Annotated in this window: 52 protein-coding genes; 25 read left to right on the forward strand and 27 right to left on the reverse strand. The window is 62.4% G+C overall.

Annotation, left to right across the window (positions count from 1 at the left end; translation table 11 throughout):
* From CTATCC11996_RS07510 to cydX, 8 genes are all read left to right on the forward strand, one after another.
* Positions 1-775: electron transfer flavoprotein subunit alpha/FixB family protein (locus CTATCC11996_RS07510; protein ID WP_003074758.1), on the forward strand; the 775-nt coding region annotated here is incomplete at its 5' end.
* A gap of 140 nt (positions 776-915) precedes the next feature.
* Positions 916-2046, forward strand: a complete 1131-nt coding sequence (locus CTATCC11996_RS07515; RefSeq protein WP_003074760.1) for an ABC transporter substrate-binding protein — start codon at positions 916-918, stop codon at positions 2044-2046.
* A 280-nt stretch (positions 2047-2326) separates the two neighbouring features.
* Positions 2327-3283, forward strand: coding sequence for an NAD(P)H-dependent flavin oxidoreductase (locus CTATCC11996_RS07520; RefSeq protein WP_003074763.1), 957 nt, complete (start codon positions 2327-2329; stop codon positions 3281-3283).
* 240 nt (positions 3284-3523) lie between these two features.
* Positions 3524-5257 carry a thiol reductant ABC exporter subunit CydD gene (cydD, locus tag CTATCC11996_RS07525; RefSeq protein WP_003074766.1) on the forward strand — a complete coding sequence of 578 codons (1734 nt, stop codon included), beginning with the start codon at positions 3524-3526 and terminating at the stop codon, positions 5255-5257.
* Positions 5254-6978, forward strand: a complete 1725-nt coding sequence (locus tag CTATCC11996_RS07530) for an amino acid ABC transporter ATP-binding/permease protein (RefSeq protein WP_003074767.1) — start codon at positions 5254-5256, stop codon at positions 6976-6978. Before cydD ends, CTATCC11996_RS07530 begins: the two co-directional genes overlap by 4 nt.
* A gap of 31 nt (positions 6979-7009) precedes the next feature.
* Positions 7010-8599 carry a cytochrome ubiquinol oxidase subunit I gene (locus tag CTATCC11996_RS07535; RefSeq protein WP_003074769.1) on the forward strand — a complete coding sequence of 530 codons (1590 nt, stop codon included), beginning with the start codon at positions 7010-7012 and terminating at the stop codon, positions 8597-8599.
* A 13-nt stretch (positions 8600-8612) separates the two neighbouring features.
* Positions 8613-9767, forward strand: a complete 1155-nt coding sequence (cydB, locus tag CTATCC11996_RS07540) for a cytochrome d ubiquinol oxidase subunit II (protein WP_003065741.1) — start codon at positions 8613-8615, stop codon at positions 9765-9767.
* Between the two features lie 104 nt (positions 9768-9871).
* Entirely contained in the window at positions 9872-10012 is a 141-nt protein-coding gene (gene cydX, locus CTATCC11996_RS07545) for a cytochrome bd-I oxidase subunit CydX (RefSeq protein ID WP_003053063.1), read from the forward strand.
* A 74-nt stretch (positions 10013-10086) separates the two neighbouring features.
* Here the strand turns inward: cydX and eda are convergent, their stop codons facing one another.
* The 6 genes from eda to CTATCC11996_RS07575 form a co-directional block, all read right to left on the reverse strand.
* Positions 10087-10734: a bifunctional 4-hydroxy-2-oxoglutarate aldolase/2-dehydro-3-deoxy-phosphogluconate aldolase gene (eda, locus tag CTATCC11996_RS07550; protein WP_003074771.1), complete on the reverse strand. Its 648-nt coding sequence runs from the start codon at positions 10732-10734 to the stop codon at positions 10087-10089.
* Positions 10719-12566, reverse strand: coding sequence for a phosphogluconate dehydratase (gene edd, locus CTATCC11996_RS07555; RefSeq protein ID WP_003074773.1), 1848 nt, complete (start codon positions 12564-12566; stop codon positions 10719-10721). Before edd ends, eda begins: the two co-directional genes overlap by 16 nt.
* Before the next feature lie 104 nt (positions 12567-12670).
* Positions 12671-13678, reverse strand: coding sequence for a TRAP transporter substrate-binding protein (locus CTATCC11996_RS07560; RefSeq protein WP_003074774.1), 1008 nt, complete (start codon positions 13676-13678; stop codon positions 12671-12673).
* 124 nt (positions 13679-13802) lie between these two features.
* Positions 13803-15083 (reverse strand): TRAP transporter large permease, encoded by a 1281-nt coding sequence (locus CTATCC11996_RS07565; protein ID WP_003074776.1) that lies wholly within the window; start codon positions 15081-15083, stop codon positions 13803-13805.
* A gap of 6 nt (positions 15084-15089) precedes the next feature.
* A complete protein-coding gene (locus CTATCC11996_RS07570) occupies positions 15090-15596 on the reverse strand; it encodes a TRAP transporter small permease (protein ID WP_003074778.1) in 507 nt (168 codons plus the stop codon).
* Positions 15597-15617: 21 nt separating this feature from the next.
* Positions 15618-16154 carry a gluconokinase gene (locus tag CTATCC11996_RS07575; RefSeq protein WP_003074781.1) on the reverse strand — a complete coding sequence of 179 codons (537 nt, stop codon included), beginning with the start codon at positions 16152-16154 and terminating at the stop codon, positions 15618-15620.
* A 182-nt stretch (positions 16155-16336) separates the two neighbouring features.
* Here CTATCC11996_RS07575 and gntR point away from each other — a divergent pair, with 182 nt between their 5' ends.
* On the forward strand, positions 16337-17410 hold the full coding sequence (gntR, locus tag CTATCC11996_RS07580) for an HTH-type transcriptional regulator GntR (protein ID WP_034348419.1): 1074 nt from the start codon (positions 16337-16339) through the stop codon (positions 17408-17410).
* A 10-nt stretch (positions 17411-17420) separates the two neighbouring features.
* On the opposite strand, the gene CTATCC11996_RS07585 is transcribed toward gntR, so the two are convergent.
* On the reverse strand, positions 17421-18005 hold the full coding sequence (locus tag CTATCC11996_RS07585; RefSeq protein WP_003074786.1) for a GbsR/MarR family transcriptional regulator: 585 nt from the start codon (positions 18003-18005) through the stop codon (positions 17421-17423).
* Positions 18006-18255: 250 nt separating this feature from the next.
* Here CTATCC11996_RS07585 and CTATCC11996_RS07590 point away from each other — a divergent pair, with 250 nt between their 5' ends.
* Positions 18256-19428: an acyltransferase family protein gene (locus CTATCC11996_RS07590; protein ID WP_003074789.1), complete on the forward strand. Its 1173-nt coding sequence runs from the start codon at positions 18256-18258 to the stop codon at positions 19426-19428.
* A 62-nt stretch (positions 19429-19490) separates the two neighbouring features.
* On the opposite strand, the gene rnk is transcribed toward CTATCC11996_RS07590, so the two are convergent.
* On the reverse strand, positions 19491-19898 hold the full coding sequence (rnk, locus tag CTATCC11996_RS07595) for a nucleoside diphosphate kinase regulator (protein WP_003074792.1): 408 nt from the start codon (positions 19896-19898) through the stop codon (positions 19491-19493).
* A 355-nt stretch (positions 19899-20253) separates the two neighbouring features.
* Between rnk and CTATCC11996_RS07600 the strand changes: the two genes are divergently transcribed.
* Positions 20254-21420: a PA0069 family radical SAM protein gene (locus tag CTATCC11996_RS07600; RefSeq protein WP_042438410.1), complete on the forward strand. Its 1167-nt coding sequence runs from the start codon at positions 20254-20256 to the stop codon at positions 21418-21420.
* Positions 21421-21540: 120 nt separating this feature from the next.
* Here CTATCC11996_RS07600 and CTATCC11996_RS07605 read toward each other — a convergent pair whose 3' ends face one another.
* Positions 21541-22521, reverse strand: coding sequence for a Bug family tripartite tricarboxylate transporter substrate binding protein (locus CTATCC11996_RS07605; protein WP_003074795.1), 981 nt, complete (start codon positions 22519-22521; stop codon positions 21541-21543).
* Between the two features lie 173 nt (positions 22522-22694).
* Entirely contained in the window at positions 22695-23630 is a 936-nt protein-coding gene (locus CTATCC11996_RS07610; protein WP_003074797.1) for a LysR substrate-binding domain-containing protein, read from the reverse strand.
* Between the two features lie 175 nt (positions 23631-23805).
* Here CTATCC11996_RS07610 and phnD point away from each other — a divergent pair, with 175 nt between their 5' ends.
* From phnD to phnX, 5 genes are all read left to right on the forward strand, one after another.
* Positions 23806-24675, forward strand: coding sequence for a phosphonate ABC transporter substrate-binding protein (phnD, locus tag CTATCC11996_RS07615; RefSeq protein ID WP_003074799.1), 870 nt, complete (start codon positions 23806-23808; stop codon positions 24673-24675).
* Complete coding sequence (gene phnC / locus CTATCC11996_RS07620; RefSeq protein ID WP_003074801.1) at positions 24672-25517, forward strand: phosphonate ABC transporter ATP-binding protein; 846 nt, start codon at positions 24672-24674, stop codon at positions 25515-25517. Before phnD ends, phnC begins: the two co-directional genes overlap by 4 nt.
* Positions 25514-26353, forward strand: coding sequence for a phosphonate ABC transporter, permease protein PhnE (gene phnE / locus CTATCC11996_RS07625; RefSeq protein WP_003074803.1), 840 nt, complete (start codon positions 25514-25516; stop codon positions 26351-26353). The genes phnC and phnE overlap by 4 nt, the downstream gene beginning before the upstream one ends.
* A 120-nt stretch (positions 26354-26473) precedes the next feature.
* Positions 26474-27562 carry an iron-containing alcohol dehydrogenase PsrA gene (gene psrA / locus CTATCC11996_RS07630; RefSeq protein WP_034348424.1) on the forward strand — a complete coding sequence of 363 codons (1089 nt, stop codon included), beginning with the start codon at positions 26474-26476 and terminating at the stop codon, positions 27560-27562.
* Positions 27563-27620: 58 nt separating this feature from the next.
* Complete coding sequence (gene phnX, locus CTATCC11996_RS07635; RefSeq protein ID WP_003074807.1) at positions 27621-28484, forward strand: phosphonoacetaldehyde hydrolase; 864 nt, start codon at positions 27621-27623, stop codon at positions 28482-28484.
* Positions 28485-28581: 97 nt separating this feature from the next.
* On the opposite strand, the gene CTATCC11996_RS07640 is transcribed toward phnX, so the two are convergent.
* Positions 28582-29100, reverse strand: coding sequence for a MarR family winged helix-turn-helix transcriptional regulator (locus tag CTATCC11996_RS07640; RefSeq protein WP_034348421.1), 519 nt, complete (start codon positions 29098-29100; stop codon positions 28582-28584).
* 136 nt (positions 29101-29236) lie between these two features.
* Between CTATCC11996_RS07640 and CTATCC11996_RS07645 the strand changes: the two genes are divergently transcribed.
* Positions 29237-31156 (forward strand): FAD-binding monooxygenase, encoded by a 1920-nt coding sequence (locus tag CTATCC11996_RS07645; RefSeq protein ID WP_003074815.1) that lies wholly within the window; start codon positions 29237-29239, stop codon positions 31154-31156.
* Positions 31157-31299: 143 nt separating this feature from the next.
* Complete coding sequence (locus CTATCC11996_RS07650) at positions 31300-31599, forward strand: putative quinol monooxygenase (RefSeq protein WP_003074816.1); 300 nt, start codon at positions 31300-31302, stop codon at positions 31597-31599.
* A gap of 31 nt (positions 31600-31630) precedes the next feature.
* Here the strand turns inward: CTATCC11996_RS07650 and CTATCC11996_RS07655 are convergent, their stop codons facing one another.
* A complete protein-coding gene (locus CTATCC11996_RS07655; protein WP_003074818.1) occupies positions 31631-31987 on the reverse strand; it encodes a cupin domain-containing protein in 357 nt (118 codons plus the stop codon).
* 251 nt (positions 31988-32238) lie between these two features.
* Here CTATCC11996_RS07655 and CTATCC11996_RS07660 point away from each other — a divergent pair, with 251 nt between their 5' ends.
* Both CTATCC11996_RS07660 and CTATCC11996_RS07665 read left to right on the forward strand, forming a co-directional pair.
* A complete protein-coding gene (locus CTATCC11996_RS07660; protein ID WP_003074820.1) occupies positions 32239-32514 on the forward strand; it encodes a VF530 family protein in 276 nt (91 codons plus the stop codon).
* Positions 32515-32603: 89 nt separating this feature from the next.
* Positions 32604-33593 (forward strand): GGDEF domain-containing protein, encoded by a 990-nt coding sequence (locus CTATCC11996_RS07665; protein WP_050878833.1) that lies wholly within the window; start codon positions 32604-32606, stop codon positions 33591-33593.
* Positions 33594-33644: 51 nt separating this feature from the next.
* Here the strand turns inward: CTATCC11996_RS07665 and fghA are convergent, their stop codons facing one another.
* The 3 genes from fghA to CTATCC11996_RS07680 all read right to left on the reverse strand — a co-directional run bounded on the left by fghA (position 33645) and on the right by CTATCC11996_RS07680 (position 36808).
* A complete protein-coding gene (gene fghA / locus CTATCC11996_RS07670; protein WP_003074825.1) occupies positions 33645-34496 on the reverse strand; it encodes an S-formylglutathione hydrolase in 852 nt (283 codons plus the stop codon).
* 252 nt (positions 34497-34748) lie between these two features.
* Positions 34749-35870 (reverse strand): S-(hydroxymethyl)glutathione dehydrogenase/class III alcohol dehydrogenase, encoded by a 1122-nt coding sequence (locus CTATCC11996_RS07675; RefSeq protein ID WP_003074826.1) that lies wholly within the window; start codon positions 35868-35870, stop codon positions 34749-34751.
* A gap of 149 nt (positions 35871-36019) precedes the next feature.
* Positions 36020-36808 carry a hypothetical protein gene (locus CTATCC11996_RS07680; RefSeq protein ID WP_238532400.1) on the reverse strand — a complete coding sequence of 263 codons (789 nt, stop codon included), beginning with the start codon at positions 36806-36808 and terminating at the stop codon, positions 36020-36022.
* A gap of 189 nt (positions 36809-36997) precedes the next feature.
* Between CTATCC11996_RS07680 and CTATCC11996_RS07685 the strand changes: the two genes are divergently transcribed.
* Entirely contained in the window at positions 36998-37996 is a 999-nt protein-coding gene (locus CTATCC11996_RS07685; RefSeq protein ID WP_003074830.1) for a GlxA family transcriptional regulator, read from the forward strand.
* A 36-nt stretch (positions 37997-38032) separates the two neighbouring features.
* Here the strand turns inward: CTATCC11996_RS07685 and CTATCC11996_RS07690 are convergent, their stop codons facing one another.
* Positions 38033-38998, reverse strand: coding sequence for an aldo/keto reductase (locus tag CTATCC11996_RS07690; RefSeq protein ID WP_003074832.1), 966 nt, complete (start codon positions 38996-38998; stop codon positions 38033-38035).
* Between the two features lie 95 nt (positions 38999-39093).
* On the opposite strand from CTATCC11996_RS07690, the gene CTATCC11996_RS07695 reads away from it, so the two are divergent.
* Positions 39094-40002 carry a LysR family transcriptional regulator gene (locus CTATCC11996_RS07695; RefSeq protein ID WP_003074834.1) on the forward strand — a complete coding sequence of 303 codons (909 nt, stop codon included), beginning with the start codon at positions 39094-39096 and terminating at the stop codon, positions 40000-40002.
* A gap of 99 nt (positions 40003-40101) precedes the next feature.
* The gene (locus CTATCC11996_RS07700; RefSeq protein WP_003074836.1) at positions 40102-40623 is read left to right on the forward strand and encodes a glycerate kinase; all 522 of its coding nucleotides are present in this window, start codon (positions 40102-40104) and stop codon (positions 40621-40623) included.
* A gap of 64 nt (positions 40624-40687) precedes the next feature.
* Here CTATCC11996_RS07700 and CTATCC11996_RS07705 read toward each other — a convergent pair whose 3' ends face one another.
* On the reverse strand, positions 40688-41143 hold the full coding sequence (locus CTATCC11996_RS07705) for a helix-turn-helix domain-containing protein (RefSeq protein ID WP_003074838.1): 456 nt from the start codon (positions 41141-41143) through the stop codon (positions 40688-40690).
* A 153-nt stretch (positions 41144-41296) separates the two neighbouring features.
* On the opposite strand from CTATCC11996_RS07705, the gene CTATCC11996_RS07710 reads away from it, so the two are divergent.
* Positions 41297-41806 (forward strand): hypothetical protein, encoded by a 510-nt coding sequence (locus tag CTATCC11996_RS07710; RefSeq protein WP_003074840.1) that lies wholly within the window; start codon positions 41297-41299, stop codon positions 41804-41806.
* Between the two features lie 84 nt (positions 41807-41890).
* Here the strand turns inward: CTATCC11996_RS07710 and CTATCC11996_RS07715 are convergent, their stop codons facing one another.
* The 3 genes from CTATCC11996_RS07715 to CTATCC11996_RS07725 all read right to left on the reverse strand — a co-directional run bounded on the left by CTATCC11996_RS07715 (position 41891) and on the right by CTATCC11996_RS07725 (position 48810).
* Positions 41891-46690, reverse strand: a complete 4800-nt coding sequence (locus CTATCC11996_RS07715; RefSeq protein WP_003074842.1) for a DUF3320 domain-containing protein — start codon at positions 46688-46690, stop codon at positions 41891-41893.
* Between the two features lie 327 nt (positions 46691-47017).
* Positions 47018-47524 carry a hypothetical protein gene (locus tag CTATCC11996_RS26160; RefSeq protein WP_236597804.1) on the reverse strand — a complete coding sequence of 169 codons (507 nt, stop codon included), beginning with the start codon at positions 47522-47524 and terminating at the stop codon, positions 47018-47020.
* A complete protein-coding gene (locus tag CTATCC11996_RS07725; protein ID WP_003074846.1) occupies positions 47521-48810 on the reverse strand; it encodes a DEAD/DEAH box helicase in 1290 nt (429 codons plus the stop codon). The genes CTATCC11996_RS26160 and CTATCC11996_RS07725 overlap by 4 nt, the downstream gene beginning before the upstream one ends.
* A 125-nt stretch (positions 48811-48935) precedes the next feature.
* On the opposite strand from CTATCC11996_RS07725, the gene CTATCC11996_RS07730 reads away from it, so the two are divergent.
* A complete protein-coding gene (locus tag CTATCC11996_RS07730; protein ID WP_003074848.1) occupies positions 48936-49931 on the forward strand; it encodes a quinone oxidoreductase family protein in 996 nt (331 codons plus the stop codon).
* A 24-nt stretch (positions 49932-49955) separates the two neighbouring features.
* Here CTATCC11996_RS07730 and CTATCC11996_RS07735 read toward each other — a convergent pair whose 3' ends face one another.
* The 7 genes from CTATCC11996_RS07735 to sdhC all read right to left on the reverse strand — a co-directional run bounded on the left by CTATCC11996_RS07735 (position 49956) and on the right by sdhC (position 55662).
* Positions 49956-50360 carry a nuclear transport factor 2 family protein gene (locus CTATCC11996_RS07735; RefSeq protein WP_003074850.1) on the reverse strand — a complete coding sequence of 135 codons (405 nt, stop codon included), beginning with the start codon at positions 50358-50360 and terminating at the stop codon, positions 49956-49958.
* A gap of 264 nt (positions 50361-50624) precedes the next feature.
* Complete coding sequence (locus CTATCC11996_RS07740) at positions 50625-51935, reverse strand: citrate synthase (protein WP_003063579.1); 1311 nt, start codon at positions 51933-51935, stop codon at positions 50625-50627.
* Positions 51936-51965: 30 nt separating this feature from the next.
* Entirely contained in the window at positions 51966-52259 is a 294-nt protein-coding gene (locus CTATCC11996_RS07745) for an FAD assembly factor SdhE (RefSeq protein WP_003053208.1), read from the reverse strand.
* Positions 52259-52963 carry a succinate dehydrogenase iron-sulfur subunit gene (locus CTATCC11996_RS07750; protein ID WP_003053210.1) on the reverse strand — a complete coding sequence of 235 codons (705 nt, stop codon included), beginning with the start codon at positions 52961-52963 and terminating at the stop codon, positions 52259-52261. The genes CTATCC11996_RS07745 and CTATCC11996_RS07750 overlap by 1 nt, the downstream gene beginning before the upstream one ends.
* A gap of 27 nt (positions 52964-52990) precedes the next feature.
* Complete coding sequence (gene sdhA / locus CTATCC11996_RS07755) at positions 52991-54796, reverse strand: succinate dehydrogenase flavoprotein subunit (protein WP_003074853.1); 1806 nt, start codon at positions 54794-54796, stop codon at positions 52991-52993.
* A 33-nt stretch (positions 54797-54829) separates the two neighbouring features.
* A complete protein-coding gene (sdhD, locus tag CTATCC11996_RS07760; RefSeq protein ID WP_003063575.1) occupies positions 54830-55195 on the reverse strand; it encodes a succinate dehydrogenase, hydrophobic membrane anchor protein in 366 nt (121 codons plus the stop codon).
* Between the two features lie 41 nt (positions 55196-55236).
* Positions 55237-55662, reverse strand: a complete 426-nt coding sequence (gene sdhC, locus CTATCC11996_RS07765; protein ID WP_003063573.1) for a succinate dehydrogenase, cytochrome b556 subunit — start codon at positions 55660-55662, stop codon at positions 55237-55239.
* Between the last annotated feature and the right edge of the window lie 97 nt (positions 55663-55759).

Genomic DNA, 55759 nt, shown 5'->3' on the forward strand with positions numbered 1-55759 from the left:
TGTCTCCAAGGTCATCCACGCCGACGGCGCCAGCCTCAAGGACGGCCTGGCCGAGAACGTGGCGGCCCAGGTGCTGGCACTTGCTGGCAACTACAGCCACATCCTGTTCCCCTCGACCGCCTCGGGCAAGAACGTGGCTCCTCGCGTGGCCGCCAAGCTGGATGTGGCCCAGATCAGCGACATCACCAAGGTCGACTCCGCCGACACCTTCGAGCGCCCCATCTACGCGGGCAACGCCATCGCCACCGTGCAGTCCGCCGATGCCGTCAAGGTCATCACCGTGCGTACCACGGGCTTTGACGCAGCAGCTGCCACTGGCGGCTCGGCGGCGGTGGAAACGGCGGCTGCCGTGGCCGACAGCGGCAAGAGCGCCTTTGTGGGCCGCGAAGTGACCAAGAGCGACCGTCCCGAACTGACGGCAGCGAAGATCATCGTCTCCGGCGGCCGTGCTCTGGGCTCGGCCGAGAAGTTCACCGAAGTGATCACCCCCCTGGCCGACAAGCTGGGTGCGGCCATCGGCGCGTCGCGCGCTGCGGTGGATGCGGGCTACGCGCCCAACGACCTGCAAGTGGGCCAGACGGGCAAGATCGTGGCGCCCCAGCTGTACATTGCCTGCGGCATCTCGGGTGCGATCCAGCATCTGGCGGGTATGAAGGACTCGAAGGTGATCGTGGCGATCAACAAGGACCCCGAGGCACCGATCTTCTCGGTGGCCGATTACGGTCTGGAAGCCGATCTGTTCACGGCCGTGCCCGAACTGGTCAACGCGCTGTAATTTGGCGCACATCAAAAGAGGGGCTTCAAGCCCCTCTTTTTCCATGGGCGCCTGGCTCGTACAGGTCAGGTCATCAACAATAATTCGGCAGCTGCATGGGCGCTTCAGACCCACTGCATTGATGGAGAGGGAGACTCTGAATGAATCGCAAGCATTGGGTGTTGGCGCGAGCCGGTTTGGTCGCGATGTGTGCAGGTGCTGCTTTGGTGGCGCAGGCCTGGACGGTTGGGCAGGTGGCCCCGATGTCAGGGGCTGAAGCCAGTCAGGGGCGGGCCTATGCGCAGGGCATGCGTCTGTACTTTGACCAGGTCAACAAGGCCGGTGGCGTGCAGGGCCAACCTGTGGAGTTGGCTGTGCTCGATGATGTAGGCCACCCTGAAGAGACCGTGACCAAGACGCGCAAGCTGCTGAGCGAATCCAAGCCCGTGGTGCTGGCAGGCTATTTCGGCAATCGCAATCTCTCGGCCTTGCTGGAGAGCAAGGCTCTGGATGGCTCGCAGATTCCACTGGTGGGTTATCAGAGCACGGACACCCGTGTGCTGGCATCGCCCCAGATGTTCTCCACGCGTGCAGGGCTTGCCGAGCAGGTCGCAAAGATTTCCACCCACCTGGCCACCGTAGGCATTACGCGGTTGGCGTTGGTGTTCGAGGAGCGTCCCGATGCGCAGGAGCTGACGGCCTTGGTGACCAAGGCCGTGAACCCCAGCGGGGCCAAGCTGGTGGCATCGGCCATGCTCAAGAGCCGAGGTGGCACGGACAAGGCTGTGCGGGAGCTGCAGACCGCGAAGACTTCGCCTCAGGCCATTCTGTTGGTGGCTTCCAGCCCTGCCACGGCGGCATTTGTCGAGGCATATCGCATGGAGGGCGGTACCGCTCAGGTCTATGCCACGGCCGAGGCCGATATCGAGCAGTTGGCCAAGCGCCTGCCTGTGGAGTACATGAGCGGTCTGTCGATTGCCCAGGTGGTTCCCAGTCCCTACAAGGTATCGGGCAAGCTCAACAAGGAGTTTCGCGACGCGACGATTGCTGCAGGCAAGTCCCTGGACGTTCCGGTGAGCTTTGCCATGATGGAAGGCTTTGTGAATGCCAAAGTCATCGTTGAGGCCATGCGTCGCAGCCAGCCGGTGACGCCGGAAAAAATGAGTGCTGCCTTGCGCGGGCTGGAGTCTTATGACCTGGGCGGCTACTGGGTGAACTTCAAGCCCGGGCAAGTGGGATCCAAATATGTGGACCTGTCCATCGTCAATGCCGCCGGGCGTGTGACACAGTAAGAAACCAAGGCCTGACGCAGCACCGCGTTCAGGCCTTTTTTGCGGCCGCTCCCATCACGATGCTCCTCCGTACACAGAGAAGGCAAAAACTGTTGCCCTGGGGACAGGGAGTGGCGCCATGGCAGGCGAAACTGGCCAAAGGCCAGTCGGACGGCTTCACCGTCGGCACATGCAAACGGTGAGCCGCCCTTCGAACTGCTTCTGAAATAAGAGCTGCTTGCGTATTTGGAACAAACGCTACAGCCCTTTTTTATTTATAAAACGAAGAAGGAGACAACACATGTCCAAGCTGCCACCCGCCCTCAAAAAGCTGGCTTTGCCTGTCATCGGCTCGCCGCTTTTCATCATCAGCAATCCCAAGCTTGTCATTGAGCAGTGCAAGGCCGGTATTGTCGGCTCCATGCCTTCTCTCAATGCCCGTCCTGCCGAGCAACTGGAGGACTGGCTGGCAGAGATCACCGAGACTCTGGCGGCCTGGGACAAGGCCCATCCCGATCGTCCTTCGGCACCATTCGCCATCAATCAGATCGTGCACAAGAGCAATGACCGTCTTGAGCACGACATGCAGGTCTGCGCCAAGTACAAGGTGCCCATCATCATCACCAGCCTGGGCGCGCGTGAAGATGTGAATCAGGCTGTGCATAGCTGGGGCGGTGTGGTGCTGCACGACATCATCAACAACAAGTTTGCGCGCAAGGCCATTGAAAAAGGTGCCGATGGCCTGATCGCCGTGGCAGCCGGTGCTGGCGGCCATGCGGGTGTGAAGAGTCCGTTTGCCCTGGTGCAGGAAATTCGCCAATGGTTTGACGGCCCTCTGGCGCTGTCCGGCTCGATTGCCACGGGTGGCTCTATTCTGGCGGCCCAGGCCATGGGGGCGGACTTTGCCTATATCGGATCGGCCTTCATTGCGACCGACGAGGCGCGCGCCGTTGAAGCCTACAAGCAGGCGATTGTCGAAGGCAGCTCCGACGACGTGGTCTACAGCAATCTGTTCACAGGCGTGCATGGCAACTATCTGGCGCCTTCGATTCGTGCGGCCGGTCTGGATCCGGAAAACCTGCCCGAATCCGACCCCAGCAAGATGAACTTTGGCGGCGGTGCGCAAAAGGCCTGGAAGGATATCTGGGGCTGCGGCCAGGGTATCGGTGTCATTGACAAGGTGCAGTCCACGGCGGAGCTCGTGGCTCGCCTCAAGCGTGAGTACGCCGACGCCAAGGCAAGCCTGCTGGTTGCCTGAGGCAGTTCACTATCTTCTGTGCCAACGGCGTCCTCGGACGCCGTTTTTTATGGGCGGCTTACTTGCTTGATGTTGCTCAAGCACGACTTTTGCGAGGGTTAACCCTTGTCAAATCGCTTCGGAGTTGATGCGTATCAATGTAGGCCTGGTCCTGCAATTGGCTTTTGCATATCAAGTCATGATGATTGTCAAAAGAAGAGTAGTATTCCGTTAATTTCAGTAAATACTGAAAATTGAGAAATGCAGCACACCCCTTCTTCCCCCATCGACAATCGGACCGATACAGCACATGCCGAGTTGGCGAGCGTCATCCGTCGCCCCAGCGCGGGTGCTGTGTGGCAGGTGTTTGCCGGGCTGATATGGCTGCCACAGGCAGCCTTGCTGGCCTGGGCTGTGCAACTCATGGCCAACGGTCGGGGCATGGCGGCCGTCTGGCCCATGGCGGCTGGCGTGTTGTTACTGGGCTTGCTGCGAGCCTGGGCAGAAGGTCATGGTGGCATGCTGGCCAACCGTGCTGCGCGCGCGCAGCTGAGCAGCTTGCGCGCCCAGGTGGCGCAGTCGCTGGCTCAGACATCGCCGCTGGACAAAAGCCGACCGGCCTCGGGTCAGGCCGCCAGCGCCATGGCCGAGCAGGCCGAGGCCATTGTTCCGTGGCTGGCGCGTTACCAAAGCGCGATGTGGCGTGTGCGTCTGCTGCCATTGGTGATTCTGGCTGCCGTGGCCTTGCAGTCATGGGTAGCGGCTCTAATTTTGATGGTTGCCGCGCCGCTGATACCGCTCTTCATGGCGATCGTGGGCTGGCGTGCCAAGGCGGCTAGCGAAGAGCAGATGCTGCAGCTCGGACATATGAACGCTTTCTTGCTGGACCGCCTGCGCGGCCTGAGCACGCTGCGTGCTCTGCATGCCGTGGAGCTGACGGGCCAGCGATTGCGTGACCATGCCGAAGACCTGCGCACCCGCACCATGCGCGTGCTGCGCATTGCCTTTCTGTCTTCTGCGGTGCTGGAGCTTTTCTCGGCGCTGGGCGTGGCCATGGTGGCCGTCTACATAGGCTTTCACCTGCTGGGTACGCTGAATTTCGGCGCCTGGGGCAGCAAGCTCGGTCTGGGTCAGGCCATGTTCGTGCTGCTGCTGGCACCGGCATTCTTCGATCCGCTGCGCGATCTCTCGGCCGTCTGGCATGACAGGGCCGCCGGCGAGGCAGCACTGCAGACCTTGCAGAGCATGCAGGCTCAGTCCGTGCAGATTGTCGGTGCACAGCATGTCATCGATCCGGTGCTTCCGGGAAAAGCATCTCTATCGCCTGTCCGCCCTGTGTCTGTCTGCATTGCCGACCTTGAGGTTCAGGCGCCGGGCAGCGACTCCCGGCTCGCCCCCCTGTCTTTGCAGCTAGAGGCCGGAGAGCATGTGGCGCTGTGGAGTCCCAGCGGCAGCGGCAAGTCCGTGCTGCTGGCGCAAATTGCCGGCCTCTTGCCAGTGCAGCAAGGCCGTATCGAAGTCGACCGGCAGACGCTTGAGGCCGGCAGCGCAACGCAGCTGCGCCAGCGCATGGCCTGGCTTGGACAGCAGCCCCATGTCTTTGCCGGCTCGGCCGCGCGCAATATTGCGCTCGGGCGCAGCTATGTAGGGCCCGAGCAGGTTGCCGAAGCTACGCAGCAGGCAGCACTTGATGAGACCCTGGCGCATCGCCCCGGCGCAAGCCTGGGTGAGGGCGGTGCAGGACTTTCCGGTGGCGAGGTGGTGAGGCTAGCTCTGGCGCGCATGGCCGCGCAGACACAGGCGGGACTGTTGCTGGTCGATGAACCTACCGCTCATCTGGATCCTGAGACAGCGACCCAGATCACGCAGTCTCTGCGCCATCTGGCCAGGGGGCGCACCATGCTGGTCGCCACCCACGATGCGCAACTGGCCGCTGCCATGGATCGTGTGATCGAACTGCCGCTGCTGCGACGAGTGCAGGAGCCGCAGCCATGAAGATGCGAGCCATTTCAATGTGCGAGATGCTGAAGCTGCTGGGCCAGATGGCGCCGCGCAATCTCTGGCTGGGCGGTGCCGCCCTGGCTGCGCTCACTGTGCTGATGGGCATGGCTTTGCTGGGCTTGTCGGGCTGGTTCATCACGGCCACGGCCCTGGCCGGGCTGGTGCCAGCCACAGCCTTGGTGTTCGATGTGTTCATGCCGTCGGCCGGCATTCGTCTGCTGGCTGTGGGCCGAACCGGCGCCCGTTATGCCGAGCGCCTGGTGACCCACGATGCCACGCTGGCCGTGCTGGCCGCTTTGCGCCAGAGACTGTTTCTGAGCTGGGCCCGCCCGCAGGGCGCCCGCCTGCTGCTGCAGCGCCCGGCAAGGCTGTTGCAGCGTCTGACCTCCGATGTGGACGCCCTGGACAATCTTTATCTGCGCCTGCTGGTGCCTGCCGTAGCGGCGCTGGGCGCGGCCTTGCTGGCGGCTCTGGCCTACGGATTCATGCGCTGGTGGCTGGGCCTGTTGACCCTTGCGTGGCTGCTGCTGGCTGGCTGGGGCATTGCCCTGTGGCATGGTTTGCGCAGCCGCAAGGCCGCCGTACGCCGTGCCATGGCACTGGAGACCATGCGTGCCCAGACCGTGGATCTGGTTGCAGGCCAGACCGAGCTGCTGATGGCAGGCCAGTTGCCTGCCCAGGTGCAGCAAGTGCTGCACAGCGATGCGCGCTGTGCCCAGGCCGATGAGCGGCTTTATCAATCCGAAGCGGCTGCCGCCCAGGCTTATGGCGCGGTGTCTGCCATTACCTTGAGCGTATCCGTGCTGCTGATGGCCTGGTTGATGGAGCAGGGCCGTATCAACGCGCCGGTTGCCGCTCTGGGTATTTTGATGGCACTGTCGGCAATGGAGCCGTTTGCCGCTCTGCGCAGAGGGGCAGAGCAGGCCGGGCGTACGTGGCTGGCGCTGCGCAGGCTGGCTCCCCCGCTGGCGGCCAAGGCCGAAGTGGCAGGGAAGCCGCAGCAGCCCGAGCAGAAGCTGGCCGTCAGCCTGCAGGCTGTCCGGCTTCGTCAATTGGGTCCGATAGACCTGAACGTGCGCCAGGGCGAGCGCGTGGCGCTGATCGGCAGCAGCGGTGCAGGCAAGACCAGCTTGCTGCATTTGATGGCGGGTGAGCTTCAGCCGGACGAAGGCGTGGTTCAGGCCCGCAGTTGCAGCTGGATGACACAGAGAACCGAGCTTTTTCAGGACAGCCTGCGCAACAACCTGAGGCTTGCCGATGCCGCCGCTGACGACGAGCAACTGTGGGGCGTCCTGCAGGCTGCGGGTCTTAGAAGCGACGTCATGGCCCTGCCACAGGGGCTGGACACCATGCTGGGTGAAGGTGGCATGGGTCTGTCCGGGGGCCAGTCGCGCCGGCTGGCACTGGCCAGACTGCTGCTGAGCCCAGACCGCTGCTGGCTGCTCGATGAGGTGACAGAGGGACTGGATGCCGTCACTGCTGCCGATGTGCTGAAGCGGTTGGTGCAGGCGGCTGAGAGTGGCGCGCGAACGCTGATTTTTGCCACGCATTGGCAGCGTGAGGCGAGCTTCGCCGACCGCATTGTGTATCTGCAGGCAGGACGGGTGAGGGCGCAAGCGCTGCGTGGCACCCCAGAGTTTGAGCAGCTGATGGCAAGGCTGCGACCCGATGCGCTGGGTGCTGTTGCACCTCAGTACATATGTTTTTCCGATTGATTTTTGAAGTACCGAGAGAAAGGACCTGACCATGGACCTCGATATCGTCGATTTATCGCGACTGCAGTTTGCGATAACGGCGCTCTACCACTTTCTGTTTGTGCCGCTGACACTGGGCCTGTCCATACTCGTCGCCATCATGGAGACGGTGTATGTGATGACCGGACGTGCCATCTGGCGCGACATGACCAAGTTCTGGGGCGTGCTGTTCGGCATCAACTTCGCCATGGGTGTGGCAACAGGCGTGGTGATGGAGTTCCAGTTCGGCATGAACTGGAGCTACTACAGCCACTATGTGGGTGACATCTTTGGTGCGCCGCTGGCGATCGAGGGTTTGATGGCCTTCTTCATGGAGGCGACCTTTGTCGGCCTGTTCTTCTTTGGCTGGGATCGCCTCTCCAAGGTCAAGCACCTGATCGTCACCTGCCTGATGGCCATAGGCACCAACTTCTCGGCGCTGTGGATTCTGGTCGCCAATGGCTGGATGCAGAACCCCGTGGGGGCGACTTTCAACCCCCAGACCATGCGCATGGAAGTGAATGACTTCTTTGCCGTGCTCACCAATCCCGTGGCGCAGGCCAAGTTCGTGCACACGGTGTCGGCGGGCTACGTCATGGCCTCGCTGTTCGTGCTGGGCATTTCGGCCTGGTATCTTCTCAAGGGTCGTCACATTCATCTGGCCAAGCGCTCGATGACGGTGGCCGCATCCTTTGGTCTGGCTGCTTCGCTGTCGGTGGTGGTGCTGGGTGACGAATCCGGCTATCTGTCATCCGAACACCAGAAGATGAAGCTGGCGTCGATCGAAGCCATGTGGGAGACCGAGCCCGCACCGGCCTCTTTCACGGCCTTTGGTTTCCCCGACCGCGAGGCGCGCGAGACCCACTTTGCCGTGCACATCCCGTGGGTCATGGGCCTGATCGGTACGCGTTCGCTGGACACCCAAATTCCCGGCATCAACGAATTGGTCAAGAGCGCGGAAGGCAATATCCGCAACGGTATCGACGCCTATGACGCGTTGCAGACCATTCGCAAGGCAAGGAGCGATGCCGAGATTCCCGCCGAGGCACGCCTGCGCTTTGAGAACAATGGCTCCAACCTGGGTTACGCCCTGCTGCTGATGCGCTATGTGGATGATCCCCGCAAGGCGACCGAAGCGCAGATCCACCAGGCGGCAATGGATACCGTGCCGCCGGTGGGGCCGCTGTTCTGGACCTTCCGCATCATGGTTGCCCTGGGCATGTTCTTCATCGTGCTGACCGGCACCTTCTTCTGGCTGGCTGCCCGTCACAGGCTGGATGCCTACCCCTGGCTGCTCAAGGTTGCCGTGTTCTCGATCCCGCTGCCCTGGATTGCCGCCGAATGCGGTTGGGTGGTGGCCGAGCTGGGTCGCCAGCCCTGGATCATTGAGGGCGTGCTGCCCACGGCCATGGCGGTTTCCAATCTGGGCGCGAAGACGCTGTTGCTGACCATTGCCGGTTTCGTGCTGATCTATACCGTGCTGCTGGTTATCGAGCTCAAGCTGATGGTCAAGGCCATCAAGAAGGGCCCCGAGCATGAGAGCGAACCCCACCTCAGCCTCTACGAACCCATGATCAAGAAGCTGGCACGCGGCCAAAGCTGAGAGGAGCAACCAAATGATCTTGCATGAACTTATTTCATATGACGTGCTGCGCCTCATCTGGTGGCTGCTGCTCGGCGTGCTGCTGGTGGGCTTTGCCGTCACCGATGGCTTTGACCTCGGCGCCATGGGCCTGCTGCGCGCCACGGCCAAGACCGATGTCGAGCGCCGCACGGCCATCAACTCCGTTGGCCCCGTGTGGGAAGGCAATCAGGTGTGGCTGATTCTGGGTGGCGGCGCCATCTTTGCAGCCTGGCCTCAACTCTATGCCGTGTCCTTTTCGGGCTTTTACCTGGCCATGTTTGCTGTGCTGGTGCCGCTGATCCTGCGTCCCGTGGCGTTCAAGTTCCGCAGCAAGCATGAAGATGCGGCCTGGCGCAACCGCTGGGACTGGGTGCTGTGCATCACGGGCCTGGTGCCTGCACTGCTGTTCGGCGTGGCCGTGGGCAACGTGATTCTCGGCGTGCCATTTCGTCTGGGCGACGATATGCGCATTTACTACGACGGCAGCTTCTTCGGTCTGCTCACGCCTTTCGCACTGCTGTGCGGTCTGGTCTCGTTGTCCATGCTGCTCATGCATGGTGCGGCCTGGCTGATGTTCAAGACCGATGGCGAAGTCGCCAGCCGCGCGGCCAGGTACGGCACATGGTTTGCCGTGCTGACCACTGTGCTGTTTGCGGCCGCCGGCCTGTGGCTGGCTACAGGCATCAACGGCTATGTGATCACCAGCGAGATCAACCCCGTCGGTCCCTCCAACCCCTTGAACAAGACCGCAGCCGTGGCGGCCGGTGCATGGATGGCCAACTTCAAGTCCTATCCCTTGCTCTGGCTGGTGCCCGGTATCGGCCTGCTCATGCCGCTGATCGTGGCCATCGGTTTGCGCAGCCGTCGCGAGTGGCTGGCGCTGCTGGCAAGCGGCCTGGCGATTGCCGGAATCATCCTGACCGTGGGTGCGGCCATGTTCCCCATGATCCTGCCCTCCAGCATCGATCCACGCTTCAGTCTGACGGTCTGGGACTCGTCTTCCAGCCATGTCGTGCTGTTCATCATGCTGGTTTGCGTGCTGATCTTCCTGCCCTTGATCCTGGCCTATACCAGCTGGGTGTACTCGGTGCTGCGAGGCAAGGTGGACGTGAAAGCCATCGTGACCGGCCAGGGCCACTCATATTGAGATGGGATGCCCCTCAGACGCCATGCTGCGTTCTTCCTTCTGTGTGAGGGGCGGTTCGATTATTGTTGGCCCATGCATTGGATGGGCCGAATGAAAGGAAACTTATGTGGTATTTCGCCTGGTTGCTGGGTCTGCCGCTGGCAGCAGCCTTTGCCGTGCTCAATGCGATATGGTTCGAGCTGATGGATGACGAGGCAACGCGTCGCAAGCTTCTGGAGCGAACCAAGTCGCTGCCGGATGCCTGAGTCGCCAAGACGAGGAAAAGCCCGATCGGCTTAGAGCTGACCGGGCTTTTTTTATGGATGAGGCCTTGTCTTGCTCAGGCCGTGCGCGAGCTTCTCAACGCTTGCGTGGCCTGGGCCAGCTCGGTGATTAGTGACCAGTTGCCACTCTCCACGGCACTGGCGGGGAGCAGCCAGGAGCCGCCCACGCAGACCACATTGGACAGCGCCAGAAACTCCGCCGCGTTGCCGGGCGAAATACCGCCCGTGGGGCAGAAACGCAGCTCCCCGAACGGACCTTGCCAAGCCTTGAGCATCTGGATGCCGCCAGACTGCACGGCGGGGAAGAACTTGAGCTCGGTAAAACCGTCTTCCTGAGCCATCATGATTTCGCTGCTGGTTGCGACGCCGGGCAGCAGCGGCAGATCCAGATCGCGGCAGGCCTGGCCCAGCTTGCCGGTGTAGCCGGGGCTGACGGCAAACCTGGCGCCGGCCAGAGCAGCTGCTGCGGCATCGGCCGCATTGCGCACGGTCCCCGCACCGACGATGGCCTCGGGCAGCTGCCTGGCGATGGCCTCTATGCAGGCCAGGCCCTGAGGCGTGCGCAGCGTGACCTCCAGAACCCTGATGCCGCCTGCCAGCAGAGCTTTGGCCATGGGAACGGCATGCTCTACGTTGTGCAGCACGATGACCGGAATCACCGGTGCATCCTGCATGATGGACAAGGCGGTCATTTGAGCAGCCATGTGCAAGCTCCTTCTTCTGCGCTCAGCGCATTGCGCCGGAATCCGGCAAACAGTTCACGGCCCAGGCCGCGGTGATTGGCCTGCTGCAGCTCGGCGGGCATGATGGCCAGCGGTCTGGCCTGCCACTCGGCATCTGTCAGCTCGGCATGCAGCAGACCGGCGGGGGCATCAAGCACGATGACGTCGCCGCTTTGCACCTTGGCCAGCGGGCCGCCTGCCAGTGCTTCGGGACTGACATGGATGGCGGCCGGAACCTTGCCCGATGCACCGCTCATGCGGCCGTCGGTGACCAGGGCCACGGCATAGCCCTTGCCTTGCAGAACGGCCAGCGGAGGTGTGAGCTTGTGCAGCTCGGGCATGCCGTTGGCCTGCGGCCCCTGCCAGCGCACTACGCAGACGACGCCATTGAAGCCATTGGTTTGGCAGGCTTGCTCCAGCGCACCGGATTTGAAGGCCGCCTGCAGCTCATCCTGCGAATCAAAGACCCATGCCGGTGCCCGCAGTGCGTGGCGATCTTCGGGTACGGCGCTGATCTTGATGACGCTGCGGCCCAGATTGCCTTTGAGCAGCTTCAATCCGCCCGTAGGGCTGAAGGGACGACTGGCGGGGCGCAGAACAGTGTCATCGCCGGAGATGCCCGCATCCTGCCATTGCAGCTGACGGTTTTCGACATGCGGGATGCGCCCAAAGGCGGCCAGACCCTCGGGCCTAACCGTAAGTACGTCACCATGCATGAGACCAGATTGCAGCAACTGGGCGATCACGTAGCCGGGGCCGCCTGCGGCCTGGAACTGATTCACATCGGCGCTGCCATTGGGGTAGACGCGGGCCAGCAGGGGAACCACCGAGGACAGCTGCTCGAAGTCATCCCAGTCAATGATGATTCCGGCTGCGCGGGCCACGGCTACCCAGTGGATCAGGTGATTGGTGGAGCCGCCAGTGGCCAGCAGGGCCACCATGGCGTTGACGATGCAGCGCTCGTCCACGACATGCCCTATGGGGGCAAAGCGGCGGCCCCGGGTGATGGACAGCACGGTACGCATGGCTTCGCGTGTAAGCAGTTCGCGCTCCGCGTCAGCGGGGTTGATGAAGGCGGTGCCGGGAACATGCAAGCCCATGGCTTCGAGCAGCATCTGATTGCTGTTGGCCGTGCCGTAGAAGGTGCAGGTACCCTGGTCATGGTAGGCCGCATTTTCTGCCGCCAGCAGCTCCTGCCGGCCGACCAGGCCCTGCGCTGCCTGCTCGCGCACTTTGGCCTTGTCGCTGTTGGACAGGCCCGAAGTCATGGGGCCGGCAGGCACGAACACCATGGGCAGGTGGCCGAAATGCAGGGCTCCGATGAGCAGGCCGGGAACGATCTTGTCGCAGACGCCCAGCATCAGGGCCGCATCGAAAGTGTCATGTGTGAGAGCCACGGCGGTGGACATGGCAATCGTGTCGCGGCTGAACAGGCTCAGCTCCATGCCCGGCATGCCCTGGGTCACACCGTCGCACATGGCGGGCACACCGCCGGCCACCTGGGCCGTGGCGCCGTTGCGCCTGGCCTCGTCTTTCAGAATATCGGGGTAATGCGCAAACGGCGCATGGGCTGAGAGCACATCGTTATAGGCCGTGACGATGCCGATATTGGGGCCTTTTTCCTCAACGATGCGAATCTTGTCCGTGCCGGGCAGCGCCGCAAAGGCGTGGGCGACATTGGCGCAGCCCATGGTGCGTACTTGTGGAGGGCGCGCGGACATGGCATCGACCTGTGCCAGATAGTCGGAGCGGCTGGCGCGGCTGCGCTCCTGGATGCGCCGCGTCACCTGGTCCAGAACGGGGTGAAGTGCCATGATGAAAGTCCTTGGGCAGCAAGGTCGGTGCCTGGGGCGCAGGCCTTGCCTTGGAATGAGTCAGAGCCATGCCGGGGCATGGCTCCATGGTTGCGCGCTTAGGCTTATTTGGCGCGAGCTTGCTTGACGGCTGCCTGCACAGAATCCCAGGTGCCTTGACCCACGGATTTGGCAATGCCGGCATTGACGGCGCCGAGCTTGTCGCGCATGCGGCCTGCTTCGGCGGCTGGCAATTCGTTGACCTGCATGCCCTTGGTCTTGATCTCGGCCAGGGCCTTGGCGGCTTCTTCGCGCGTGTCCTTGCGCTCGAATTCACGGCTCTTGATCGCCGCATCCTGCAGCACCTTCTTCTCGGCAGGGCTCAGCGTGTCCCACCACTTCTTGCTGACCGTCACGATCCAGGGGCTGTAGACATGGTTGGAGACGGTCAGGTACTTCTGCACTTCATAGAACTTGCTCGACAGCACCGTGTTGAAGGGGTTTTCCTGACCGTCCACGGCCTTGGTTTCCAGCGCCGTGAACAGCTCGGAGAAGGGCAGGGGAACGGCATTGGCGCCCAGGGTCTTGAAGCTGTCCAGGAAGACGTTGTTCTGCATCACGCGCAGCTTCACATCCTGCAGATCTTCCAGCTTGGTGATGGGGCGCTTGTTGTTGGTCAGATTGCGAAAGCCGTTTTCCCAATAGACCAGACCCACCATGCCCTTGGGCTCCAGGCTGGCCTTGACCTTCTCTCCCACGGGGCCGTCCAGTACTGCATCGGCTTCCTTGGTGCTGGCAAACAGGAAAGGGGTGTCCCAGATCGCCATTTCGGGCGACAGGCCCACCAGCGTGGCGGTGGAGCCGACCATCATTTCCTGGGCTCCGCCGATCAGGGCCTGCTGCATCTGGGTGTCCGAGCCCAGGGAGGCGTTGCCGATGGTGCGAACCTTCATCTTGCCGCCACTGGCTTTTTCCACTTCCTTGGCGAACATGCGCACTGCTCGGCCCTGGTTTGAGTCTTCCACCAGGCCATAGCCGAACCGCACCAGGCGGGGTTTGAAGTCCTGCGCCTGAACGGCACCTGCGGCCAGCAGCATTGCCGTGAGTCCTGCGACTGCAAATTTGATACGCATACCCGTCTCCTTGCTTGTTTGGGTCTGAGCCCTTTGGTTGAAGTGAAATTGGCCTTTGGTGCTTATGTGGTAAGCGTTGGCAGCTATTGATTTGAGAGTTCTTGAGATCGTCATGGCCTGGCCCTCAGTGCATCCACTTGAGTGGCGCGGTCACCAGTTGCGGGAAGAGCACGAACAGGGCGGCCAGCAGCACATAGACCATCAGGAAGGGATTGGTGCCCTTGATCACGGTCTCCATGCGCAGCCTGCCCACGCCCGCCACCACGTTTTGCACCGTTCCCACCGGAGGGGTGATCAGGCCGATACAGCCCACATAGATGAACATGAAGCCGAAGTACACCGGATCGATGCCGGCCTTGACGGCCAGCGGCGCGCAGACCGGACCGAAGATCAGGATGGTCGGGGTCAGATCCATGGCGGTACCGACCACGAGCAGGAAGAGCATCATCACGGCCATGAAGAGCATGGGCTGATCCAGCAGGCCCGAGAAGCTGTCGGCCAGCATATTGGGCAGGTCGGCGAGCGTGATCATGTAGGCGGTCACGGTGGCCGCACCGCAGAGGAACATCACCACGGCAGTGGTCTTGGATGCGCCCAGGAAGACTTCGTAGAGTCGGGTCCAGCTCATCTCCCTGTAGACCACCATGGAGACAAACAGCGCATAGACCGCGGCCACCACGGCGGCTTCGGTCGGCGTGAACACGCCACCCTTGAGGCCGCCCAGGATGATGACCGGCATCATCATGGCCCAGAAGCTCTTGGCCAGTGCCTTGAGGCGCAGGCCCCAGCTCACGCGCTCACCCGAGGTCAGCTGGTATTTGCGCGCGATGAACCACCAGGCGGCAATCAGAAAGCCGCCCATGAACAGGCCGGGCACGACGCCCGAGAGAAACAGCTTGCTGATGGAGGTGTTGGTGGTGACGCCGTAGATCACGAACGGCATCGAGGGCGGAATGATGGGGGCGATGATGCCGCCTGATGCCAGAAGGCCGGCGCTGTAGCTGTCGGGATACTTCTGGTCGCGCATCATCGGCAGCAAGATGGTGGCCAGCGCGGCGGTGTCGGCAATGGCCGAGCCGCTCATCGAGGCCAGCAGCACGGCCGCGCCGATGGCTACATAGCCCAGGCCGCCTGGAATATGACCGACAAAGGCGCGGGCCAGATCGATGATGCGGCGCGACAGGCCGCCGGCATTCATCAGCTCGCCTGCGAGGATGAAGAAGGGCACGGCCAGCAGCGGGAAGTTGTCAAACCCGGCTTGCAGATTCTGTGCGAGCAGCTGGGTGTCGAAAAAGTCCAGGTGCCACATCAGGGCGACGCCGGTGAGTATCAGTGCATGGGCAATCGGCATGCCGATCACCATGCCGCCTATCAGCACGGCGAGAAAAATCAGGGTGACGATCATGGCGCCTTACTCCACGCTGGTTTCAGAAGACTCTGTCGGGGTGCCGCGCAACATGTCGCGCACCACAACCAGCAACATGCCTATGGCCAGCACCAGCGTCGCCGCTGCGCCCAGAGCCAGGGGATAGCCCAGCACGGTGCTGTAGCTGCTCCAGCCGGCAACGACCTGCTCCCAGGAGCCCCACAGCAGCAAGGCCATGCAGGCACCGATCAGCAGCTGCGAGACCCAGAAAAGGACTTTGCGGGTTGCAGGGCCGACCCGCGATGTCACCATGTCGAAGCCCAGATGGGCGCCTTCAAAAGCCGCCACGATGGCGCCGATGGCCACCAGCCACACAAACAGCAGGCGCGAGATCTCCTCATAGGAGACGATGCTGGTGTGAAAAACGTAGCGCAGCACCACGTTGACGAAAACGGCAATCACCATGCCGGCCAGGGCCAGCACCATCAGGCCTTCGGCCAGGCGCTTGAGCCATGGCTTGCGGCCCTGTGCCTCTTTGCGATCTTCAGACATTGGCTGTCTCCTGCTGTTTTTTTATGCTTGGGATTCGCGCCTTGCCCATTGCCGGGCCGCGAGCGCGATATCGTTGAGGTTCATGGTGGCGCTGACGGTCAGGACATCAGGCTCCTGACGCGGGTCTTCCAGCGTCGTGAACTGGTTGGCCACCAGGTCGGGCGAGAAAAAATGCCCGGGTCGGGTCTGGACGCGTTCCAGGGCCGTGGCGTAGTCGAGATCGAGAAACACAAAACCCAGTTGCTGGGCGCTGCGCAGCTGGTCGCGGTACTTGCGCTTGAGCGCCGAGCAGGTCAGCACCAGGCCGTGTTCGGCATCTGCCTGTGCCAGTCGCTGCGCCAGGCGTTCCAGCCAGCCTTCGCGGTCGGCGTCCGTCAGGGCGATGCCGGCCTGCATCTTGGCCACGCTCTGGGGGGAGTGGTAGCTGTCTCCTTCCACCAGGGCCCACCCCAGTTGACGGGCGATGGCTTCTCCTGCGCTCGATTTGCCACAGCCGGAAACGCCCATGACGACCAGTGCCGACATGGTGCCCGGAGGCTGGATCTTGCTTTGATTCATTTTTGGATAGCGCTATCCGGTATGGTTAAAAAATGAGCAGCTTGCTGCGTTCTGCGATTGGCTTCAGACCTCGGTCGAAGGCAAGTCAGTGCTTTCATCAAGCTGCTTCCACAGACTTCATTTCAAGTCTGGATAGCGCTATCATAATCAAGAAACCTCAGGCATCTGATTAGGAGATTCCCTTGCCTCCCGAGACCCGTACCAAGAGTGAAACCCCTGCAGACAGCGCATCTTCAAGGCGATCTCGCGCCAGCGGGCGTGTCACCCTCAGCGATGTGGCACAGGCTGCGGGCGTGAGTCCGATGACGGTCTCCAGAGCCTTGCGCGGAGAGCGCAGAGTGGCTGCTGCCCTGGTCGACAAAGTGCGTGAGGTTGCGGCTTCTCTGGGCTATGTGCCCGATCTGGCAGCCCGCGCGCTGGCTTCGCAAAAAAGCACCCAGGTACTGGTGCTGGTGCCCATGCTCTCCAACACCTTGTTCGTGGAGGTCCTGGAGGCGGTGCACAAGGTGCTGTTTTCCCAGGGCTATCACATGCTGATCGGCGTGACCCACTACGACCCGGCGGAAGAAGAGCAGTTGCTGCGGGCCTATCTGCCCATGCGGCCTGCCGGCTTGTTGCTGACCGGGTTCGACCACAGCGAAGAATCGCGGAAACTGCTGGCTGCCAATCCCGTGCCGCGCGTGCATCTCATGGAGTTGCGCGAGCCCGGCACCGGTCCCGATTGCTACAGCGTGGGTTTCTCGCAGATTGCAGCTGGCGCTGAAATGACCCGTCATCTGCTGAACAAGGGATACAGACGCATCGCGTTTTGCGGAGCCCAGCTCGATGCGCGTGTCATGCAGCGCCTGGAGGGTTATCGGCAGGTGCTCAAGCAGGCCGGTCTGTATGACCAGAGCCTGGAGATACTCAACCCCGAGCGCTCATCGCTGGCGCTGGGTGCAAGGCAGTTCGAGACGCTTCTCAAGGCGCAGACTACGGTGGATGCCATCTTTTTCTGCAACGACGACATTGCACAAGGCGCGTTGCTGGAGGCCAACCGCATGGGGGTCAAGGTGCCGCAGCAGGTGGCGATCGCGGGGTTCAACGACCTGCCTGGCAGTGATCAGATGGTGCCGCCTCTGACAACCATCCACACACCCAGAGATGAAGTGGGCAGCAAAGCTGCCAGCATGCTGCTGCAATTGCTGGCAGGGGACGCCGTCAGAGAGGTCAGTGTGGATCTGGGCTTCAGGCTGGTGCCCAGGGCCAGCACCTGAGTTGTCGGAGTCAGGCTTGTGTGCCTGACTTGCCTCGCCCGGTAATCTTGTCCTTCAGATCCAGCAGTCGCGTCACGGCCGAGCCCATGCCCATGAGCTGCATGGCGGTCTCTGGCGACAGACGCTGCACATCGTCAAACCAGCTCATCAGCTTGTCGATGAGTTCGTGCATATCGCGCATGCGCTGCTGGGCGTAGCGTTCTTCGTCGGTGCTGGCTTCTTCCATCATGGCAGCACGCAGCATGGATTGCGTGGGTTCGATCTCGCGGCGGCGTCGCTCTTCGGCCAGTCGCTTGAAGATTTCCCAGACATCCTCGGGTGCCTGGAAGTATTCGCGCCGGTCGCCGGGCTGGTGACGCAGTTGAACCAGCCGCCAGGCCTGCAGCTCCTTGAGCCCCATGCTCACATTGGAGCGCGAGAATTCCAGCGTGTCTGCAATCTGGTCTGCGTTCAGCGGCTCGGGCGAAATGAACAGCAGGGCATAGATCTGCCCCACGGTGCGATTGATGCCCCAGCGGCTGCCCATCTCGCCGAAATGCGAAACAAATTGTCGGCTCAGCTCCGACAGTGGTTTGGCTTGCGTCATGGCCTCCATTGTGCCTTTGCCCTGGGTTTCCAGTGGGGCAGGGAAATCAAGCCGGAGTGCAATCGCTCTGTTTTTTTCATGCTTGGCGCATGAAGCCTGCGCAGATATGTTTCGTAAAACTTGCAACGCTGTCAGCAAATTGTTGGGAATCGGCGCAAAATCGCCATCCTGTTTTAAGTCGGCTTTTTTACGTTGCCTGTTGCCAGGCAAACTCACCCTGCCGCCGGGCAGCCTATGGGCTGCAGGCGGCCGTGATCTGATGGTTCAAAGTTCTATTTCCTCTCATTCCCGCAGCGCGCTGATCGACTGCACCAAAGGCCTGGCTTGTGCCGCCATCGTTTGGCATCACCTGGCTTTCTACGGACCCATGTCCGATGTAGCTCACCCCGTCATGCCCGACCTGCTGGACTGGCTCTATGAGTACGCCCGCATGGCCGTACAGATCTTTCTGGTGATCGGCGGTTTTCTGGCTGCAGCCAGCCTGGCTCCCATGGGCCTGGCGCGGTTTGATTCACCCTGGTCCAAGATCGGCAAGCGCTTTGTACGCCTGGTCGTGCCTTATGCCGTGGCACTGGTGGTGACGATTGTGGTGTCTGCGGCGATTCGTCCCTGGTTCGACCACGAGTCCGTGTCTGCCGACCCCGATCTATGGCAGCTCATGGCTCATGCTTTGCTGCTGCAGGGCATTGTGGGCGAGGAGTCACTGTCGGCTGGCGTCTGGTATGTGTCCATAGACTTTCAGTTGTTCGCCGCGACCGTGCTGCTGCTGGCTGGCGTGCGCTGGCTGCAGCAATGGGCGCTGAAACGCTGGGGCGATACGGCCATGAAGCGCTGGTGGCCCTGGGCTGTGACTGGCATGCAGGGGCTGGTGGTTGTGGGGACGGCAGCTTCGTTGCTGAGCTTCAATCTCGATGCAGACCTGGATGTCTGGGCGATTTATTTCATGGGCGCCTATGGCGTCGGCATGATGGCCTTCTGGGCAGTGGCGGCAGACAAGCGCCTGACGGCCTGGAGCTGGGGCCTGCTGATTGCAGCACTGATCATCGGCGCGCTGGTCTATGAGTGGCGTGACCGCATTTTTCTCGCTGGCGTGACTGCGATGCTGCTCATCGTCTGCATGCGTACAGAGGCCATTGCTCGCTGGCAGGGTCTAGCTCCGCTGCGTCGCCTGGGAGAGATTTCCTACTCGGTGTTCCTGATTCACTTTTCGATCTGCCTGCTGGTCAATGCGGTGGTCAACCATTTCTGGCACGGTTCGGTCACTGCCGCAGTGGTGGGCATCCCGTTTGCCTTTGTGCTTTCACTGACTGCTGGCTACGCGCTGTATCAACTGGTGGAGCGCCATGTTTCGTCATGGAGTCAGGCCCTGCGCTGGCAGGCAGGCTTGATTGGGGCGGGTCTGCTGACCACCATGGTGGCCGGCTTGCGCTGAGTCTGATCCTTGCAACAAAAAAGCAGCTCCGGTGAGCTGCTTTTTTTGTTGGGTGTGCCGGCTCAGCGATGGAGCTCGCCCGCGCTTTCGGGCTGGAACTCGATGGCATCCACGCGCACGGTTACCTGGCCGGTAGGGCTGGGCATCTTGAACTCGTCGCCCACTGACAGGCCCAGCAGGGCAATGCCCACCGGCGCAAAGATGGAAACCTTGTCGGTGCTGCCATCCATATCCTTGGGGTAGACCAGTGTCAGCGTGTTGGTCTTGGCGATCTCGAGAATGGTGAAGCGCACGGTGGAGTTCATCGTCACCACGTTGGCGGGTATTTCTGCGGGGTCGAGCACATCCGCACGGTCCAGCTCCGCCTCCAGTGCATCACGGCCGGGGAACTGGCTGTTGTTCTTTTCCAGCAGCGATTCAATGCGATCCAGGTCCAAGGAGGACAGAGTGATATTGGGCTTGCGCTCCATGTAGTAACTCCCTTGCGAGATGGTGTGGTTGGCGCTTTGGCGTTGCGCAAACGGACAAAAGCCCGGGCAACGGTGTTGTCCGGGCCAAGGCATTCAGTGAAAAAGCACCAACTTGGTGCATTGGGGGAATTGTCGGCGCTGAATCGCAAACTGCCAAGCCATCTCGCACCCACTGGGTGCGGATTGACTTTGAACTTGCTCTAGTTAATGGAGCGTGCTATGCGCATTGAACAAGGGAGGCAGTCATTCTTTATCCAAATCCGACTCAATCAACTCTCACTGTATTGACCGGAATGTAGCCATGGTCAGTGTCCATTTCTTGCAATGAATAACTGTATTTATGTACAGTTGTTTTATGCAAAAACTTTCTTCATCCTCTGGACTGGACTCCATTCAGACCGATGTGCCGGTGCGGCCGATGCAGCCCATCAAGGGGCGAGGGGCTGCCAGCCAGATCACGCACCGGTTTGCGCAGGAGCTGCGCCAGGGCTTCGATGACGGCTGGGGCAAGCCTGAACAGGATGAAGGAGGTGAAGTGGGTGAGGAGGCCAAGATCTGGGGCACCCATCTGGAGTGGGAGCGGGCCAAATCAGCCCTGAGCCGCCACGAATCGCCCGATCTGCCTTTTTATCTGGGGCTCAATCCCTATAGAGGATGCGAGCACGGATGCATCTATTGCTATGCCCGGCCCACGCATGGCTATCTGGGTTATTCGCCGGGTCTGGATTTCGAAACCAGGCTGATTGCCAAGCAGAACCTGCCCGAGGTGCTGCGCGCCGAGTTATCCCGGTCCAGCCATGTGGCGGCCCCCATCATGCTCGGCTCGGTCACGGACTGCTACCAGCCTGTGGAGCGCGAAGTCGGGTTGACGCGCCGCGTGATAGAGGTTCTGGCGCAGGCCAGGCATCCGTTTTCCATCGTCACCAAGGGCAGCGGCATCGAGCGCGACCTTGATTTGCTGGTGCCGCTGGCACAGCAGCATCTGGTGGCCGTTTATGTGACGCTGACCACCTTGCAGCCCGAGCTGGCCCGGCAGTTGGAGCCACGCGCCGCTGCGCCGCATCGGCGGCTGCGCATGATCCGGACCCTGAGCGAGGCGGGCATACCCGTAGGCGTCAGCCTGGCGCCGCAGATTCCGTTCCTGAATGACGATATGGAGCAGGTGCTGGCCGCAGCCAGCGAGGCCGGTGCCAGACAGGCTTTTTATGCAGTACTGCGTCTGCCGTGGGAAGTGGCTCCGCTGTTCAATGAATGGCTGACGCTGCACTATCCCGAGCGCGCCCAACGCGTGATGGAGCGTGTGCGAGACCTGCATGGGATCAGCGAAGCCGGCAGAGCCGACGGCAAGGCCTACAACAGCCGGTTTGGCCAGCGCATGAAGGGAACGGGCGCCTGGGCCGATATGCTGGCGCAACGCTTTGCACTGGCCTGCCGCAAGCTTGGGCTGAATCGTGAGCGTGTGCAACTGGACTGCAATCAGTACCATCATTCCTTGCTGTCGCCGCAGCAAAGTCTTTTCTGATGTGTCGTCTCAGTCCGTTGCGTGCCGACTCGGAGCGGGTCGACGCAGCGAGCTGTAGCTACCCGGTTGCAAAAAAGCCGGAATCTGGCGTGACTCCGGCCTTTTGGACACCTGAACTGTTTACTGAGGCTGGTAATCAATGGACTTGAGCAAGGCCTGCTGGCGCTGATAGGCCTTCTGCAGCTCGCTCATCAGCGCTTCCGGGGTCGCGTCGGTGCCGGGTTCCATGCCCATGTCCCTGAGCCTGGCCTCAATCTGGGGCTGCTTGAAATACTGCAGCGCAATCTCTCTGACCCTGGCCTGCACATCGGCAGGGATATCGGGGCGCGACCAGACGCCGAACCAGCTCACCTCGGACAGTTGCGGGTAGCCAAGTTCCTTGAAGGTGGGTACATCGGGCAGTTGCACCATGCGCGTGGGGTAGTTCACGGCCAGCGGCTTGACCTTGCCGGCCTTGATCAGCGGCAGGGCGGTGGTGAGCCCGTCCATCATCAGCGGCACATGGCCGCCCATGAGGTCGCTGAGCGCCGGGGGAGAGCCCTTGTAGCCCAGGTGCTTCATCTTGATATTGAGCAACTGCCCCAGCAGCATACCCGAGGTATGGCCGCGCATGCCCGTGGCATACGAGGCAAAGTCCAGTCCGTCGGACTGCTTTTTGCCATAGTCGGCTAGCTGCTGCAGATTGCTGGCCGGGAAGTCCTTGTTGGCAATCAGCACCAGGCCGTTGCGGCTGAGCTGGGCCAGTGGCTTCAGATCCTTGAACGGCTGGTAGCTGACTTTGTAGGCCAGCGGCGTCTCGCTGACGATGCCGCCCTGGATCAGCAAGAACGTATGGGCATCCTTGCCGTTGGCGAGCAGGTCGTTGACGGCCAGCACGCCGGCCGCGCCGGGCTTGGATTCGACAATCACCGGCTTGCCCAGCTGCTTTTGCATGCCGTCGGCCAGCAGGCGCGCCAGCGAGTCGGCATTGCCGCCGGCCGGGCCGCCGACTACCAGGCGTATGGGCTTGACGGGCCAGGGCGCTTGCTGCGCCATGGTCGCTGCACTCAGGCTCAGGCCGGTAGCAAGGGCAATGGCCTTCCAGGGCATGGTTTGTTTCATCTTTGTCTCCTCTGTTTTTGACTGCCCGGCAGCCTGCCTGCTGCGTCTATGAACGCTCTGCGGACAGTGCTTTGTCTGGGGCCAATCTGCAGGACTGTCGCCGGCCGGGAACTGATTGCCCGAGCAGCGCTGTCAAAAATTCTCGGCGCAAGGAGGACAGAGGGTTTGACGAATTACGCCAGCTTCTTGGCCGTTGTGGCGATCAAGGGTTTTGGAGCGCTCTGCAGGGCAGCAGTCAAGTCGGGTAGCGCGCCACCATCAATGGCCTTGAGGAAGGAGCGCACCAGCAGACTTTCGCTGCGCTCCTTCATGCAGTAGACGTAGGTGGTGGTGCTTGCCGGGTCGCCGGCAATGCGCACGGGCCGAAAGCGCGGGTCGGCAATGAATTCGGCCTCGGACACGGCACCGATGCCCAGGCCGCGCGCCACGGCCTCGCGTATGGCTTCGCGGCTGCCGATCTCCAGCTGGGTGCGGGGCTTCACGCCGGCCGTCTGCAGCGCTTTTTCGATGGCGGTACGCGTGGTCGAGCCTTGCTCACGCAGCAAGAGCGGCAGGCCGTGCAGCTCGGCCAGCTCGACCTGCTCGCGCCTTGCCAGCGGATGGTCGATATGGGCAAACAGGATGATGGCATGGCGCGCATATTCGCGCGCCAGCAGCTCGGGCCTGTCATACAGGCCGGCCAGCACCGCCACATCGGTGGTGTAGTTCTCCAGATCGTGCAGCACCTGCTGAGAGTTGCCCATGCGGATCGACAGCTTCATGCCGGGATGTCGGGCGCTGTAGGCCGCCACCATCTCGATCACATGAAATGGTCCCACCGCGCCGATCTTGAGCTCGCCCTGGTTGAGCTGGCCCGAGTCGCGCAGAAAGAACTCGGTTTCCGCCTCCAGTACGAGCAGCTTCTGCGCCAGTGTCATGAGCTTGTGGCCGGCGCCGGTGAGTGTCATCCGGTAGCCCTGGCGATGGAAAAGTTCGATCTGGCTTTGCCGCTCCAGCGTGGCGATCTGGCTGGAGACCGTGGGCTGGCTCACGCCCAAAGCGCGGGCGGCTGCGCTCAGGCTGCCTTGTTGGGCCACGGCGATAAAAGCTCGGTAGCGGGCGGTGCTCATGCCAATTTCATCTCAAGGTTTGATCTATGGAAGCTGTCAAAACTGATTCTGAAACCTTCACATGACAGTCATATGTCGTCCCTAATATTTGCGTCAACGCACTGCAATGACGGTGCGACGGCAGCCCGGAAAAGCTGCACTTCACACGCACATGCAAAGGATGAATTCCGTGACGATGACCCGCAAAACCTGGCTCAAGGCCGCAGTCGCCAGCCTGACCCTGGCCGCCACCACTGGCGTCATGGCGCAGCAGCCCACCGAGCTGCGCGTGGGCCTGATCCCTTCCGAGGACGCCCAGGCCATGATGCGCGCCAGCCAGCAGGTGATGGACCAGCTGGCCGCCAAGACCGGCCTGAAGATCAAGCCCTTTGTGGCCAATGACTACAACGGCGTGATCGAGGCCATGCGCTCGGGCAAGATCGACGTGGCCTATTTCGGCCCCTTCTCCTATGTGCTGGCCAGCCAGCTGGCGAACGCCGAGGCATTCGCCATTCCCGTGGCCAAGAAATCGGGCAAGAGCTCTTACAACAGCATCATCATCAGCAAAAAGGACAAAGGCCTGGGCACCGTGCCCCAGCTGCAGGGCAAGACCTTTGCCTTTGTCGATCCCAGCTCGGCATCGGGCCATCTGTTTCCCAAGGCTGGCCTCAAGGGCGAGGGCATCGATACCGACAGGTATTTCTCCCGCGTGATCTTCTCGGGCTCGCACGACGCCAGCATCATGGCCGTGGCCAACGGCAAGGTGGATGCGGCGGCCGTGGCCGATCCCATCTTCCAGACTGCCGTCGCCAAGGGCCATGTGAAGGCCGAGGATTTCCAGGTCATCTGGCGCTCCAAGGACATCCCCGAGTCGCCCATGGCCTGGCGCAAGAATCTGGATGAAGCCACCAAGAAGAAAGTGGCTGCGGCACTTGCCGAAATCAAGGGCCTGCCCTGGGGCGACCGTGGCGAGCTCAATGGTTTTGCACCCACCAACGATCAGGCCTATGACGTGGTGCGCCAGACAGCCAAGGCGTTGAACCTGGACCTCGGGAAGATGAAATGATCAGCATCCGCAATCTGCGCAAAAGCTATGGCAGCAACCATGTGCTGCATGGCATCGACATGGATGTGAAGGCCGGCGAGTTCGTGGTCATGCTGGGCCTGTCGGGCGCGGGCAAGTCCACCTTGCTGCGCTGCATGAACGGGCTGAACCAGCCCGACAGCGGCCAGCTGCAGGTGGGCGGCATCGACCTGATGCGCAGGCATTCGCGCCGTGAGCTGGCCCGCCATGTGGCCATGGTCTTCCAGCACCACAACCTGGTGCAGCGCCTGTCGGTGCGCAAGAACGTGCTCACGGGGCGGCTGGGGCAGGTCGGCACGCTGGCCTCGATGCTGCAGCTGTTCAGGCAAAGCGATATCGCACTGGCCGACGCATGCCTGCAGCGTGTGGGCCTGGCCCACAAGGCCGATGAGCGCACCGAGGCACTCTCGGGCGGGCAGATGCAGCGCGTGGGCATTGCCCGTGCACTGGCACAGCAGCCGCAGGTGATTCTGGCCGACGAGCCCGTGGCCAGCCTGGACCCCAAGACCGCGCGTAGCGTGCTGCAGTATCTGCGCGATGCCACGCGCGAGCTGGGCATTGCCGTGGTCTGCAATCTGCATCAGGTTGATTACGCCCGGGAGTTTGGCGATCGCATCGTCGGCCTGTCCCAGGGGCGCATGGTATTTGATGGCGTACCGGCCATGCTGGACGAGGCCGCGCTCAACGCCATCTACAGCGGCGAGCCGCAGCCCGTCGGACATGCCCCAGAGCAGGGCGCTGCGCTGCATCTCAGCAGCACCGCAGTCGGCAACTGGCTGCCAGGGGCGATGTCGCCAGCCACTGCCGCAGGAGGTCTGCAATGAACAGCCACAGCTTGAAGCACACGCCAGACCGCTGGCAATGGACGGCCGCGCGTCCGCAAGGCAAGGGCGGCTGGCTGGGCTATGCCGCGCTGGCCCTGGTCATTGCCTGGGTGTTGCAATGGAGCGCTGCGGGCGCGCAGATGAGCTGGAGCGAGCTGGCGGGCGGCATGCCGCAGATTGGCGACTTTCTCTCGCGCTCGGTGCCGCCGGACTGGAGCATGCTGCCGCGCCTGTGGGCACCGGCGCTGGAGACGATACAGATCGCCATCTGGGGCACCTTGCTCAGCGTGATTCTGGCGCTGCCACTGTCCTTTGTTGCGGCCGGCAATCTGCACGGCTGGCATTGGCTGCGCCGCATCACGCGCCAGTTTCTCAATGTGATCCGCAGCATCAACGAGCTGATTCTGGCGCTGGTATTTGTCTCGGCCGTGGGCCTGGGGCCCTTTCCCGGCGTGCTGGCCCTGGCCCTGCACGGCATGGGCATGCTGGCCAAGTTCTTTGCCGAAGCCATCGAGGAAATCGACGACGGCCCGCTGCAGGCATTGCGCAGCGCCGGCGCCAGCCAGCTGCAGATCATCGCCTTTGGCGTAGTGCCGCAGGTCATCACCGCCTGGATTGCCGTGGTGCTCTACCGCTTCGAGGTCAATCTGCGTTCGGCCACCGTGCTGGGCATGGTGGGTGCGGGCGGTCTGGGCTTCGAGCTGGTCAGCAGCCTCAAGCTGTTCCGCTACCAGGAGACCGCGACCTGCATCATCGTCATCACGGTGATGGTGATTGCCGCCGACATGGCATCGAACTGGCTGCGCAGCCGCATACAGCAGGGCGCTCGCCACTGATTTCGCCGCGGTGCCGGTGTGCGCCGCAGTGCTTGAAAATATCAAAAATATGAGCTATCAGCGCTTGTTGCATAAGCGCCAAGGGCTGATCTCGCTCAAAAAATGTCAAAGGGCTTTCTCGTGTGGACCTATCACAACCCCGTGCACATCAGCGTGGGTCGCAACAGTCTCGATCAGCTGCCGGCATTGCTGGCCGGGCGCAGCTGCCTGCTGGTCACTTTTCCCGAGGCTGAAAGCCTGGGCCTGGTGCAGCGCATGCGCCAGTTGCTGGGGGCGCAGCTGCGCGGCGTGATCGACAGCATTGCCCCCAATCCCGATGTGCAGTGGCTGGCGCCGCTGTACGAGCAGGTGCAGCGCGACCATGCCGAGGTGCCCGTGATCGTGGCCCTGGGTGGCGGCAGCGCCATCGACTCGGCCAAGGCCTTGATCTGCCACACACCCGGTGGCCGGTTTGCCGATCTGCTGGCGCTGCTCAAGCAGGGCGGCCAGTTGGGGCAGGAAGGGCACAAGGCCTTGATCGCCATCCCCACCACGGCCGGCACGGGCAGCGAAGTCACGCCCTGGGCCACGATCTGGGATCAGGTCGCCGGCCAGAAGTATTCGCTGCACCAGTCCTGCACCTGGCCCGAGGCCGCAGTGATCGATGCCGAGCTGATGACCAGCCTGCCGGCCGGTGCCACTCTGGCTTCGGGGCTGGATGCGCTGTCGCATGCGCTGGAATCCATCTGGAACGTGAACCGCAACCCGGTTTCCATGGCGCTGGCCGTGCAGTCGGCCCGCCGCACCCTGGCCACGCTGCCCGCGCTGATGCAGGATCTGGGCAGCGCGCAGCTGCGCAGCGAGATGGCTGAGGCAGCGCTGATGGCCGGCCTGGCGTTTTCCAACACCAAGACCGCGCTGGCGCATTCGCTGTCCTACGACATCACGCTGCAGCATGGCGTGCCGCACGGTCTGGCCTGCTCGTTCAGCCTGCCCCTGGTGCTGGAGATGGCGCTGGGCGCAGATGCTGCGGCCGATGCGGCCTTGCTCTCCATCTTCGATGCCAGCACGCCCGCTGCGGCCGTCGAGCGTCTGCGCAGCGTTCTGCAAGGTCTGGGCGTTGCCACCGACCCGGCCCACTATGGCGTGCAGCCCCAGGCCTGGAGCGCCATGGTGCAAAAAGCGGCCAATGGCCCGCGCGGCCGTAACTTCATTCGCTCTCTGAACTGAGTCCCGGAACCTGAGCCGGTTTCCGCTTTCCATCCTCTTGAAGCCACCACTGAAAACCATGAACTCCATCGCTCAAGCTGAAACTCTGGTGCTGTCCCAGCCCGCCGCCGATCTGTCGCCACTGCAAGCCGTCATCTTTGACTGGGCCGGCACGCTGGTGGACTTTGGTTCGCTCGCACCCACGCAGATTTTTGTCGAAGCCTTTGCCAGCTTCGGCATCACCATCACCCTGGCCCAGGCGCGCGGGCCCATGGGCCTGTCCAAATGGGACCATATCCACCAGTTGCTGCAGGATGAAAGCATTGCTGCCCAGTGGCAGACCGCCTTTGGCCGGACACCGACCGATGAGGATGTGGATGCCATCTACGCGCGCTTCATGCCTTTGCAGATTGCCAAGGTGGGCGAATTCTCGGCCCCCATAGCAGGCGCGGTGCAGACGCTGCAATGGCTGCGCGCCCAGGGCCTGAAGGTCGGCTCCTGCTCGGGCTACCCGCGCGAAGTGCTCAACCAGTTGCTGCCGCAGGCCGAGGGCGCAGGCCTCAAGCCCGACTATGTGGTGGCGGGCGACGAGCTGGAAGCTGGTGGCCGCCCCGGGCCCTTCATGGCACTGGCCAATGTGCTGGCGCTGGGCATTGGCGATGTGCGTGCCTGCGTGAAGGTGGACGACACCGTGCCCGGCATTGAGGAGGGTCTGCGCGCAGGCATGTGGACCGTGGGCCTGAGCCTGTCGGGCAACGAGGTCGGCTACAGCGTGCAGGAGTTTGCCAGTGCGCCCGAGCAAGAGGTCGAGGCCCGTGTCGCCGTGGCCGAAGCCAAGCTCAAAAAGGCCGGAGCCCATTACGTGGTGCGCAGCGTGGCCGATCTGCCGGCTGTGCTGGTGCAGATCGCGGCCGAGATGCATGCCGGAAAAATGCCGTTCTAGGACTCGGTTCGGGAGCTTGCAGACCCGGTTGCAAGCCCGAGCCTGAACAGCCAAGCCCCAGGTCTGACGGCCTGGGGCTTTTTTCTGCGGTTGGGGCTCAGCCTGCGGGCGTCTGCTCCTCGGGATCGAGCTGCTCGTGATGCTCGATGACCTTGCGCATCAGCTGTGTGAAGAGCTCGCGCTCGGTCTCGCTCAGCGGGTCCAGCATCTGCTGCTGGGCTTGCAGCACGGACGGGCCGGCGTCGGTCAGCAGGGCCTGGCCCTGGGGCGTCAGGGACAGCAGGCGCACGCGTCTATCCTTGGCCGTGTGCTGGCGCTGCAGCAGACCACGTGCTTCCAGGCGGTCGATCACGCCGCCGATGGTGGATTTGTCAAAGCCCACTTCCATGCTCAGCGTGCGCTGGTCTATGCCCGGCAGATGCACCAGTTTTTGCAGCACGGCAAATTGCAGCGGCGTCACGCCCCAGGCTTCCGTGGCCTGGCTGAACACGGCCACGGCCACTTGCTGCAGGCGGCGTATGCCGTGGCCGGGAAAGGTTTCCACCTCCAGGCGTGGAAACAAGGAGGGGCTGCTGGCGCTGTCTGAGGCAGCGTTTGGCAGTGCAGAGTTAATCATGGTTTTCCCTAGGTGGGGTTGGCATTTCAAGGTTCGAATAATACGATGCATGCATTTGGTATGCATACATACTATTTGTGTGCGGACTGATTGAGCAGACACTGGCGTCTGCGTACTTGAAGAACTTGAGGCCTCCATGCAGTTTCATTTGAACGGTTTTCGTCCCGGCAACCCCTTGATCGCTCCGGCTTCGCCGCTGGCCCCTGCCCATACCGAGGCCGTGCCCTCGCAGGTCGATGTGCTGATCGTGGGCTGCGGCCCTGCCGGCCTGACGCTGGCCGCGCAGCTGGCGGCCTTCCCGGACATCCGTACCTGCATCGTGGAGCAAAAGGAAGGCCCGATGGAGCTGGGCCAGGCCGACGGTATTGCCTGCCGCACCATGGAAATGTTCGAGGCCTTCGAGTTTGCCGACTCCATCCTCAAGGAGGCTTGCTGGATCAACGACGTCACCTTCTGGAAGCCAGACCCCGGCCAGCCCGGCCGGATCGCCCGCCATGGCCGTGTGCAGGATACGGAAGACGGTCTGTCCGAGTTTCCTCACGTCATCCTGAACCAGGCGCGCGTGCACGACCACTATCTGGAGCGCATGCGCAATTCGCCCAGCCGCCTGGAGCCGCACTACGCCCGCCGCGTGCTGGATGTGAAGGTCGATCACGGCGCAGCGGACTATCCGGTCACCGTGACGCTGGAGCGCTGCGACGCCGCCCATGCCGGTCAGATCGAAACCGTGCAGGCCCGCTATGTGGTGGGCTGCGACGGCGCGCGCAGCAATGTGCGCCGGGCCATCGGCCGCCAGCTGGTCGGCGATTCGGCCAATCAGGCCTGGGGCGTGATGGATGTGCTGGCCGTGACGGACTTCCCCGATGTGCGCTACAAGGTGGCCATTCAGTCCGAGCAGGGCAATGTGCTCATCATCCCGCGCGAAGGCGGTCATCTGGTGCGCTTTTATGTGGAGATGGACAAGCTCGATGCCGACGAGCGCGTGGCCAGCCGCAACATCACGGTGGAGCAGCTGATAGCAACCGCCCAGCGCGTGCTCCACCCCTACAAGCTCGAAGTCAAGAATGTGCCCTGGTGGTCGGTGTATGAGATCGGCCAGCGCATCTGCGCCAAATATGACGATGTGGTCGATGCCGTGGCCACACCGGACTCGCCCCTGCCGCGCGTCTTCATCGCCGGCGATGCCTGCCACACCCACAGCCCCAAGGCCGGGCAGGGCATGAATTTCTCCATGCAGGACAGCTTCAACCTGGGCTGGAAGCTGGCCGCCGTGCTGCGCAAGCAATGTGCGCCCGAGCTGCTGCACACCTATTCGTCCGAGCGCCAGGTCGTGGCCCAGCAACTGATCGACTTTGACCGCGAATGGGCCAAGATGTTCAGCGACCCGGCCAAGGAAGGCGGCCAGGGCGGCGTGGACCCCAAGGAGTTCCAGAAGTACTTCGAGCAGCATGGCCGCTTCACGGCCGGCGTGGGCACGCACTATGCGCCCTCGCTGCTGACGGGGCAGGCCAAGCATCAGGCACTGGCCAGCGGCTTCACGGTGGGCATGCGCTTTCATTCCGCGCCGGTGGTGCGCGTTTGCGACGCCAAGCCCGTGCAGCTGGGTCACTGCGGCAAGGCCGATGGCCGATGGCGCCTGTATGCGTTTGCAGCTCAGAACGACCTGGCGCAGCCCGAGTCCGGCCTGCTGGCGCTGTGCCGCTTCCTTGAGGGTGACGCGGCATCGCCGCTGCGCCGCTTCACGCCGGCTGGCCAGGATATCGACAGCATCTTTGATCTGCGTGCAGTCTTCCCGCAGGCCTATACCGAGGTGGCGCTGGAGACGCTGCCCGCCTTGCTGCTGCCCCCCAAGGGCCAGCTGGGAATGATCGACTATGAAAAGGTGTTCAGCCCCGATCTGAAGAATGCCGGTCAGGACATCTTCGAGCTGCGCGGCATCGACCGCCAGCAGGGCGCTTTGGTGGTGGTGCGTCCCGACCAGTATGTGGCTCAGGTGCTGCCCTTGGGCGACCACGCTGCATTGAGCGCGTATTTCGAGTCTTTCATGCGGGCCTGAGAGCCCGCGCCCCGGGACTGCTGAGCAGCATTAATGCCTGGAAGGTGTTTCAGGGAGGGCATGGCCCTCCCTTTTTTGCGCCCGGGGCAGAGCGCGCTTGTACTGCTTGCTACGATGTTTGCCTGTGCTGAAGGGGAGAAGACATGCTGTTGATAGTGGGTACGGTGCGTTTGCCATCCGAAAACCTGGCGCTTGCCCGACCTGCCATGCGTGCCATGGTGGAGGCCTCGCGCGCCGAGCAGGGCTGTCTTGAGTACGGCTATGCCGAGGATGTGCTGGTGCCGGGGCTGATCCATGTGAAGGAGCTGTGGGCGGATCAGGCGGCGCTGGATGCGCATTTCGCATCTGCGCACATTCAGGTCTGGCGCGCGGTCTGGCCGGAGCTGGGCATCGGGCAGCGGGATCTGAGGCTCTACGAGGTGCAGGAACCACGCACCACCTGAGCTGGCTGTGCCAGCCGCCAGCGTGAAGCACCTAGTTCGTCCCTGGCTGGAGCTTGATGATGTCGACCGAGATCTCCACCGCCGTCACGGCGCAACGGTTTTCCAGCCAGTGCGTGGTGTTTCTGTCTTCGGGCCAGCCCACGCCCGGGCCATAGTCGGTGGCCACGCCATTTCGATGGTCGGTGATGCATCCTTCGAGGATGTAGACCATGCCAGGTCTGTCCCTGTGGTCGTGAACCGGGCCGAAGACGCCGCCTGGCGCCATGGTCACCAGGCGCATGCGAAGCTGGCGTCCCGCCATGCCTTCGATCTCGGGGCCGAGGTCGAGTGTGGCCAGTATTTGCACTGCCACCCCCCGAGTTTCGGGGACTTGCTGCTGCTTGGACATCCGGTGCTCCTTCACGCCTCGTCACGGCCATAGAGGCAAACTGCGTTCACGCCCGCTGCGGCTGGCCGCCTGTCAGGCCGATTGGCAAAAGTGTGATCTCTTGTCGTTGCGCAGGAAAGCCAAATCCATGTCATTGGCGTGGCGCATTTTCCATATCCCCGGCTGGGCGAGAGAGGGCCGCTGTGGCCTGTGGCGTCTGGCGTTTGTCCCCGGAGCAGACGCTTGGGGGGCGATTCCCCGACAATGCGCCCATGACTTCCCAAGAACAACCGCGCAACCCGCTGCATGGGCTGACGCTTGAGCGCATCGTTACCGATCTCGTGGATTATTACGGCTGGCGCGAGCTGGGACGCCGCGTGCCCGTGCGCTGCTTCAATCTGGACCCCAGTATCTCCTCGAGTCTGAAGTTTCTGCGCAAGACGCCCTGGGCGCGCGAACAGGTGGAGCAGCTGTATGTGCAGACCCAGCGTGCCGATGAGCGCGAGCAGCAGCGGCGTGCGAGAAGAACCGAACGGTCCGAGGACTGATCTGGCGCTTAACCGCTTCAAAGATAAACCGCCTTCAGGCGGTTTTCTTGCTTGTGGATGTCTCCGCTGCGCTGGTGGAAGGCGAAAAAATGATTCTGCGAGAATTTGTCGTTCCCGCTTCGCTTGTGCCCATGTCCGACACCACATTCTTCACAGCCAGCCAGTACGAAAACATTTGCAACGGCTTGCCGGATCCGACCTTCATCCTGACGGCGTCGGGGCGCTACGCGGCAGTTCTGGGTGGCAAGGATCAGCGTTACTACCATGACGGAACGTCCCTGGTCGGTCAATCCATCGCCGATGTGCTGGCTCCCGCCAAGGCTCAGTGGTTCATACAGCAGATTCAGGAGGCGCTGAGCAGCCAGAAGATGCAGGTCGTGGAATATGAGCTGAGCGCGCACGATGTGCTGGGTCTGCCCCTGGAAGGGCCCGCCGAGGCGATCTGGTTTGAAGGTCGCGTCAGTGCCTTGGGGGAGCTGTTCTGGGGCGAGAGAGCCGTGGTCTGGGTGGCCAGCAACATCACGGCCAGCAAGCGCATGCAGCAGCAGTTGCAGGAGCAGGCCTTGAATGATGAGTTGACGGGGCTATGCAATCGCCGGGGTTTCATGCGCGAGCTGGCTCAAGCCTATACGGCCCACAGGCTGCAGGGGCGGCCAGCCTGGCTCATGAGCTTTGATGTAGACCACTTCAAAGCCATCAATGATGGTCTGGGCCATCCTGCAGGTGATCAGGCGCTGCGTGATCTGGCTGCTGCCGTGCGCTGGTTGCTGGCTCCAGAGGATGTGTTCTGTCGTCTGGGCGGAGACGAGTTTGCCATTCTGTGCTGCGATCGTCATATTGCCCAGGTTTCCGGCTTGGCACGGCAACTGCTGGAGGCCGGACAGCAGGCGCTGCAGCGGTATGCCACGGGAAGCCCCGTGCCCGCATTGAGCGTCGGGATTGCGCATTTCATGCCGACTGACAGCAGCCTGGAGGACATCATGCGCCGCGCCGATCAGGCCTTGTACAGCGCCAAGCTGCAAGGCGGCCACCGGGCGGTCGTAGCGGATCGGGGCCCGGCGGATCACTGCATTGCTTGAGGTGTGACAGCTAAAGCCAGACCCTTTGGGGGGCGAGCCAGGACCGCAGGATCAGGCGCCCAGCTGCTGCGCATGGTGGCGCAGATGGTCATCGACAAAGCTCTGGATGAAATAGTAGCCGTGGTCGTAGCCCGCATGCCGGCGCAGCGTGAGCGGCTGGCCTGCCTTGGCACAGGCGGCTTCGAAGGCTTCGGGCAGCAATTGCTTTTCGATCAGGAACTTGTCGGCCAGGCCCTGGTCGATGAGGAGGCCTGCGGGGTAGGGGGCAGAGGCTTGCGTGCTCATCAGCTCGCTGGCGTCATGCCTGGCCCATTCGGCCTTGTCGTCGCCCAGATAGCCGCTGAACGCCTTGTGGCCCCAGGGGCAGTTGATGGGGTTGGCAATCGGTGCAAAGGCCGAGACCGACTTGAAGCGGCCGGGGTGGCGCAGCGCCAGGGTCAGTGCGCCGTGGCCGCCCATGCTGTGGCCGAAGATGCCCAGACGCTGCAGGTCCATGGGCAGCTTGCTGCCGACCAGGGGCAGCAGGTCATTGAGGATGTAGCTTTCCATGCGCCAGTGCAGGGCCCAGGGCCTGGTGGTCGCGTCCAGGTAGAAGCCGGCGCCTACACCAAAGTCCCAGCTGTCGGCCTCGCCCGCCAGACCCGCGCCGCGCGGGCTGGTGTCGGGGCAGATCAGAGCGATATTGAGTTCGGAGGCCAGGCGCTGGGCTCCGGCCTTGATCATGAAGGTTTCTTCGGTACAGGTCAGGCCGGCCAGATAGAGCAGGGCCGGCACCTTCTCGCCCATCACGGCCTTGGGCGGCAGATAGACCGAGAACTTCATGGCGAGGCCGATCTCGGAACTATGGTGTTCGTAGTAGCGCTGAGCGCCGCCAAAGCAGGCGTGGGCGTTTTTGAGTTCCATGGGAGTTACTCCTAAAAGAAAAGCTGCCAACGCTTGCTATCCAAGAGTTTGCAGCAGTTTTATCTTTGAAAGTCAATCAAGGCATGCGCAAGAAGCTATGAAATTGAAAGCGCTGGGTGCTTCTTCAAAACTAGCGCGGCCCATCGATGAGGCACCGAGGAAGCGCCGCCGCGCACCGAGGGTTTCGTCCCCCTTCCGCGAAGCGAGAAAGGGGGAAGGCGCGGGGCCGCCCAGGCGAAGCGCCTCAGGGGGTTACGAAGCGTCAGCGTAGTTCACCACCGAGCGAATCGACTTGCCCTCGTGCATCAGCTCGAAGGCTTCGTTGATGTGCTTCAGGCCCATGGTGTGGGTGACGAAGGGTTCGAGCTGAATCTTGCCAGCCATGGCGTCTTCCACCATGCCGGGCAGCTCGCTGCGGCCCTTGACGCCGCCAAAGGCCGTACCCAGCCACTTGCGGCCGGTCACCAGCTGGAAGGGGCGGGTCTTGATCTCCTGGCCGGCACCGGCCACGCCGATGATGACCGACTGGCCCCAGCCGCGGTGGGCGCATTCCAGCGCGGCGCGCATCACGTCCACATTGCCGATGCATTCAAAGCTGTGGTCCACGCCCCAGCCGGTCATCTCGACGATCACTTGCTGGATGGGCTTGTCGAAGTCCTTGGGGTTCACGCAGTCGGTGGCGCCAAAGGTCTTGGCCAGCTCGAACTTGCCGGGGTTGGTGTCGACGGCGATGATGCGGCCGGCCTTGGCCAGCTTGGCGCCCTGGATCACGGCCAGGCCGATGCCGCCCAGGCCGAACACGGCCACGGTGTCGCCTTCCTGCACCTTGGCGGTGTTCTTGACGGCGCCAAGGCCCGTGGTCACGCCGCAGCCCAGCAGGCAGACCTGCTCGGGGTTGGCATCGGGGTTGACCTTGGCCAGCGAGACGGCGGCAACTACGGTGTATTCGCTGAAGGTGGAGCAGCCCATGTAGTGATAGATGGGCTCGCCCTTGTAGCTGAAGCGTGTCGTGCCATCGGGCATCACGCCCTTGCCCTGTGTGGCGCGCACGGCCACGCACAGATTGGTCTTGCCGCTCTTGCAGAACAGGCATTCGCCGCATTCGGCGGTGTACAGCGGAATCACATGGTCGCCGGGCTTCACGCTGGTCACGCCTTCGCCCACTTCCACCACGATGCCTGCGCCTTCGTGGCCCAGCACGGCGGGGAAGATGCCTTCGGGGTCATCACCGCTCAGGGTGAAGGCGTCGGTGTGACAGACGCCGGTATGGGTGATCTTGACCAGCACCTCGCCTGCCTTGGGCGGCGCGACGTCGATCTCGACGATTTGCAGGGGTTCTCCGGCTTTGAAGGCTACGGCGGCGCGTGATTTCATGACTGTCTTTCTGTAGAAGGCGGGGAAAGCGAAGCGGAAAGAGCCTCTGTCGTACTTCGTTTTGCGAACCTTGGACTGTAGAGCATGTGAGGTGGCCGGCCCACAGCGATGGCCGACCAGATGGGTCTGTTGGCCGCAGATGATGGAACTTAGTTTTTCAATTCCCAGACCTGGGCCTGCGCATCTGCCGGTCCTTCCTCGGTATAGGCCGGCTTTACTTCGAGCGACTCCGCGCCGAAGCATTCCGTCACCGCCCACTGGCTGGGCTTGAAGCGCGCGGCAGGGCCGTCGGGCTCGGGTTTGCCAAACTCGGCCACGATGTCGTATTTGATCAGCGGCACATCGAAGCGCGCCTGCTGGCCTTTTTTGCACTCCAGATAAGGGTGCGAAGGATCGAGCACCCAGTCGCCGTAGCCTTCCTTGGCCTTGCGGTCGAAATGGAAAACCGGGCTGATGCGCTGGTCGCGGTCCAGCTCCAGCAGGCTCCCACTCATGGCCGTGGCCCAGACGCCGGCAACCTGCACCGGGTGGGCAAAGCGCACGGCATCAAGGCGGCTCATGCGCAGTGGGCGCTGCGGCTCGCCATTGTCAAACGGGTCATAACGGTTGATGAGGCTGCCCTTGGGAATCAGCAGCTCGCCATACTGAAAATCCTGCGGCAGCACAAACTGCTGGCGGCTTTGGCGGTAGTGGGATTGCAGCGCGTAGTCTTGCTGAAACTGCCAGCTCTTGAACTGCAAAAACGCGCCCCAGAGGCAACCAGCGACGGCAATCACACTCAAAGTGATGGTGCTGGCGCGCCAGAAGCGCGGGCGCTGATCGGCTGGCAGTTTCCGGCTTTTATGACGCCAGTGCAGGCCGTAGAGCAGCAGGCCTGCCCCCAGGGCCATGGCTACGAACGGGCAGAGCAGCAACAGCAACTGGGGCAGGGAAAACAATGGGCCAGGAATCATGGTTCTTTAGGCGCGGTTTAGATCGGGATTCCCCAACTGTAGCGGTGGTTGCCCAGGCGCCTGCATCAGTGATCTGGCTGGTCTGCGTATAGTCGTTGCTATCTGCTTTGGGCTTGTCAGTAAAACAAGCCTGTGGCGCTTTATTTACCTGCGTTTCAAGCTCTTGTTTTTGATATGGAACATCGCCATGCGGGCGCGCACCGCGTCGATCTGGTCGTCTACCCCGGCTTCAAGGCTCTGGAGGCCATAGGCCCCATGTCGGTGTTTGACTATGCCAATGTGCATCTGCGACAGAAGGGGCAGCCCGATGGCTATACCGTGCGTGTGGTGGCGGCGCAGACCGGGCTGGTGCAATCAGACACCTTGATGGGTCTGCAAGCCACACACACCCTGACCCAGCTAGAAGCCGATGGCACGGGCTGCACCGTGCTGCTGGTGGGCTCGCGCCATATCGAGCAGGTGCTGGCCGCGTCCCCCAATCTGGTGGACTGGGTGGCGCGCGTGGCTCCGCTGGTGGGGCGCATGATTGCGCTTTGCAGCGGCAGCTTTTTTCTGGCGGCAGCCGGTGTACTCAATGGCCGGCGTACGGCCACGCACTGGAGCGTGGCGGGGTTGTTGGCCCAGCGCTTTCCGAAGATTGATGTGGATGCCGATGCGATCTATGTGCGCGATGGCAGTTACTGGACTTCGGCGGGCGTGACGGCGGGCATCGACCTGGCCCTGGCCGTGGTGGAGCAGGACTTTGGCCACGCGCTGGCGCTGGATGTGGCGCGTGATCTGGTCATGTACCTCAAGCGGCCCGGCGGGCAGTCGCAATTCAGCGTCTCGCTGGCGGCCCAGTCCACCCAGCACAGCGGCGTGCAGGCCGCCCAGCAATGGGTGCTGGAGCATCTTGATCAGCCCATGCCGCTGGCGCTGCTGGCCGCCAAGGCGGCGATGAGCGAGCGCAACTTCCGCCGCGTCTTTCAGCAGGAGACAGGGTGCAGCCCCAGCATGTTTGTCGAAAACGCGCGGCTGGAGCGCGCCAAGCAGTTGCTGGAAAACCTGGGCGGCCTGCCGCTCAAGACCGTGGCAGCCAAGGTGGGCCTGGGCTCGGAGCAGGCACTGCGCCATCTGTTTGTGCGCAAGCTGGGCATCACCCCCGTGGCCTACCGCGAGCGCTTCGGGGATTGAGGGCCGGTGCTGAAGCGGCTCAGGCGTTGACGCCCTTCATGCCTTCTTCGCTGTAGCGGGCACCGGCCCAGGTGTTTTTAGCTGCAACTGCCCAAGTGCGGTCAGCTCCTGCGCTTCCAGATGGATCTGCAGCGCTTGCAGGTTATCGGCCAGATGGGCAATACGTGTGGTTCCGGGAATGGGAACGATATCCTCGCCTTGTGCCAGCAACCATGCGAGCGCAATCTGCGCGGGGCTGCAATGTCTGCGCTGGGCGATGGTGGTGACGGCATCCACCAGCGCACGGTTGGCATCAATGTTCTGAGCCTGAAAGCGCGGCAAGCTGGGGCGAAAGTCTCCTTCCGCCTGTGGGGCCTGATGCTGGAAACGACCCGTCAAAAATCCACGCCCCAGCGGAGAGTAGGGCACCAGGCCGATGCCCAGTTCACGGCAGGTGGGCAGCACCTCGGCTTCCACATCGCGGGTGAACAGCGAATATTCGGTTTGCACGGCAGTGACAGGGTGTACGGCATGGGCGCGGCGCAATGTGGCGGCGCTGACTTCGCTCAGGCCGATATGGGCGATCTTGCCTTCCTGTACAAGGCGGGCCAACTCCTGCATGGTGTCTTCGATGGCCTGCTCAGAGTTGATGCGGTGCACATAGAAGAGGTCAATCTGCTCCACACCGAGACGCTGCAGGGATGCCTCGCAACTGGCCCTTGCATAGGCTGGACTGCTGTCAATGCTGCGCGTGTAGTCGCCCTGCTTGCGCACAATGCCAAATTTGGTGGCGATTTTCACGCGTTGCGAGCGACCACGCAGAAATTGCGCCAGCAGCTCTTCGTTGTGGTGATGGCCATAGCCGTCAGCGGTGTCGAAAAAATTCACGCCATGGTCCACAGCCCAGTTCAGGGTCTGCAAAGACTGTTCATCGTCGCGGGGCCCATAGAACTCACTCATGCCCATGCAGCCCAGCCCCAATGCGGAGACTTGCAAGCTGCGACCCAAGGTTCTCAATTGCATAGATGACTTTCTGGTTTCAGAGAGCTGGCAGTATCATTTTTCAAAATTGATATTCATAGAGGCTTTCCTGAAAAGCAATTTTCCATTTTTGAAAAATGACTGACTTTGATACTGCTGTGCAGTGGGATGACGCCCGCATCTTCCTTGCCGTGGCTCGTGGTGGCTCACTCAGTGCCGCAGCCCTGGTGCTTGGCCTGGGCATTGCGACAGTCTCGCGCCGCCTGCAACGGCTGGAGGAAGCATTGGGCGTGCCCTTGTTCAGCCGTCACCAAAGCGGCTATCGCCTAAGTGATGACGGTCAGGCTTTGCTGGAGCGCGCACAGGCGCTGGAAAGTGCGGCTCATGCCTTTGGTGATCTGGCCCGCCAGCAGACGTTGGTTGCAGGCACGGTGCGCCTGGCCACAGCTGAAAATCTGGCCAACTCTCTCATCATGGATTCGCTGCCCCAATTGCTGGCCCAGTACCCGCAACTGGAGCTGGAAATTGTCAGCGGCGTGCAGGCGGTCAATCTGCACCGGCGTGATGCGGATATGGCGGTGCGCATGGTCAAACCCGAGGCGGGCAATGTCACGCTACGGCGTCTGGGCACACTGGGCATGGGCCTGTATGGTGCGCAGTCCTATGTGGCAAACCGGGCAGGCGGGCCTACCAGTCAGGTCTGGGAGCATGACCTCATGATTGGCTGGCCCGAGTCACATGCCCATCTACCCGCAGCGCAATGGATGCACAAAGTCTTGCGAGGCAAGCCTTGCCGCATGCTGGCCAATACATTGACGGTGCAGCTGGCTGCAGTGGAGGCGGGCCTTGGGCTAGCGGTGCTGCCGCATTTTCTGGCCAGTCGCTCTGGCCTGGTCTGCCTGCAACCCGAGCTGGGCGTGGATCAAACCATATGGCTGGTCATGCACAGCGATATGGCGCATTCCCGGCGCGTGCGCGCAGTGGCCGATCATCTGATCGCGCTGTTTGAACGCCATGCCCTGAGGCTGTCTCGGGCCAGCGGTTGAAGTTTGATTTTGAGTGTCTACTTACTCTTTGTGTAATCAAGTTTCAAGCGGACCGGGGCTGATGACTGGAGAGGATGGCTAATCGCGCTGTAACCAGTTTTGGGCCTGCAAAAAGGTGCAAGCGCTGAAGTCGTGCAGCAGCTCGACGCCGTGCTCAAGCACTTTGCGCAAATCATCGAACGCGATCTGGGCGTGCAGGTCGATGCTGTTGCGGGCGCAGGGGCAGCAGGCGGCATGGGCGCGGCCATGCTGGCTTTCCTCAAAGGCCGGTTGCGCCCCGGCTGCGAAATCATTGCCCGCGCCGTGGACCTGGACGCCGCCGTGCGTGACGCCGATCTGGCCATCACCGGCGAAGGCCGTATCGACCTGCAGACCATTTTTGGCAAGACACCGTTTGGTGTGGCCTCGGTCCCCAGGCTGCATGGCAAGCCCGTCATTGGCATCGCTGGTGGTCTGGGCACCAATGCCCATGTGGTGCATGACCATGGCATTGACGCCATCTTCGGCGTGCTCAGCCGCATCTGTAGCATCGACGATGCGCTGAAAGAGGCCGAGCACAATGTGCGCAGCGCCGCCCGCAATGTGGCCGCTGTGCTGGCCATGGGACGAAACCTGGCCTGATTGGGCTTTGCTCCAAAACACCAAACCCCGGTCAGTGATGGCCGGGGTTTGTGCTTTTGAAACTTCAGAACAGCGGGCTTTTGAAGAAATCCAGAGCTGCCTTGGCGGCCGCAAAATTGCGCTCGATCTGAGCCTGCTGCTCATCGTGGTGCGCGGTCTTGATGGCAGGCTCGGCGACGGACTTTGCCCTCTTTGGCGCCACGGCTCTTTGCATGTCGAGGCAGGGTGCATCCAGGCGGGATGCGGGTGCCAGCGCTGGAGCCTTGGGGGCGAGCAGCCGTGTCAGATCCAGCTCGGGATTGAGCTGCCACAGGCAGGACACATAGGTCGCCATGGCAACGGCCGGGTCGCCGCGCTCGATGCGTGCCATGGTGGGCTGGGAAATACCCAGCCGCTGTGCCCACTGCGTCTGTGTTTCGCCCCGACTCTTGCGCTGGGCCACGATGTGCTGGGCCAGCTGCGTTATCTGCAAAAGAATGGCGGGCGGAAACTCTGCGGGACTGGTGTTCTGGCGAGGCATATGCCAATGGTAGGCAAATTTGGGGAGTGCTCAGGGCAAACAGGGCGCTCTTTGCATTGAGTCACCAGTTTTCTTGACTGTCCTACGAAGCGGTCAGATCAAGTCTGCAAGCATGGACGGCGATGAATCGTCAACACGGTCTTGGAGTTGCTCATGAAGCTTGTTCACTGGCTCTACACCCTGGCCCATTCGCTGATAGCCCTGCTGTTCGGCCTGGCGGCGTTGTGCCTGATCTGGATGGCCGTCACCAAGGCCTGGGCCGTGATTGCGGCCGGCCTGCAGCCGGAGGCCACGCTGCATGTGGTGGAGGCGCTGGGCATTCTGGCCTCAGGCGTGGTGGCCCTGCAGATTTCCCAGACCGTGATTGAAGAAGAGGTGGTGCGCGACGCCCATATCAGCGGTCCGACAAGAGTGCGACGCTTTCTCTCGCGCTTTATGGTGGTGCTGGTGGTCGCTCTTGCCATCGAGGGATTGGTTGCCACCTTCAAGGCCCAGGAGCAGCCCGAGAAGCTGCTGTATTCCGCTGCCTTGGTCATCGCCGTCGGCATGCTCATGGTCGGCTGGGGGGTGTTTGTTCACCTGAATCGTTCGGCGGAGGAGCTGGAGCCCGAGGCCATGGAGGAGGCCAAGAGCGAGGACCGCAAGGTCAGCAGCGACCGCTGACGCAGAGCGCGTTGCAGACATGGGGCCTGGTGCAATGAAAACGCCCTGAAGAAAGTCAGGGCGTTTTCATTGCTGACTCGGGACTCAGGTCGGCAGCCGGTACAGCGTCCCGTTGAATGCCACGGCGCCGCTGCCATGCAGCGCATCGAGCTGCGTCAGCACCAGCTCGCGTACCGGCGCGGTGACAGCGCTCAGGCCCAGCAGCCGCGTCACGGCAGCGGGCAGCTCGTCGCGCTGGCCGCCCAGGCTTGTCCTGAGGGCCAGGGCAATCGCTGCACGGATCTCGGCTGGCGGCAGGCAATCGATGCGGCGCAGATTGGCCGAGCCTACTTCTGCGCGATTGCGCACCCGCACCGCTCGTCCCGGCAGGTCGAGAAACTCCCCCTCTGCGGCCAGTGCCTTATCGGTCAGCAGCGATTGACGTGCCTGCTCCAGCGCATCGCGCACGCGGCTGCCGGCGCGTTGCAGACCCCAGAGCGTACGCATGCGGGTGACCAGCTCGTCAAAATGAATCGGTCCTTCCAGCTCCACCGCGCGGCGCATCAGCTGGGCCAGCTGCGCTGTGGATTGCTGATGCAGCTCTCCGGCTGGAACGGCAAAGCGGGCTTCCTGATAGAGGCTGTCGTCAGGGCCGGAGGACGATTCCGTCTCGGCGCTGCCGGCATCGGACTGCGCTGCGCGCTCTACGACTTCTGTGGCTGTCTGTGACTGATAAGTGGCTATTGCCGGCTGAACTGGTTCGGCATCCTTGCGCAGCCTGGCAGCTTCGACGGCTGCCAGCACGCGCTCGGTCTGGGCGCGCGGCTGGCGGAACCAGTCGCAGCCCCAGATGCGCAGCAGCGTCCAGCCCTGGCTCTCCAGCACCGACTGGCGCAGGCGGTCACGGTCGCGCGCGCTGCGGCTGTGGTGATAGCTCATGCCGTCGCACTCGATTCCGAGCAGGTAGCGGCCAGGCTGCTCGGGGTCGACCACGGCCAGGTCGATGAAAAAGCCCGCAATGCCGATCTGAGTCTGCACCTGCAGACCCTGGGCCGTCAGCGCTTCGTACACATCTTCTTCGAGCGGCGATTCCAGATCGCGTCCGCTGACACCGGCCAGGGCCAGCTGACCGGTGGCCGCGTATTGCAGGAATACCTTGAGCGCAGCCACGCCCTTGCCCTTGCCGCGTTCCAGATCGATATCGTCGGCGGTGATGGACGAAAACACCTCGCAGCGCTGCTTGGCGCGCGAGATCAGTACGTTCAGGCGGCGCTCGCCTCCGTCGGCGCTCACCGGACCGAAGCGCATGGGCAGATAGCCCTGCGCGTTGCGCGCATAGGCCACCGAGATGAAGATCACATCGCGCTCGTCGCCCTGCACGTTTTCCAGGTTCTTGATGAAGAAGGGTTCGTCGGGATGGGCGGCAAAAAAGGGCTCGGCCTCGGGCTGCTGGCGACGCAGCAGTTCCAGCTCGTCCTGAATGGCGACTTTTTGCTGCAACGAAAAAGCGGCCACGCCCAGGCTGAGCTGCGGCGACTGCTGTGCGTGCTCCATGATGGCGCGTGCAATGGTCTGGGCCTCGACGCGGTTGATGCGGCTGGCGCCGCTGTCAAAGCGGCCTTCGGGCAGATGGTGAAAGCGCAGCCCCATGCCCGAGCGGGCCGTGAACGGGCTGGGCACGACGTAAAGGCCGCTGTTGTAGAACTGCTGGTTGGACACCGCAATCAGCGACTGGTGGCGGCTGCGGTAGTGCCAGCGCAGCATGAGCTGGGGCATGCCCTTGGCCAGACACAGGCTCAGGATGCTCTCCACATCGGCTGCTGTGGCGATGAACTGGCTGGCGTCCCCATTCTCGTCCTCGTCGTCGAAGTCGTCCTGCTCGCTGGTCATGCGTGAGAAAAATCGCGTGGGCGGCAACTGCCGGTCATCGCCCACCACCACCAGTTGCTTGCAGCGGGCGATGGCGCCCAGCGCATCCACGGGCTCGATCTGGCTGGCTTCGTCAATCACCAGCAGATCGAACTCGACCGCACCAGGTTCCAGAAACTGGGCTACGGACAGCGGGCTCATCATGAACACGGGCTTGATGGCCTGGACGGCTTCGCCAGCGAGCTTGAACAGCTTGCGCAGCGGCATATGGCCGCGCTTGCGCGCAATCTCGCCATTGAGCACGCCAAGCGGTCCCATGCCGGATGCGCTGCGCGGCACCTGCTCGTAATGCGAGAGTGCCGACTGGGCGCGCGCGAGTTCGATGCGCTCCAGATCCAGCCCCCGGAACTGGCGTACCTTCTGGCTGTGCTGATCGCCGTTGAACGCAACCAGCTCGGGGTGAGCCTGAGTGGCCTGACGCAGCAGCGCTTCGTAATAAGCGCGCTCGAGGACGGCGGGCAGGGCATCTTGTGCAATGGATTCATTCTCGAGCTGCTGCACCAGGGGGGCCATGCCGGCCGCACGCGCCTGCTCACGGGTGGCGTGGTAGGAGGTCCAGTCCAGCAAGGCGTTGGGCTCGGCGACCCATTGCGCAAGGCGCTCGCCAAAGTCGGTCAGCGCAATGCGGGCCAGGTCGGCGGCGCCAAAGGCTTCCTGCGTATCGAGCTGGTAGCCGCTCAGCAAGCTTTGCGCAGAGCCCTCGAATGCCTGCAGCGATGCATCGGCCTTGGCGGCCAGATCCGCGCAATGTGCGGGCGATGGCAACTGGGCATAGAGCTGGCGAAAGGCGGCACTGCGCCCCTGCCCGTCGGGGCCCGTCATCCAGCCCAGCACGGCCTGCAATTGCGCCCAGTTGCTTTGCTCGCCCTGCCACAGGCTGCCAAAGGCATTGGCCCCCAGGGTCTGCTGCTGGCTCAGGCTCTGGCGCAGTTGCTGGGCTTCGATCAGGCTGTCGAGCAGGTTCAGACGTTCTGCACGCGAGCTCGGCAATGTCGTCTTGAGCTGGCCCTTGAGGCTGGCCATCGCTGCGCGGTAGCCGCCGTTGAAAATGCGAAACAGCGAGTCGCCATGTGCTGCGATGCTCTGGCGTGGGGCGTTCCAGTCCGCCGTCCAGGCGGATTCGGCAAAGCTGCTGCGCAGGTTCTGTGCCTGCCGGCTGAACTGGGCGCCGCATTCGAGCAGCTTGTGCAACTGGTCCAGGCCCTGATCCCAGATGCTGCTGGCGACGGCCTGCCGGTCTATGGCCGGGGCACTGGCGAGCTGTTGCGCCAGCGTGATCTGCGCATGCAGGGTCTGAATGGTTTGCGCTGCCGGTGCGCTCAGGGATTGCGCCAGCAGCGCACCGTCCTGCTGCAACTGGGCCAGCTTTGCTTGCAGCGCCGGCAGTTGCTGCTCAAAACGTTGTGCATCCAGCTTGAGCAGTGCCGGGTGGCATACGCCGCGCCACGGGTGCCCGGTCACCGGACTCACCTTGGACGCAGCCTGGCGCAGCGCTTCGGCAATCTGCTGGCGTGAACGAAAGTCCTCGGGCGACCAGTTCTGTGCGCCTTGCAGCAGATCTGGCAGATGCGCGATCTGCACCGCATCCAGTCGCGCCAGCTGGCCCAGGATCTGGTAGGGCGTGAGTGCGCAGGGCGCGAGCGCCTGATGCATGGTCCGGCTGTGCGAGTTGAGCTGCTGCTGCACGTTGCTCAGCTCATGGATGATCTGCTCGCGGTGCTCCACACGCGGCCTGCCCAGATCGCGCGTGGCCTTGAGCTCCTCCAGCACCTTGCGCTTGTTGGCATGGTGGCTGTGCAGTTCCAGACAGGCGGGCCCCAGGCCCACGGATTTGAGGCGGCGGTTGACCACCTCCAGCGCGGCCATCTTCTCTGAGATGAACAGCACTTTCTTGCCGTCGGCAATCGCTGCCGCAATCACGTTCGTGATGGTCTGGGACTTGCCCGTGCCCGGCGGGCCCTGGATGACGAGGTTTTCGCCTCGGCGCACGGCTTCGATGGCCAGTGACTGCGAGCTGTCCGCATCGACCACATGGCGCTGGCTGTCCACGGGGATCAGCTGGTCGACATCGGCGTCTTCGGGGAACAGATGTTCGCGTGCCTCAAAGCCGTCCTGCAGTGCGGCGGCAATCAGCGCCTGCCGCTCGAGCTGCTTCTCCGGTGGCCAGGTCGCAGTGTCCAGATCGCGGTACATCAGGAACTTGGCAAAGCTGAAAAAACCCAGCGTCATGGCGTCGGGCATCACTTGCCAGCCGGGCTGGGCTGCGGCCATGGTGGCGACCGCGGCCAGGTAGGCGCGGGGATCGAAGTCGTCGCCAGCATTGAATTCGGGCAGCTCGAGGCCAAAGTCGGCCTTGAGCTTGGCGGCCAGCGACAGGTTCTCCGCCGCATCCTCCTGCAACCAGGACAGGGTGAAGCGTTCGGCCGCGCTTTTGCGCTCCAGTGCCACGGGCAGCAGAATCAGCGGCGCAAAACGCGGCTTGTCGGGGGCATTGCGGTCGAACCACTGCAACTGACCCAGCGCCAGAAACAGGATGTTGACGCCCTGTTCCTCGATGAAGGTGCGGGCATCGGAGTACATGTCCAGCAGCCGGCGCTGCAGCTTCTCGCTGGACAGGCGCGTCTGCAGCTTCAGGTCACGATGGCGCTGGGCCACACCGCGCGCATCGAGCTGCTCGTCGACGCCCTCCTCGGGCTGGGGCAGGGCGAGGGCGGTCTGTGTCTCTTGTTCCTCGGCCGGGCCGGCGGCTACTTGCTCCTCCTCCTCGGTCCTGGCGGGCGCAAAGCTCATGGCTTTGCTTTCGCCCGCCAGCAGGCGATAGACCTCGTCCGTGCGCTCATCCGCAAAATGCAGCACGCGTGCCGTGGCGGCCTGAGGCAGGCTCAGCAGCCGGTTGCGTGTGGACAGGTCAAGCAGCGCCTGGCGGCTTTTTTCGAGCTGGCGGGTGATGAGGGCGAAATTCGAGTCTGCGTGCATGGGGTATCAAAAAGCACAGTGAGCTGCCACTTTAGCGTGCTCACTGGTGCAGCCAATGCGGATTGGCAATGAGCGCACTGCAGACCTACCCGTTTTACAAATTGGTCACAGTTTCCAGCCCAGCTCAAGCGCAATGAAAGCCGAGCATTGGTCCCTGGTCTTCGGTGCAGCGCGGACCGTAATGCTGTAACGATCACCCTGCCTGCGCACCAGGGCTCTGGCGGTCGCCATGACGGGGCGTGTGTAGTTGGTGCGCAAACGGGCATCAACGCCAGAGTGCAGATCGCCAAAAGTCAGCGGCGTGTACTCGCCTGTGGCGTAGGTGCTTCAGGGGCTATGCCGGGGCGATGGAAGCCGGCCTGCAAGGACAAATTGCTGGGAAACGCATAGTCTGATGCCCAGACCCAGATTTTCCTCGTTCCATTTCTTGCCATTTCTTGCCACGTTGCCGTTCGCTGAAATGAAGGCTGACGGTGTGCAGCTTGCGGCGTGCTGATTGATATGCCAGGCGTCTTCCGGCTGGCTGGCCTGGGCAGGTTGATTGACCTGGGCAAACTGATTGGTCTTGGCAGTCTGATCGGCTTTGTCGACCTGGGCTGCGGAGCAGGCAATGACGATGCTCGACCCTGCCAGTGCTTTCAACGATTTCATTGCCGCTGCCCCCCGCATCGCTTCACAGGCTCCTGCAAGACAGGTCAGTGACATCCCTGGCTCGCTTTCGCCGTGCTGTCCGGCCTGATAGAAGGCGGTTTCTGTCAGACGTAAAAAAGGCCGCAGGAGCGGCCTTGTCGCAAGTGAGGCTTGGAGTGCCGGGCTCTGCAGCCGATTGGTCAATCGGCTGGCTTCTGCTTTGCAGCCGCAGCGCGCAGCTTGTCCTTCTTGCTGGGCCTGCGGCCCTTGATGCCGCCATTGCCATCCTGCGCAACTGGCGGCGGTGGCAGGGCTTCGGTAGGCTCAAAGCCCTGGATCTGCTCCAGATCGATCTCGAGCTGGTTGCGCTTGCAGATCAGTTGCCAGTGCGCAGTGTCGGCGGGGCTTACAAAGGTGATGGCGCAACCCGCGTGCCCTGCGCGGCCCGTGCGGCCAATTCTATGAATATAGTCGGCGGGCGAGCGAGGCAGGTCGTAGTTGATGACCGTAGGCAGCTGTGCGATATCGATGCCGCGCGCGGCCAGATCGGTGGTGATGAGCAGCTGCCAGCGCTTGGCCTTGAACTGGTCGAGCACATCCTTGCGCGCGCCCTGGCTCATATCGCCGTGGAAGGTGGTGGCGTAGATGCCTGCCTTGTAGAGCTTGTCGGCCAGCATTTCGGCGGTGTGGCGCTTGGCGACAAAGACCAGGGCTCGCTCCCATTCGGGCTGGTTCTCGCCCTGCGTGACGAGCTGGCGCAGCAGCTGGGTGCGGCGGGTGCTGTCCACGGCAATGGCGCGCTGGCTGATGTTCTCGGGGCTGCTCGAATGCTCGGCAGTCTGGTCGGCATCGACCTGCACCCGAACGGGGTCGTGCAGAAGGCGGGCGGCCAGCGCCTCCACGTTCTGCGGGAAGGTGGCCGACAACAGCAGGGTCTGGCGTTTGGCGGGCAGCAGGGCCAGCACGCGGTTGAGTTCCTCGGCAAAGCCCTGGTCCAGCAGGCGATCCGCTTCGTCCAGCACCAGATGCTGCACCGCGTTCAGGCGCACGGCATTGTTCTCCACCAGATCCAGCAGGCGGCCCGGCGTGGCGACCAGAAAGTCGGCGCTGCCGCGCAGCTGCATCATCTGCGGGTTGATGGAGACACCGCCATAGACCACGCGGCTGCGTGGTTGCTCACGCAACTGGCGTGTGATGTCGCTCAGGCTTTCATGCACCTGCAGGGCCAGCTCGCGCGTGGGCACCAGAATCAGGGTGGCCAGCGGTCGCACAAAGCCGGTGTGGCCGCGCTTTTGCGCCAGCCAGGCCTGCAGCAGAGGCAACAGATAGGCCATGGTCTTGCCCGAGCCTGTGGGCGCGCAGGCCCAGAGATCACGCCCGGCCAGCACGGCGGGGATGGCCTCGGTCTGAATCGGCGTCGCGTCGCGCAGACCCAGGTCGAGTGTGGCATCCAGAAGCTCGGCGCGCAGGCCTAGTGGGGCAAAAGACATAGAAGAATCAATAGCGGTGTGCAGGAGGCGCATTGTGCGGGAATTGCCGCGTCGCAGCGAGGCGCAGGGACAAGCGCGGCGGCAGGCTACATTCGGAGGATTCCAACCATCAAGGAGCGCAAGCCATGATTCAGGCCACGCATCAAGCCATTGTCATGACGGAGTACGGAGGCCCCGAGGTCCTGAAGATCGCCTCGGTCGACTCGCAGCCGCTGGCGGCCGGTCAGGTGCGCGTGCGGCACACGCGCATTGGCGTGAACTTTCACGATATCTATGTGCGCTCCGGGCTTTACAAGACGCTGGCGCTGCCAGGCACGCCCGGCATCGAAGCCGTGGGAGTGGTGGCCGAGGTCGGGCAGGGCGTGAGCCGCTTCAGGCCCGGTGACCGGGTCTGCTATGTCTCTGGCGCCTATTCCATCTACGCCGCCGAGCGCGTGATTTCGCATGATGAGCTGATTGCCGTGCCCGATGACCTCAGCGATGCGCTGGTCGCATCCAGCCTGCTGCGCGGACTGACGGCCGATGTGCTGCTGCACCGGGTGGCCCGGGTAAGCCAGGGATCTCGGATTCTGGTGCAGGCCGCCGGTGGCGGCATGGGGCAGATTCTGAGCCAGTGGGCAACGCAGCTGGGCGCCATGGTGATCGGCACGGCAGGCAGCGATGCCACGGCCAAGAAAGCCGATCAGGCCGGTTGTGTGGAGGTGATCCGCTATCGCGGTGCGGGCGCTCAGGATGTGGCTGCGCGTGTACAGCAGCTGACCGGCGGCGAAGGCGTGGATGTGGCTTATGACGGCGTGGGCAAGGACAGCTTCGACGCCTCGCTGGCAAGTCTGGGCATCGGCGGTCAGTTGGTGATGTACGGGCAGTCGTCGGGCCCGGTGCCGCCGCTGGAGATTGCACGTCTGTCCGCCAAGTCGAACAGCGTGTGCCGGCCCATGGTGTTTCACTTTGTCAAAAAGCCCAGGGAGCGCGATGCCATGGCCGCGCGCCTGTTCGAGGCGCTGCGCAAAAAGCATTTCCGCATGGGCGAGTCGCAGGAGTTTGCACTGGCCGATGCCGCGCAGGCCCACCGGCAACTGGAGGCGCATGGCGCCCAGCAGCCCATCTTGCTCGTGCCTTGACGGGGGCTGTCTGCGTTAGCGGTCTTATTGCGCGCCGGCTTGGGGTCGTGGCAGATAGACCTCGTGCCACAGGCTGACTTTTCCATGCTCGTCAAAGCGCATGAGCAGCATGGCGACAAAGTGCTGGGCGCTGCCATCTGCCTTGGTGATGCAGACATTCATGGAAAAGACCACGGAGTCCTCGTCGGCCGTGGTGTGCCGGATGTCGTAGCGAATGCCTTCCATGTCCTGCTTCATGCCTTCGAGAAACTCGCGATAGCTCTCGAGGTCGGCCGCATAGTGGCGGCCATTGGGCTCGACCACGAATCGCTCGGCAAAGCATTCGGCGACTTGCTCGCGGCTCAGCGTGGTGTGGCGGTTCAGGTGGCGCTGGTTCCAGTCCAGCACGGCGTGGGCCAGTTCCAGATTGCGTTGTCGTTGTGCATGCATGAAGAGCAGTATAGAAGAGCCGATTCCGGGTCTGCTTGGCATTTCTGACTCGGATTGATTCATGAATTTTTATAGCGGATAGCGCATGCTATAAAAGGATTTCATGGTGATTTAAATCTGAAATCATTATGGGTAAAGCGCAAGAAGCTATGCTTTTTTGTCAAATGCCGAGATTGCAAGCTCACGTAAAAAAGCCCGCGGACTTTGCAGTCTGCGGGCTTTTTGCCACCCTGAGACCCGGAAATCCGGGCCTGGGCGTGCCGATCAACGCTGAGCGATAGGCTTGACGTCGCGCGACACGGAGCCGGTGAACAGCTGGCGAGGACGACCGATCTTGTACTCGGGGTCGGCCATTTGTTCGTTGAGCTGAGCGATCCAGCCCACGGTGCGGGCCAGAGCGAAGATGCCGGTGAACAGGTTGACGGGGATGCCGATGGCGCGCTGCACGATGCCGGAGTAGAAGTCCACGTTGGGGTAGAGCTTGCGCTGGACGAAGTAGTCGTCTTCCAGGGCAATCTTTTCCAGCTTCTTGGCCAGGGCGAACAGGGGATCGTTTTCCAGACCCAGCTCGGCCAGGATTTCGTTGCAGGTTTCCTGCATCAGCTTGGCGCGGGGGTCGTAGTTCTTGTAGACGCGGTGGCCAAAGCCCATCAGCTTCACGCCGCTGGTCTTGTCCTTGACCTGTTCCATGAACTCGCCGACCTTCTCGATGCCGCCGTTGGCTTGGATGCCTTCCAGCATGTTCAGGCAGGCTTCGTTGGCGCCGCCGTGGGCAGGGCCCCACAGACAAGCCACGCCAGCGGAGATGGCCGCGAAGGGGTTGGTGCCCGACGAGCCGCACAGACGCACGGTGGAGGTCGAAGCGTTCTGCTCGTGGTCTGCGTGCAGGATGAAGATGCGGTCCAGAGCGCGCTCAACCACGGGGTTGACCTTGTACTCTTCGCAGGGGTTGCCGAACATCATGCGCATGAAGTTGCCGGCATACGACAGGTCGTTCTTGGGGTACATGTAGGGCTGGCCCATACCGTACTTGTATGCCATGGCGACCAGCGTAGGCATCTTGGCGATCAGGCGGATCGCGGCGATGTTGCGGTGCTCTGGGTTGGTGATGTCGGTGCTGTCGTGGTAGAAGGCCGACATGCCGCCCACCAGACCGGTCAGCACGGCCATGGGGTGAGCGTCACGACGGAAGCCGCGCAGGAAGAACTGCATCTGCTCGTTGACCATGGTGTGCTTGGTCACCAGCTCTTCGAAGTTGGCCTTTTCCTTCTCGTTGGGCAGCTCCCCGTACAGCAGCAGGTAGCAGGTTTCCAGGAAGTTGCAGTTCTTGGCCAGTTGTTCGATGGGGTAGCCGCGGTACAGCAGCTCGCCCTTGTCGCCATCGATGTAGGTGATGGCGGATTGGCAGGCGGCGGTAGAGAGGAAGCCCGGGTCATACGTGAACATGCCAGTCTGGGCATAGAGCTTGCGGATGTCGATCACATCCGGGCCGATATTGCCCTGGTACACCGGCATTTCCACACTGGGAGCGCCATTGCTGAAAGACAGCGTTGCTTTGTTGTCAGCGAGTTTCATTTCCAAACTTCCTTCTCTAGTTTGCCTAGCCTACTGGGGACAGTTACCGGGCTGGCGCTTGCGCACCATCTCCAGCACTTCCCTGACTTCTTGGGTATCGAGTTGTCCTTCAGGTTCCTTGCGGCGCAAGAAAAGATCCATCAGGTCGTTGTCTGCCAGATCCATCAAGGCAGACAGGCCAGTCGCGTGTCTCCGCGTGAGCTGGCTTCCGTAGGTGGCGAAGAACTGCTCGATGAACAGATCGTTCTCAACCAGACCACGGCGGCTGCGCCACCTCAGCAGGTCGCGCTCACGTTCGTCGAGCAGAGTATTCGTCATCAGCATCAGACGGTTCGACGAACCATCAGCTCCTTGATCTTGCCAATGGCTGCAGTGGGGTTCAGGTGCTTGGGGCACACGTCCACGCAGTTCATGATGGTGTGGCAACGGAAGAGGCGGTAAGGATCTTCCAGGTTGTCAAGGCGCTCGCCCGTGGCTGTGTCGCGGCTGTCCGCGATGAAGCGGTAAGCCTGCAGCAGACCGGCCGGGCCCACGAACTTGTCGGGGTTCCACCAGAACGAGGGGCAGCTGGTGGAGCAGCTGGCGCACAGAATGCACTCGTACAGGCCGTTGAGCTCTTCGCGCTCTTCGGGCGACTGCAGGCGCTCCTTGCTGGGCGAGGCGTAGACATCGCTTTGCAGGTAGGGCTTGATCGAGTGGTACTGCTTGAAGAACTGGGTCATGTCCACGATCAGGTCGCGGATCACGGGCAGGCCGGGCAGGGGCTTGAGAACGATGTCGCCCTTGAGGGTGTTCATGTTCGTCAGGCAGGCCAGACCGTTCTTGCCGTTGATGTTCATGGCGTCGGAGCCGCACACGCCTTCACGGCAGGAGCGACGGAAGGCAATGGAGGGGTCCATGGCCTTGAGCTTGACCAGGGCGTCCAGCAGCATGCGCTCGTGACCGTCCAGCTCCACTTGCACGGTTTGCATGTAGGGCTTGGCGTCTTTGTCCGGATCGTAGCGGTAGATTTTGAATGTGCGCTTCATTTTGATCTTCTCTCGTGGGCTGCTGAATTAGAACGTGCGGACCTTGGGAGGAACGCTGGCAACGGTCAGGGGCTTGAGGTTCACAGGCTTGTAGGACAGGCTGTTGGTGGCGCTGTCCCACAGGGTGTGCTTGAGCCATTCCTTGTCGTTGCGGCCCAGGGGGAATTCGGCGTGGTCGGCAGGGTGCTCGTAGTCGTACACGGTGTGTGCGCCACGGCATTCCTTGCGGGCTGCGGCCGAGGTCATGGTGGCTTGTGCCACTTCGATCAGGTTGTCCACTTCCAGGGCTTCCATGCGAGCGGTGTTCCACACCATGGACTTGTCCTTCAGGGTCACGGAGCCGACCTTGTCGCGGATTGCGTTGATCTTTTCCACGCCTTCGTCCATGCTCTTTTGCGTGCGGAACACGCCAGCGTGGGTCTGCATGGATTGGCGGATCTCGCCGGCGACGTCCTGGGCGTAGGTGCCGTCCTTGGAGTCTTGCAGCTGGTTGAGGCGGGCCAGGGTGCGCTCGGCGCCGTCGGCGGGCACTTCGTGGTGAGCGCCGAAGCCGTTGACGAATTCCACGATGTGCTTGCCGGCAGACTTGCCGAAGACCAGCAGGTCCAGCAGCGAGTTGGTGCCCAGGCGGTTGGCGCCGTGCACGGACACGCACGAGCATTCGCCCACGGCGTAGAGGCCGCTCACCACATTGTTCTGCTGGCCATCCCAGACCACGACCTGACCGTTGATGTTGGTGGGGATGCCGCCCATCTGGTAGTGGATGGTGGGAACCACGGGAATGGGTTCCTTGGTGATGTCCACATTGGCGAAGTTGTGGCCGATTTCTTCCACGGAAGGCAGACGCTTGCGGATGGTTTCGGCACCCAGGTGGTCCAGCTTCATCAGGATGTAGTCCTTGTTGGGACCGCAGCCGCGACCTTCCTTGATTTCCTGGTCCATCGAACGCGACACGAAGTCACGTGGTGCCAGATCCTTCAGCGTGGGAGCGTAGCGCTCCATGAAGCGCTCGCCTTCGCTGTTGAGCAAAATGGCGCCTTCGCCGCGGCAGCCTTCGGTCAGCAGCACGCCGGCACCGGCCACGCCGGTGGGGTGGAACTGCCAGAACTCCATGTCCTGCAGAGGAATGCCTGCGCGAGCAGCCATGCCCAGGCCGTCACCGGTGTTGATGAAGGCGTTGGTCGATGCCTGGAAGATACGGCCGGCACCGCCGGTGGCCAGCAGCACGGCCTTGGCGTGCAGCTCGTACAGATCGCCGGTTTCCAGTTCCAGTGCGGTCACGCCGACCACATCGCCCTGGGTGTTGCGGATCAGGTCCAGCGCCATCCACTCCACGAAGAAGTTGGTCTTGGACTTGACGTTCTGCTGGTACAGCGTGTGCAGCATGGCGTGACCGGTACGGTCAGCGGCAGCGCAGGCGCGTTGCACGGGCTTTTCGCCGTAGTTGGCGGTGTGGCCGCCGAAGGGACGCTGGTAGATGGTGCCGTCGGCATTGCGGTCGAAAGGCATGCCGAAGTGCTCGAGCTCGATCACGACGTTCGGTGCTTCACGGCACATGAACTCGATGGCGTCCTGGTCGCCCAGCCAGTCGGAGCCCTTGATGGTGTCGTAGAAGTGATAGTGCCAGTTGTCTTCGCTCATGTTGCCCAGCGAAGCGGACACGCCGCCTTGAGCAGCCACAGTGTGCGAGCGAGTGGGGAAAACCTTGGACAGCGAGGCGACGGACAGACCGGCGCGCGACAGTTCCAGCGCAGCGCGCAGGCCGGAGCCGCCGGCACCGACGATCACGACGTCAAACTTGCGCTTGGTGATATTTGCTTTGGAGTAGCTCATTCTTAACCTTCAATCGTGGAGACTGTGTCTCAATCAGAGACGCCACAGAACCTGGATGCCCCAGCCGATGCAGCCGACCAGCCAGACAATGGTGACCACTTGCAGTGCAAGGCGCAGGCCCACGGGCTTGACGTAGTCCATCCAGATGTCACGCACGCCGATCCAGGCATGCCAGCCCAGAGCCACGAAGAGGGCCAGGGTCAGAAACTTCATCCACTGGGGAGCAAAAATGCCAGCCCACTGCTCGTAGCCCACGGGGCCGCCGACCGTCAGAAAGCGCACCAGCAGCACAACGGTGTACAGAGCCATCAGGACGGCAGTAGAGCGTTGAGCCAGAAAGTCGCGGGTGCCGTAGTGCGCACCGACAACAGTACGCTTGGAGCCGTAATTCACGGACATGGTTGTTTCCTTATCGTGAGGTGTTATTGACTGGACGCTGATCAGTACAGACCGAACAGCTTGGCGCCAAGCACCACGGTCAGGGCAACGCTGATGCACAGCACGACTGCGGCGGTGGACTTGCCGGTCTGCTTGTTCACGGCGTGGTGGTTCACGTCCATCACCAGATGGCGGACACCTGCGCAGAAGTGGTGCAGATAGGCCCAGATCAGTGCCAGGCAGACGAGCTTGGCAAACCAGCCGAAGGGACCTGCGAATACCGACGTGAAGGAATCAAACGAAATTTCCGACGAGATCGAGTTGTCGAACATCCAGATGATGAACGGCAGCAGGATCGCCATCAGCAGGCCGCTGACGCGGTGCAGGATGGACACGATGCCTGCCAGGGGCAGGCGATAGGTCGGTAGGTCCGAGAAGAAGTTGATATTGCGGAACTCTGGCCGCTGTTTTGCTTTTTGCTCTGTCATGGCAGGGTACTTTCGTGGATGTAACTGCGTTGTAATCGCTAGTGCGAAGCGACACAAAATTCTATTGCAATGCAGCAGAATCCGTTAGCCGAATTTG

The sequence above is a fragment of the Comamonas testosteroni ATCC 11996 genome (assembly GCF_000241525.1).
Taxonomy (GTDB): Bacteria; Pseudomonadota; Gammaproteobacteria; order Burkholderiales; family Burkholderiaceae_C; genus Comamonas; species Comamonas testosteroni.

What these genes read in the sequence shown, in the direction of transcription:
- CTATCC11996_RS07515 (WP_003074760.1), top strand. Translation starts at nt 916, where the DNA reads ATGAATCGCAAGCATTGGGTGTTGGCGCGAGCCGGTTTGGTCGCGATG.
- CTATCC11996_RS07520 (WP_003074763.1), top strand. Translation starts at nt 2,327, where the DNA reads ATGTCCAAGCTGCCACCCGCCCTCAAAAAGCTGGCTTTGCCTGTCATC.
- cydD (WP_003074766.1), top strand. Translation starts at nt 3,524, where the DNA reads ATGCAGCACACCCCTTCTTCCCCCATCGACAATCGGACCGATACAGCA.
- CTATCC11996_RS07530 (WP_003074767.1), top strand. Translation starts at nt 5,254, where the DNA reads ATGAAGATGCGAGCCATTTCAATGTGCGAGATGCTGAAGCTGCTGGGC.
- CTATCC11996_RS07535 (WP_003074769.1), top strand. Translation starts at nt 7,010, where the DNA reads ATGGACCTCGATATCGTCGATTTATCGCGACTGCAGTTTGCGATAACG.
- cydB (WP_003065741.1), top strand. Translation starts at nt 8,613, where the DNA reads ATGATCTTGCATGAACTTATTTCATATGACGTGCTGCGCCTCATCTGG.
- cydX (WP_003053063.1), top strand. Translation starts at nt 9,872, where the DNA reads ATGTGGTATTTCGCCTGGTTGCTGGGTCTGCCGCTGGCAGCAGCCTTT.
- eda (WP_003074771.1), bottom strand. Translation starts at nt 10,734, where the DNA reads ATGGCTGCTCAAATGACCGCCTTGTCCATCATGCAGGATGCACCGGTG.
- edd (WP_003074773.1), bottom strand. Translation starts at nt 12,566, where the DNA reads ATGGCACTTCACCCCGTTCTGGACCAGGTGACGCGGCGCATCCAGGAG.
- CTATCC11996_RS07560 (WP_003074774.1), bottom strand. Translation starts at nt 13,678, where the DNA reads ATGCGTATCAAATTTGCAGTCGCAGGACTCACGGCAATGCTGCTGGCC.
- CTATCC11996_RS07565 (WP_003074776.1), bottom strand. Translation starts at nt 15,083, where the DNA reads ATGATCGTCACCCTGATTTTTCTCGCCGTGCTGATAGGCGGCATGGTG.
- CTATCC11996_RS07570 (WP_003074778.1), bottom strand. Translation starts at nt 15,596, where the DNA reads ATGTCTGAAGATCGCAAAGAGGCACAGGGCCGCAAGCCATGGCTCAAG.
- CTATCC11996_RS07575 (WP_003074781.1), bottom strand. Translation starts at nt 16,154, where the DNA reads ATGAATCAAAGCAAGATCCAGCCTCCGGGCACCATGTCGGCACTGGTC.
- CTATCC11996_RS07585 (WP_003074786.1), bottom strand. Translation starts at nt 18,005, where the DNA reads ATGGAGGCCATGACGCAAGCCAAACCACTGTCGGAGCTGAGCCGACAA.
- CTATCC11996_RS07590 (WP_003074789.1), top strand. Translation starts at nt 18,256, where the DNA reads ATGGTTCAAAGTTCTATTTCCTCTCATTCCCGCAGCGCGCTGATCGAC.
- rnk (WP_003074792.1), bottom strand. Translation starts at nt 19,898, where the DNA reads ATGGAGCGCAAGCCCAATATCACTCTGTCCTCCTTGGACCTGGATCGC.
- CTATCC11996_RS07600 (WP_042438410.1), top strand. Translation starts at nt 20,254, where the DNA reads ATGCAAAAACTTTCTTCATCCTCTGGACTGGACTCCATTCAGACCGAT.
- CTATCC11996_RS07605 (WP_003074795.1), bottom strand. Translation starts at nt 22,521, where the DNA reads ATGAAACAAACCATGCCCTGGAAGGCCATTGCCCTTGCTACCGGCCTG.
- CTATCC11996_RS07610 (WP_003074797.1), bottom strand. Translation starts at nt 23,630, where the DNA reads ATGAGCACCGCCCGCTACCGAGCTTTTATCGCCGTGGCCCAACAAGGC.
- phnD (WP_003074799.1), top strand. Translation starts at nt 23,806, where the DNA reads ATGACCCGCAAAACCTGGCTCAAGGCCGCAGTCGCCAGCCTGACCCTG.
- phnC (WP_003074801.1), top strand. Translation starts at nt 24,672, where the DNA reads ATGATCAGCATCCGCAATCTGCGCAAAAGCTATGGCAGCAACCATGTG.
- phnE (WP_003074803.1), top strand. Translation starts at nt 25,514, where the DNA reads ATGAACAGCCACAGCTTGAAGCACACGCCAGACCGCTGGCAATGGACG.
- phnX (WP_003074807.1), top strand. Translation starts at nt 27,621, where the DNA reads ATGAACTCCATCGCTCAAGCTGAAACTCTGGTGCTGTCCCAGCCCGCC.
- CTATCC11996_RS07640 (WP_034348421.1), bottom strand. Translation starts at nt 29,100, where the DNA reads ATGATTAACTCTGCACTGCCAAACGCTGCCTCAGACAGCGCCAGCAGC.
- CTATCC11996_RS07645 (WP_003074815.1), top strand. Translation starts at nt 29,237, where the DNA reads ATGCAGTTTCATTTGAACGGTTTTCGTCCCGGCAACCCCTTGATCGCT.
- CTATCC11996_RS07650 (WP_003074816.1), top strand. Translation starts at nt 31,300, where the DNA reads ATGCTGTTGATAGTGGGTACGGTGCGTTTGCCATCCGAAAACCTGGCG.
- CTATCC11996_RS07655 (WP_003074818.1), bottom strand. Translation starts at nt 31,987, where the DNA reads ATGTCCAAGCAGCAGCAAGTCCCCGAAACTCGGGGGGTGGCAGTGCAA.
- CTATCC11996_RS07660 (WP_003074820.1), top strand. Translation starts at nt 32,239, where the DNA reads ATGACTTCCCAAGAACAACCGCGCAACCCGCTGCATGGGCTGACGCTT.
- CTATCC11996_RS07665 (WP_050878833.1), top strand. Translation starts at nt 32,604, where the DNA reads ATGATTCTGCGAGAATTTGTCGTTCCCGCTTCGCTTGTGCCCATGTCC.
- fghA (WP_003074825.1), bottom strand. Translation starts at nt 34,496, where the DNA reads ATGGAACTCAAAAACGCCCACGCCTGCTTTGGCGGCGCTCAGCGCTAC.
- CTATCC11996_RS07675 (WP_003074826.1), bottom strand. Translation starts at nt 35,870, where the DNA reads ATGAAATCACGCGCCGCCGTAGCCTTCAAAGCCGGAGAACCCCTGCAA.
- CTATCC11996_RS07685 (WP_003074830.1), top strand. Translation starts at nt 36,998, where the DNA reads ATGGAACATCGCCATGCGGGCGCGCACCGCGTCGATCTGGTCGTCTAC.
- CTATCC11996_RS07690 (WP_003074832.1), bottom strand. Translation starts at nt 38,998, where the DNA reads ATGCAATTGAGAACCTTGGGTCGCAGCTTGCAAGTCTCCGCATTGGGG.
- CTATCC11996_RS07695 (WP_003074834.1), top strand. Translation starts at nt 39,094, where the DNA reads ATGACTGACTTTGATACTGCTGTGCAGTGGGATGACGCCCGCATCTTC.
- CTATCC11996_RS07705 (WP_003074838.1), bottom strand. Translation starts at nt 41,143, where the DNA reads ATGCCTCGCCAGAACACCAGTCCCGCAGAGTTTCCGCCCGCCATTCTT.
- CTATCC11996_RS07710 (WP_003074840.1), top strand. Translation starts at nt 41,297, where the DNA reads ATGAAGCTTGTTCACTGGCTCTACACCCTGGCCCATTCGCTGATAGCC.
- CTATCC11996_RS07715 (WP_003074842.1), bottom strand. Translation starts at nt 46,690, where the DNA reads ATGCACGCAGACTCGAATTTCGCCCTCATCACCCGCCAGCTCGAAAAA.
- CTATCC11996_RS07725 (WP_003074846.1), bottom strand. Translation starts at nt 48,810, where the DNA reads ATGTCTTTTGCCCCACTAGGCCTGCGCGCCGAGCTTCTGGATGCCACA.
- CTATCC11996_RS07730 (WP_003074848.1), top strand. Translation starts at nt 48,936, where the DNA reads ATGATTCAGGCCACGCATCAAGCCATTGTCATGACGGAGTACGGAGGC.
- CTATCC11996_RS07735 (WP_003074850.1), bottom strand. Translation starts at nt 50,360, where the DNA reads ATGCATGCACAACGACAACGCAATCTGGAACTGGCCCACGCCGTGCTG.
- CTATCC11996_RS07740 (WP_003063579.1), bottom strand. Translation starts at nt 51,935, where the DNA reads ATGAAACTCGCTGACAACAAAGCAACGCTGTCTTTCAGCAATGGCGCT.
- CTATCC11996_RS07745 (WP_003053208.1), bottom strand. Translation starts at nt 52,259, where the DNA reads ATGCTGATGACGAATACTCTGCTCGACGAACGTGAGCGCGACCTGCTG.
- CTATCC11996_RS07750 (WP_003053210.1), bottom strand. Translation starts at nt 52,963, where the DNA reads ATGAAGCGCACATTCAAAATCTACCGCTACGATCCGGACAAAGACGCC.
- sdhA (WP_003074853.1), bottom strand. Translation starts at nt 54,796, where the DNA reads ATGAGCTACTCCAAAGCAAATATCACCAAGCGCAAGTTTGACGTCGTG.
- sdhD (WP_003063575.1), bottom strand. Translation starts at nt 55,195, where the DNA reads ATGTCCGTGAATTACGGCTCCAAGCGTACTGTTGTCGGTGCGCACTAC.
- sdhC (WP_003063573.1), bottom strand. Translation starts at nt 55,662, where the DNA reads ATGACAGAGCAAAAAGCAAAACAGCGGCCAGAGTTCCGCAATATCAAC.